Below are 56,371 nucleotides of genomic sequence, written 5' to 3'. Positions count from 1 at the left end.
GGGGCGGGAACCCAGGTGCAGTTCGGCGAGCTGGTCGACGGGGGTGGAGGCGAAGAAGTACGCGGGCAGGTCCGGGTCTTCCACCAGTCGCCGGTAGGCGCGGTGGGCGGCGTCGGAGATGGTGTCCATGGCCGCGTCCCAGCGGGCGAGGGCCTGGTCGGACTGGCGCGGCGCGGTGTGCAGGGCGGAGGCCTGGAGGGTGGCGGCGACGGTCAGCTCGAGGTTCTCCCGGGCCAGGGACGGCACCAGGTACTTGTCGGAGATGACCTCGCCCTGCTCGGTGACCTTGATCTCACCCTCGAGGGTGCCCCAGGGCTGGGCGAGGATCGCGTCGTGGGTGGGGCCGCCGCCGCGGCCGACGGTGCCGCCGCGGCCGTGGAAGAGCCGCAGCCGCACGCCGTGGCGGTGGGCGACGTCGCGCAGCCGCCGCTGAGCGCGGTGGATCTCCCACTGGCTGGTGGTGATGCCGCCGAACTTGGAGGAGTCGGAGTAGCCGAGCATCACTTCCTGGACGTCGCCGCGGAGGGCGACCAGCCGCCGGTAGGAAGGGTCGGCGAGCATCTCGTCGAGGATGGTGTCGGCCTGCTTGAGCTCGTCGGTGGTCTCCAGCAGCGGGACGATGCCGATCTTGGCCCAGCCGGCGTGGAGGTCGATGAGGCCGGCTTCGCGGGCGAGGACGGCGGCGGCGAACACATCGTCGGCGCCCTGGCACATGGAGATGATGTAGGACTCGATGACTTCGGGGCCGAAGCGCTCCAGGGCCTCGCCGATGGTGTGGAAGACGCCGAGGGTCTTGGCACCCGCGGCGTCCAGCGGGGCGTGCTGCGGGGCCAGGGGGCGGCGGGAGCGCAGTTCCTTGGCGAGCAGCTTGGTGCGGTAGTCGCGGGGCATATCCGCGTACCGCCAGGATTCCTCGCCGAGACGGTCGAAGAGCTGGCCGAGTGCGTGGTGGTGGGCGTCGGCGTGCTCGCGTACGTCCATGGTGGCGAGCTGGAGGCCGAAGGCGGCGAGGGTGCGGATGGTGCGGTCGAGCCGGCCGTCGGCGAACAGGCCGCCGCGGTGGGCGCGCAGGGATTCCTGGATGAGGCTGAGGTCCTGCAGCAGCTCGGCGGTGCCGAGGTAGTCGCGGCCTGCCTCGTGCGGGGTGCCCTTGGCGAGGCGCTCGCGGGTGTTGACGAGCTTCTGCCGGATGCAGGTGGCCTTGAGGCGGTAGGGCTCTTCGGCGTTGAGGCGCTTGTAGCGGGGGCTGATCTCGGGGAGCCGTTCGAGGTCGGTCTGGAGGGAGGAGAGCAGCTCATCGGTGGCGCCGGTGTAGCGGATGGAGTTGGAGAGCAGGCCGCGCAGCTGGTCGATGATCTCGATGGCGTCGGTGATGCCGTGCTCGTGCTGGAGGATCAGCACTTCGCGGGTGACGTCGGGGGTGACGTTGGGGTTGCCGTCGCGGTCGCCGCCGATCCAGGTGCCGAAGGTCAGGGGCCGGGTGCCGGCGGGCAGCTCGACGCCGACGCGCTCCAGCTCGGCGGCGAGGTCTTCGAGGACGTCGCCGACGGCACCCTGGTGGAGCTCGTCGAGGTAGTAGATGGCGTTGCGGGCTTCGTCGGCGGGCTCGGGGCGTACGACGCGGAGCTCGTCGGTCTGCCAGATGAGGTCGATGTTCTCGGCCAGGCGCAGGTCCTGGCGGCGGCAGTCGCCGCCCTCGACGGGGGTTTCCAGGAGCGCCGCGATACGCCTGAGCTTGTTGAGGACGCTGCGACGGGCGGCTTCGGTGGGGTGTGCGGTGAAGACGGGCCGGACGTTGAGGTTCTTGACCGTCTGGCGCAGGTGCTCGGGGTCGGCGTCCTTGAGCCGGTCGGCCGTACGGGCGAGCAGTCCGCCCTCGGCGGCGCGGCGGGCGCGCAGTTCCTTTCCGCGGTGGACCTGCTCGGTGATGTTGGCGAGGTGGAAGTAGGTGGAGAAGGCGCGCACCAGCTTGGCCGCGGTCTCCAGGTCGGTCTTGCCGAGCAGCTCGGCGGCGGCTTCGCCATCCGTACGGGTGAGTGCGCGGACGCGTTCCACAAGATCGAGGAGTTCGGGCCCTTCCTGGCGTACCAGGGTCTCGCCCAGCAGTTCGCCGAGGCGGCGGATGTCGGCACGCAGCGCTGCGTTGTCCGAGGTCTCGGGGGTGATGTCGGCACTGCTCACAGGTGCGGCTCCTTGTATGGATGAGCACGTTCGGCGGGGTGCGGACCGCGCTGTCCGACGGACCCAGGATAGGTCGACCTGCCACGCCGTTTACCCACTGGCTCTTGCCCGGTCACCAAGCCCTGCCATACTTACGAAGCCGTAGGTTACGGAACCGTAGCCATCCTGAAGTCCGATGAGGGACGCCCGCATGACCACAACCCCCGATGTGATCGAAGACGCCCCCAAGGCGGCCGACACTTCTCTTCCGTCCGCAACCCTGGGTGGAGAACAGCGGCGGTCGATCGAACAGATCACCCTGCTGCTGTTCATCACCGTCCCCTTCGTCGCGCTGGTCGCGGCGGTTCCGCTGGCCTGGGGCTGGGGGGTGAGCTGGCTCGATCTGGGCCTGATGACGCTGATGTACTTCCTCGGCTGCCACGGCATCACCGTCGGCTTCCACCGTTACTTCACGCACGGCTCGTTCAAGGCGAAGCGGCCGCTGCGGATCGCGCTGGCGATCGCCGGGTCGCTGGCGGTGGAGGGGCCGCTGGTGCGCTGGGTGGCCGACCACCGCAAGCACCACAAGTTCTCCGACGCCGAGGGCGACCCGCATTCGCCGTGGCGGTTCGGGGAGACGGTGCCGGCGCTGATGAAGGGCCTGTGGTGGGCGCACATCGGCTGGATGTTCGATGAGGAGCAGACGCCGCAGCACAAGTACGCGCCGGATCTGATCAAGGACCCGGTGATCCGCACGATCTCGCGCCAGTTCGTCGTATGGACGACGGTGTCCCTGCTCATCCCGCCGCTGGTGGGCGGCCTGGTGACGTGGTCGTGGCAGGGGGCCGCGACGGCGTTCTTCTGGGGCTCGCTGGTGCGGGTGGCGCTGCTGCACCATGTGACCTGGTCGATCAACTCGATCTGCCACGCGGTCGGCAAGCGGCCGTTCAAGTCGCGTGACCGGTCCGGCAACGTGTGGTGGCTGGCGGTGCTGTCCTGCGGGGAGTCCTGGCACAACCTGCACCACGCGGACCCGACGTGTGCCCGGCACGGTGTGCTGAAGGGGCAGATCGACTCCAGTGCCCGGATCATCCGCTGGTTCGAGCGGCTCGGCTGGGCCTACGACGTGCGCTGGCCGAGCGCGGACCGGATCGACGCCCGACGCCAGGCGGACACCGCCAAGGCGGCATGATTGACACGTGGCGATCGACAGCAGCAGTGAGAAGGACCACCGCACGTCCGTTCCGGGGGCCCGGCGTACGCGCCGCGTCCGGATGACCGGCAAGGAGCGCCGGGAGCAGCTGCTGGACATCGGCCGGGCACTGTTTGCCGAGAAGGGCTTCGAGGGCACGTCGGTGGAAGAGATCGCGGCGAAGGCCGGGGTCTCCAAGCCGGTGGTGTACGAGCACTTCGGCGGCAAGGAGGGGCTGTACGCCGTGGTCGTGGACCGCGAGATGCGGCGGCTGCTCGACATGGTGACCGGGGCGCTGACCGCGGGGCATCCGCGGGAGCTGCTGGAGCAGGCGGCGTTCGCGCTGCTGGACTACATCGAGCGGCACACGGACGGCTTCCGCATCCTGGTCCGGGATTCACCCGTGGCGCAGTCGACGGGCTCGTTCGCGTCGCTGATCAGCGATATCGCCACGCAGGTGGAGGACATCCTGGGCCTGGAGTTCAAGGCGCGCGGCTTTGATCCGAAGCTGGCGCCGCTGTACGCGCAGGCGCTGGTCGGCATGACGGCGCTGACGGGGCAGTGGTGGCTGGATGTGCGCAAGCCGAAGAAGGCGGAGGTGGCCGCGCATCTGGTGAACCTGGCCTGGCACGGGCTGGACGGCCTGGAGCCGAAGCCGCGCCTGATAGGTCACCGCAAGTCGTAGCTTCCCCTGGGGGCACTTTGGCCGCCCGCCCCGAGGGGCGGGCGGCCAAAGGATCCGCCGGCGGGGCACCTCCCGGCAGGCAGCCGGGGCGCTGGAAGGGCCGGGGGTCAGACGAGCTTGCGGGCCACGGCGAAGATCCGCCGGAAGGGGAAGACCGTACCGTGCGCGCCGGGCGGGTAGGCCTTCCGCAGCAGGTCGCGGTACTGGTCGAGGAATTCCTCACGGGCCTCGTCGTCGTCCGCCAGGGCGGTCAGCACAGGGCGCAGCGCCGTGCCCTTCACCCAGTCCAGGACGGGGTCCTCACCCTGGAGCAGCTGTATGTAGGTGGTCTCCCAGGCGTCCGTCTCGCAGCCGAGATCGGTGAGCTGGGTGAGGTACTCCCACGGCTCCAGGACGTGCACGAAGCGCCGCCCATGGCTGCCGAGCCGTTCCCGCCACTGCGGGGAGTCGCACAGCTCGCCGAGGAGGGCGTGGCTGGGTGAGACGAAGTTGCCCGGCACTTGTAAGGCCAGGCTGCCGCCGGGGGCGAGGGCGTCGGTCCAGGCCGGGAAGGACCGTGCGTGGCCGGGCACCCACTGCAGGGCGGCGTTGGAGACGATCAGGTCGAACGGCTCGTCGGGGATCCAGCGGGCGGCGTCGGCGGGCTGGAAGTCGAGCCGGCCGCCGCCCGGTGTGGGCCCGGCGTGGTCGGCGGCTTTGGCGAGCATTTCGGGTGAGTTGTCGTAGCCGGTGATGTGGGCGTCCGGCCAGCGTTCGGCGAGGAGGGCGGTGACGTTGCCGGGGCCGCAGCCGAGGTCGGCTATTCGCGCGGGGCGGTTCCGGGCGGGCAGGTCGGGGATGCGGGCCAGAAGATCGTGGAAGGGCCTGGTCCTATGGCTTGCGTGGCGCAGGTACTGCAGTGGGTCCCAGGTGGGAACTGACATGGCTGGTTGGCCCCCTTGCGGGTACGGACGAACAGAGCTGGAACGCTCCTAGCGCCGACGATGCCCATAGGTTGACCCGAATATCTCTTGAATTCAAGATGTTCGAATTCAAGAGACTTAACATCGACAGACCAACTACACTGATCGCCATGGAGGACGAGGTCGATCGACTGGTCGCAGCGTGGCGACGGGAGCGCCCGGACCTCGATGTGGAACCACTCGAGGTGCTCAGCCGAGTCAGCCGGCTCGCCCGCCATCTGGACCGGGCGCGGCGGCTCGCCTTCGCCGAGCACGGCCTGGAGCCGTGGGAGTTCGATGTGCTGACGGCGCTGCGCCGCGCCGGGTCCCCGTACCAGCTCTCCCCCGGCCAGCTGCTCACCCAGACCCTGGTCACCTCCGGCACCATGACCAACCGGATCGACCGGCTCGCGAAGAAGGGCCTGGTCGAGCGGCTGCCCGACCCCAGCGACCGGCGCGGTGTGCTGGTCCGGCTGACCGCCGAGGGGCGGGACCGGGCCGACCGGTCCCTGGCCGGCCTGCTCGTGCAGGAACGGGCCATTCTCAGCGAGCTGTCCAGTAGCCAGCGCGGGGAGCTCGCCGGGCTGCTACGCCGGCTGACCGCCCCGTTCGACAACATCCCCGGGTAGTTCGACCGGCCCGACGCCGGCCCGGCGGGCCAGGGCGACCGCCGCGAGCGTGGAGTGGACGCCCAGCTTGCCCAGCACGTTCTGCATGTGCGTACGGACCGTGTGCGGGGAGAGGAACAGCCGCTCGGCGACGGCCTTGCGGCCCATCCCCGCCACCATGCAGCGCAGCACCTCCCGCTCGCGCGGGGTCAGCGACTCCACCAGCCGCTCGCTCGCCGTGCGCCGCTTGCGGGCCGCGGTCAACTCCCGTAGCACGCCGGTGAGCAGGGCGGGCGGCAGATGCGTTTCATCGCGCAGTACGCCCCGGACGACGGCCAGCAGGCGGGAGAGCGAACAGTCCTTGGCGACCCAGCCGGAGGCCCCGGCCTGCAGGGCAGCCGCTGCCCGGTACGGGTCGTCCCGCTCGGCGAGCACCACCAGCCGCAGGCCCGGCTGGACCGTACGGGCAGCGGTGGCAAGGGACATGCCGCCGCCGTCCCCGGCGACGGCCGGGTCGGGGTCCGCGTCCATGCCCAATTCGGCGTCGGCCAGCAGCACATCGAAGCGGCGGCCCTCCAAGGCCGCGCGCTCCAGGCAGCGCAGGGCCGCCGGTGCGCTGCCCACCGCCACGACCTCCACATCCGGCTCGGCCGCGAGCGCGGCCGCCAGCGATTCGGCGAAAATGCGGTGGTCGTCCACCACCAGAACCCGAATCCGTGTCATCCCGCCCCCCAATTCCGGCAGCCGACGCGGGTACGACGCGCGGGGCGGAGAAGCGCCAGGCCGCACGGCCGCCGCCGCGCGGGCTGCTCCCACCCCGGGCGCCGTACCCTCCCACCCTCGCCGCTGCCGACGAGGAAAGGCCAGCTCGCCCCTTGACCAGCACCGGCCCCCACCGGTGCTGTGCATCAGGGTAAAGGCGGGGTCCGGCTATGGAAACGAATGGGGAAAAGTGTTCGGCCAGCGCCCGTACGCTGGACGTCGTGTTTCGTCTCGAGAGCGAAATCGACAAGGACCGCAGCACTCTGATCGAGCAGCGACTGACTGAGTCCAACACCGCGCGCTCCGCCGCGATCCGGGCCCTGCGCGGCACGCCCGCCGAGGACGAAGTCCCGCTGCACGTCTTCGCGATGGACGACAGCGGGGCCCTGGCCGGCGGCCTCGTCGGCCACACCTGGGCCCACTGGCTGCATGTGGACCTGCTGTGGATCGACGAGTCGCGGCGAGGCCACGGGCTGGGTACGCGGCTGATGGCGCGCGCGGAGGAGATCGCGCGGGATGAACGCCGGTGCCGGCACGCGCGCGTGGAGACGTGGGACTTCCAGGCCCCGGGCTTCTACCGGAAGTTGGGTTACCGGATCGTGGCCATGGTGGAGGACTACCCGCCGGGCGCGACCGACCATCTCCTGGTCAAGCAGCTCACCAGCGGGTAGCCGGGGCTCGGGCAGGCTCAGCGCAGGCGGCGCGCGCCGGCGGACGGAACGGCCGGGAAGATGCGCGGAGCGCGGTAACCGGCCGCGGCGAAGGCCTCGGTGACAGCCTTGGTCACCGCCTCCGCCTCCGACTCCTCGACCAGGACGATCGCCGAGCCGCCGAAGCCGCCACCGGTCATCCGGGCCCCCAGCGCGCCGGCCGCGTTGGCCGATTCGACGACCAGGTCCAGCTCCGCGCAGGAGACGTCGAAGTCGTCGCGCAGCGAGGCGTGTCCGGCAGTGAGCAGCGGGCCGATGGAGCGCGTCTCGCCGGCGTCGAGGCGGGCGATGACGTCCTCGACGCGACGGTTCTCGGTGACCACATGCCGTACGTACCGCCGTACGGTCGGGGCCGCCAGCTCGGCCAGCGCCTCGGCCAAGTGCTCGAACGCAACATCACGCAGGGCTTGCACGCCCAGTGCACGCGCCCCCTCCTCACATCCCGCGCGCCGTTGGGCGTACGGGCCCTCACCCAGCTCGTGCTTGACGCGGGTGTCGACCACCAGCAGGCGCAGTCCCTCGGCGGCGAGGTCGAACGGTATCTGACGCTGTTCCAGATCGCGGGTGTCCAGGTGCAGCGCGAGCCCCTCGACGCAGCAGGCGGCGGCTGTCTGGTCCATGATCCCGCAGGGCACGCCGACGAAGACGTTCTCCGCGCGCTGGCTCAGCCGCGCCAGCTGCCGGCCCCGCAGGTCCAGGCCGAAAAGGTCGTTCAGGGCGAGGGCGGTGACGACTTCGAGCGCCGCCGAGGAGGACAGCCCCGCTCCGGTCGGCACGGTGGAGCGGATGTGGATGTCCGCGCCCGTCACCGGGTGCCCCGCGTCCCGCAGCGCCCACACGACGCCCGCGGGATAGGCGGCCCAGCCCCCTCCCGAGCCCGGCTCCAGCTCGTCCACGCGCACCTCGACCACCCCGCCGGCCACATCGCCGGAGTGCAGCCGCAGCACGCCGTCGTCGCGCCGGGAGACAGCGGCGCGGGCGGTGTGCGGCAGAGCGATCGGCATGACGAAGCCGCCGTTGTAGTCGGTGTGCTCGCCGATGAGGTTGACCCGCCCCGGGGCGGCCCACACACCGTCGGGCGCGGCGCCGTACAGCTCCCGGAAGGCGGCGGCGAGCTGCTCCGGGCCGGGCTCTGGATCGAGCTCGGGGTGGGGCTGGGGCTGGGTCACGCTTGGCTCTCCCTCTGCTGGGCGAAGGCCCAGGCGTCGGCGACGATGCCGGCGAGGTCGGCCCGGCTCGGCTTCCAGCCCAGGCGCTCGCGGGCCTGGTCGGCGGAGGCGACGAGGACGGCCGGGTCGCCGCCCCGGCGCGGGGCGATGACCTCGGGAATCGGGTGGCCGGTGACCTTGCGGACGGTCTCGATCACCTCGCGCACGGAGAAGCCGTTGCCGTTGCCGAGGTTGCAGATCAGGTGCTCGCCGGGCTGGGCGCTGTCGAGGGCGAGGAGGTGGGCCTCGGCCAGGTCGGCGACATGGATGTAGTCGCGGATGCAGGTGCCGTCGGGCGTCGGGTAGTCGTCGCCGAAGACGGAGATCGCCTCGCGCCTGCCCTGGGCGACCTGCAGGACCAGCGGTATCAGGTGCGACTCGGGGTCGTGCCGCTCGCCGTACGCCCCGTAGGCGCCGGCGACGTTGAAGTAGCGCAGGGACACGGCGGCCAGCCCGTGGGCGGCGCACTCACCGCTGATCATGTGGTCGACGGCGAGCTTGGAGGCGCCGTAGGGGTTGGTGGGCGCGGTCGCGGCGTTCTCGGTGATGGGCGTGGTGGCCGGCTCTCCGTAGGTGGCGGCGGTGGAGGAGAAGACAAGCTTGCGGACACCCGCGTCGCGCATGGCGGCCAGCAGGGCGGTGGTGCCGCCGACGTTGTTGACCCAGTACTTCTCGGGGTTCACGACCGACTCACCGACCTGCGAGAAGGCGGCGAAGTGCAGCACGGCGTCGTAGGAGCCGTCGAGCCGGGTGGCGGCGTCCTGGATCCGGCCCTCGATGAACTCCGCCCCCGCCGGGACCCCCTCGCGGTGTCCGGTGGAGAGGTCGTCCAGCACCGTCACCTCGTGCCCGGCCTCAAGCAGGTGCGCCGCGACGACGCTGCCCACGTATCCGGCCCCACCCGTCACCAGGTACTTCTTGGTCACTTGCTCGCTACCTCTCGCAGTCGGTCGGCCGCGGCCTCTGGCGGCACATCGTTGATGAACACATTCATGCCGGATTCGGAACCCGCGAGAAACTTCAGCTTTCCGGAAGTACGGCGAATGGTGAAGAGCTCGAGGTGGAGGGCGAAGTCGTCCCGGTCCGCCGCGCTCACGGGGGCCTGATGCCAGGCCGAAATGTACGGCACCGGTGGTTCGCCCGGTCCGAAGATCCGGTCGAAGCGCCTCAACAGTTCCAGATACACCCGTGGGAACTCTGTGCGCGCGGCGTCGTCGAGCCCGAGCAGATCCGGCACGCGGCGCCCCGGATACAGGTGCACCTCGTACGGCCAGTGTGCGGCACGCGGTACGAACGCGGTCCAGTGCTCGCCGTTCAGCACGATGCGGCGGCCGTCGGCCAGTTCGTCGGCGACGACGTCGTCAAAGAGGTTGCGGCCGCCGGTGCGCTCGCGGTGGGCGGCCAGCGAGGCGAGCATCCGCTCCGTTCGAGGTGTGACGAACGGGTATGCGTAGATCTGGCCGTGTGGGTGGCCGAGAGTGACGCCGATGTCCTTGCCTCGGTTCTCGAAGCAGAAGACCTGCTCGACGGCAGGGAGCCGGGAGAGCTCCGCGGTGCGGTCGGTCCAGGCGTCCAGGACGAGGCCGGCCCGGTCCTCGGTGAGGTCGGCGAAGGAGGCGTTGTGGTCAGAGGTGAAGCAGACGACCTCGCACCGCCCCGTGTCGCCGGACAGGGAGGGGAAGCGGTTCTCGAAGACGGCCACCTCGTAGTCGTCGGCCGGGATCTCCGTGAGGTGCCCGTCCCGGGACGGGCACAGGGGGCACTCGCCGGCAGGCGGGTGGTACGTCCGGTCCTGCCGGTGGGAGGCAATGACCACAGAGTCACCGAGGAGCGGGTCGCGGCGGATCTCGGAGGCGGTCGAGACGGCGCCCAGCGGGCGCTGGTCGGCCGCGGCGCGTGCCGCGTCGTCACGGGAGTCGTAGTAGATCAGCTCACGGCCGTCCGCGAGCCGGGTCGCTGTCTTCTTCACCGTGCCGCTCCTCGCCCCACTCTCCAAACACAACTAAACACAATTAATCACGACCAAACAGACGCGTCAAGGGCTCAGAGCTGCCGGGAAGACCCCATGGGCACCGATACGCCACGATCCACCGGCAAAGAATTCCAACACAATCGTTCAGTTTCCGACCGCACGCGCGTACGTTTCTGTTCGTCCAGATCGCCGCAAAGAAGCGAGTGAGCCGTATGCAGCAATTGGCCGAAGGGCTTCGACTCCCCACCAACGTGCTCGACTACACCATCCTGGGCATCTACTTCGCCGTGGTCCTCGGCGTCGGTTTCGCTGCCAGACGGAGCGTGAAGACGAGCCTCGACTTCTTCCTCTCCGGGCGGGCGCTGGCTGCCTGGGTCACCGGTCTCGCGTTCATCGCAGCCAACCTCGGTGCGCTGGAGATCCTGGGCATGGCGGCCAACGGGGCCCAGTACGGCGCGTACACCGTGCACTGGTACTGGGTCGGTGCCATCCCGGCCATGGTCTTCCTGGGCCTGGTGATGATGCCGTTCTACTACGGCTCGAAGGTCCGGTCCGTGCCCGAGTTCCTGCTGCACCGCTACGGGCCACCGTCCCACCTGCTCAGCTCGATCATCTTCTCCGTGGCGTCCGTGCTGATCGCGGGCGTCAACCTCTACGCGATGGCGATCGTGCTGGAGGCGCTGCTCGGCTGGCCGCAGTGGGTCGCGATCGTCGTCGCCGGCTTCTTCGTCCTCGTGTACATCACCCTGGGCGGGCTCTCCTCGGCGATCTACAACGAGGTGCTGCAGTTCTTCGTCATCCTCGCCGCGCTCATCCCGCTCACCGTCGTCGGACTCAAGCGGGTCGGCGGCTGGAGCGGGCTCACCGACAAGCTCACCGCCACATACGGCGAGAACTTCGTATCCGCCTGGGGCGGCACCGGCATCGGCTCGCCCAACCCGCTGGGCGCCAACTGGCTGACCATCGTGCTCGGCCTCGGCTTCTGTCTGAGCTTCGGTTACTGGACGACCAACTTCGCCGAGGTGCAGCGCGCCCTGTCCGCCAGGAACCTCTCGGCGGCCCAGCGCACCCCGCTGATCGCCGCGTATCCCAAGATCTTCGTCCCGCTGGTCGTGGTCGTGCCAGGCCTGATCGCGCTGGTCATCGAGCCGGGCCTGGGCAAGCCGGGCAGCGGCCTGCAGTACAACGACGCGATCCCGCTGCTCATGCGCGACCTGCTGCCGAACGGGGTGCTGGGCATCGCGATCACCGGGCTGCTCGCCGCCTTCATGGCCGGCATGGCCGCGAACGTCTCGGCGTTCAACACGGTGTTCACCCACGACATCTGGTCCGCGTACATCATCAAGGGCCGTCCGGACGAGTACTACCTGACCACCGGGCGCGTGGTGACGGCGATCGGCGTGCTGGGCGGCATGGGGACGGCCTTCATCGCCTCGACGTTCAGCAACATCATGAACTACCTGCAGACGCTGTTCTCGTTCTTCAACGTGCCGCTGTTCTGCGTCTTCATCATCGGCATGTTCTGGCGGCGGGCCACGTCAGCGGCCGGGTTCTGGGGTCTGCTCCTGGGCACCCTGGCCGCGATGATCAACTACTTCTGGTTCTACCGGGCGGGCGTCATCTCCATCCCCAGCGACCAGGGCGCCAACTTCGTCTCCGCGATCGTGGCGTTCGTGGTGGGCGGCGTGGTGATGGTCGTGGTCTCGCTGTTCACCAAGCCGAAGCCGATCGAATCGCTCGCCGGGCTGGTGTACGGCACCACCTCCCCGGGCATGGCCGAGCCCCCGGCCCCGGGCGACGAGGCGTGGTACCGCAAGCCGGCTGTGCTGGGCTGGGGCGCGATCCTCCTCGCCGCCATCTGCTACATCCCCTTCTCCATCTGACCCACTTCTCCATCTGACCCACGACCGGAAAGGCTGCCCCACCATGAGCGAGGAGTACACCTACCAGCGGCAGGTCGAGGAGCTGGAGCAGAAGTCCGCGACGGCCGCCCGGCTGTTCGACGTACGGCGCATCATCGGCGGCCTGTTCGTGATCTACGGCATCCTCGTCACCATCGCCGGGATCACCGTCTCCGACGCCGATCTGCGCAAGGCACAGAACATCAACATCAACCTCTGGACGGGCGTGGCCATGCTCGTCCTCGGCGTGCTGTTCCTGGTCTGGATGAAGCTCCGCCCGCTGGCCCCGCCGCGCCCTGTGCCCACCGAGGGCGAGCAGCCGCCGCAGTGACTCATGGCGGCGGGACCGCCCGCGGTCCCGCCGCCGATGCCTCTGATCCCGGCTCCTGATCCCGGCTCCGCCGCGGCACCTGGCGCTCGGTTCACCTCCGGGGCTTGGACCCTCCCCCAGCCAACTCCCCCAGCTATCGCTGGGGGTCCCCCACGCCGACGGTCGACCGTGCGGGCCCTCGCTCCTCGGGCCCTCCGCGCTCCCCCTGGGGGTGCCCGGGCCGCCAGGCCCGGGCGGGACTACCGCTGGGAGGTGCCCCCACTCCCTTTCGGCTTGGGGGTACCCCTGGGGGTACCTCCCAGCGGTAACTGGGGGAGAAGCTCTGGGGGAGCGTCCGTCGGCTCACTCGCCGCACCGGCCCGCTCCAGCAGTCCGGTCCGTGCGGCGAGCGCCGCCGCCTCCAGCCGGGACCCGACGCCGAGCTTCATCAGCACGCGCTGGACGTGCGTACGGGCCGTGCTCGGCGCGACCCCCATCCTGGCCGCGATCAGCCGGGTGTCCTCGCCCTCCGCGACCCGCAGCAGCACCTCCGCCTCACGCGGTGTCAGCAGCCGCAGCAGCCGCGCCGCCTCGTCGTCCGCCTGCGCGGCCGGATCGAGCAGTTCCGCGAACGCGCCCTGCAGCAGCTGCGGCGCGACCGCCGCGTCCCCCGCGCGGGCCCGGACCACGGCGCGCTCGACGCCCTCGATGCGCTCGTCGTGGCGCACATAGCCGGACGCCCCGGCGGCGAACGCCGCGGCGATCCCGCGCGGGCTGGGCACCGGCCCCAGCACCACGACGGCGATCTGCGGCCGTTGCAGCTTGATCCTCGCCAACGGTTCGAAGGCCCCGGGCTCGGCGGGAGCGGCGGTGCCCAGCAGGCACACCTCCGGCACCCGGCTGATCACCAGCTCCGCCGCCCCGGCAGCCGGCGCGGCCGCCGCGAGCACCCGGTGCCCACGCAACTTCAGTGCCGAAGCGAGTGCTTCAGCGAGCAGGCGGTGGTCGTCGACCACCATGAGCCGTATGCCCACGAGCGTCCCCCAGTCCCCCGAAGCCACCGAAACCCCCGGCTTCGTGACCCCGGAAGCTACACGCTCGCCCGCCGCCGTGCGACTACTTGGCTCCGAAGACCACGGCGAGGTACTCCTTGGCGAAGGCGGACCTGCGGTTCGTGGCGTAGTGCTGACCCATGTAGAGGCGGCCGCCCACGAAGGCGATGTCCACGTTCAGCTCGGGGCGGAAGCTGCTCTCCGTACGGTTGGTGCTGTCCGGGTTCTGCAGCAGCACGGTGGACTTGTACGTCGTGGGGTCGATGCGCAGGACCTGGCCGCCCTTGTCGTATGTCGGGTACTTGTAGGCGATGAGGTCATTGCCGTCCATGCGCAGCGGCACCATCATGCGCTCCTCGCCCGCGTCGGCCTTGCCCTTGGCCTTCCCGGTCTTCAGGTCGTAGGCGAGGATCTCGTTGGTCCGCCCGTACTTGGCCTGGGCCTCATGCTCCTTGGACGCCAGGAACAGGGTGTCCTTGTCGGTGACCACCAGCTTGCAGCCCTCGACATCGTTCACGCCGCAGTCAAGGGTGTGCTGGCTGCCGGACGAGGAGATCTTGCTGCGCAGCGTGGCGCGCTGGGTGCTGTCGTCGAGGACCATGAAGTCCGAGACGCCGTTGGCGGAGATGTCCGCTTCACCGGCGGCGATCAGCGGATCGGTGGACACGATGTGGACGTACTGGAAGCCGCTGGGCATCTGAAAGACCGATTTCGGCCTGCCCGTCTGCGGGTTGAGCGTCTGGATCTCCACCGTCGGCCTGTCGAATTTCCCGCATTTGACCACGGCGACGAGCTTGGCCCCGCCGCCGTACCCCACGTCCTCGCACTTCGCGTCCTGCTTGGGGGCCCACAGTTGCCTGCCGCTGCCGAGGTTCCAGGCCGCGCCGCCGCTGGTGCCGCCCGCGGCGACGGCTCCATCGCCAACGGTCACCTCGTGGAAGGTCATCTTCTGGCCGCCGGTGGTCACCGACTTCTGCCAGAGCTTCTTGCCGTGGACGACGTCGATCGCGGCGACTTCGGTGCAGCCCTGGTGCGGCTGGGCCGTGGTGGCCTTGGCGCCCTGGAAGAGCACGGCGCTCAGGCCGTCCTCGGTGGTGCGCCGGGAGGCCCAGCAGATGTGGCCGGGAAGCGGGATCTCCCAGCGCTTGGTGGCGCCGGCCGGGTCGTAGCCGACGATCTTGTCGACATCGCCCTTGGCGAAGATCTTGTCGCTGACCCACAGGCCCTCGACCGTCACCTGGTCGTTGACCGCGGGCTTGGGGATCTTGGTGATGAGGTCGCCGTTGACGCCCCCGGAACCGCCGCTGCCGCCTTCACTGCTGCCGCCCGAGGAACCCTGCGCGTCGTCCTGCTCGCCGCCGTCACTGCCGCCCGCCGCGAACCAGACGCCGCCGGCGACCAGCAGCACCACGGCGACGACCGCGCTGATGATGGCCAGCGTCCTGCCCGAGCTGGTGCCGGGTGGGGGTGCCTGGGGCGGTATGCCGCCGCCCGGGAACTGGCCCGGCTGCGGGTACATGCCGTACTGCTGCCGGCCGTACGGCTGTCCGGGGCCCGGGGGCGGTTGCGACGGGCCGGGGTAGCCGTACGGGGGCGGGGCCTGCGGAGGCTGGTTCGGGGGCGGAGACTGCGGAGGCTGGTTCGGGGGCGGAGACTGCGGATAGCCGTAGGCGGGCCCGCCCTGCGGCTGCTGCGGCGGATAGCCGCCGGGGCCCGCTCCGGCGAAGCCGGCGCGAGGATCCTGCGGCGCGCCGAAGCCGCCCGGCGCGGGGGCGCCGCCCGCGGAGCCAGGCGGCTGCTGGCTGGGATCCCCGGGGGAGCCAGGGGGCGGCTGGGGCGGCTGTGACATCAGCGTTCCTCTTTACGCGGGGCCATGTCCCGACCGTTCTCCCCCGCACACCCCTGACGGATCATCAAACCGCATCAGGGTGGAGCAAATCGGGCATGGCGCCCGCCAGTGAGCGGCAGGCAAGCAAGCGGGAGTTCTTTGTACCACTCGCCCCGAACCGCCAGTGGGGCACCTCCTGATGTGGCGGCGGGATCAGACGTCCTCCGCCAGCTCCAGCCAGCGCGACTCCAGTTCATCCCGCTCCGCCGCCAACTCGCGCAGTTCCGCGTCGAGTTTCGCCACCCGCTCGAAGTCCGTGGCGTTCTCGGCGATCTGCTCGTGCAGCTTGGACTCCTGGTCACCGATGCGGTCCAGGCGGCGTTCGATCCGCTGGAGTTCCTTCTTCGCCGCGCGGGCGTCGACCGACGGCTTCTGCCTGGCGGTCGCGGCGGGCGCCGGGGCGGCGGCCGCCGCTGCCTGCTGCTCCATGCGGTGGCGGCGCTCCAGGTACTCGTCCACACCGCGCGGCAGCATCCGCAGGGCGCCGTCGCCGAGCAGCGCGAAGACCCGGTCCGTGGCCCGCTCGATGAAGTAGCGGTCGTGGCTGATGACCACGAGAGAGCCCGGCCAGCCGTCGAGCAGGTCCTCGAGCTGGGCGAGGGTCTCGATGTCGAGGTCGTTCGTCGGCTCGTCCAGGAAGAGGACGTTCGGCTCGTCCATCAGCAGCCGCAGGATCTGCAGCCGGCGGCGCTCACCGCCCGACAAGTCGCCAACCGGCGTCCACTGCTTCTCCTTGGTGAAGCCGAGCTTCTCGCACAGCTGCGAGGCGGTCATCTCCCGGCCCTTGCCGAGGTCCACCCGCTGCCGGACCCGCTCCACGGCCTCCAGGACCCGCCAGGTGGGGTCGAGTTCGGCGACCTCCTGTGAGAGATAGGCGAGCTTGACGGTCTTCCCGACGACGATCCGGCCGGCGGCGGGCTGCGCCTCGCCCTCGGTACGGGCCGCGTCCGCCATCGCCCGCAGCAGCGAGGTCTTGCCGGCGCCGTTCACCCCGACCAGGCCGATGCGGTCGCCGGGGCCCAGCTGCCAGGTGAGGTGCTTGAGCAGCACCTTGGGGCCCGCCTGGACGGTGACGTTCTCCAGGTCGAAGACCGTCTTGCCGAGCCGGGAGCTCGCGAACTTCATCAGCTCCGCGCTGTCACGCGGCGGCGGCACGTCCGCGATCAGCTCGTTCGCCGCCTCGATCCTGAAGCGCGGTTTGCTCGTACGGGCCGGGGCGCCGCGCCGCAGCCACGCCAGCTCCTTGCGCATCAGGTTCTGCCGCTTGGCCTCCTCCGTGGCCGCGATACGCTCCCGCTCGGCGCGCGCGAAGACGTAGTCGGAGTAGCCGCCCTCGTACTCGTGCACAGCGCCGCGCTGGATGTCCCACATGCGGGTGCAGACCTGGTCGAGGAACCAGCGGTCGTGGGTGACGACCACCAGCGCCGAGCGGCGGGCCCGCAGGTGCTGGGCGAGCCAGGCGATGCCCTCGACGTCAAGATGGTTGGTCGGCTCGTCCAGGACGATCAGGTCCTGCTCGGCGATCAGCAGCTTGGCGAGCGCGATACGGCGGCGCTCACCGCCGGAGAGCGGACCGATGACCGTGTCCAGGCCCTTGGGGAAGCCGGGCAGGTCGAGGCCGCCGAAGAGTCCGGTGAGGACATCGCGGATCTTGGCGTTGCCCGCCCACTCGTGGTCGGCCAGGTCGCCGACGACCTCGTGCCGGACGGTGGCGGCGGGGTCGAGCGAGTCGTGCTGGGTGAGCACGCCGAGCCGCAGCCCGCCGGAGTGGGTGACCCGGCCCTCGTCGGCGGATTCGAGCCTGGCGAGGATGCGGATGAGGGTGGTCTTGCCGTCACCGTTGCGACCGACGACGCCGATCCGGTCGCCCTCGCTGACGCCGAGGGAGATGCCGTCGAGCAGCGTACGCGTGCCGTACACCTTGCTGACGGCTTCCAGATTGACGAGGTTGATGGCCATTCCGCTCCTGATCTTCCACGACTGGGACCGCTGGGGGCACTGGTGGGCGGCCGGCCATCCAGGGTACGCCGCGGCGGCAGCCGCCAGACCGCGCGCTGCGGCGGGCGGGGCTGCGGCGGGCGGGGCTGCGCCACGGATCAGTGTCGCGGCTTCCTGGGCGCCGCTCGCCGCTGATGCTTTACAGCACCGTCGCGCCGGCTGCCGGGCTCTGCGCGACCCGGGCCGTGCGGCAGGTGCCCGAGGCGGTCAGTTCGCCGGCCAGCGCCTGGGCGGCAGTGGCGTCCCGCGCCAGGAAGGCGCACGTCGGGCCGGAGCCGGAGACGATCGAGGCCAGGGCCCCGGCCTTGGCGCCGGCCGCCAGGGTGTCGGCGAGGGCGGGCCGCAGCGAGAGCGCGGCCGCCTGGAGGTCGTTGCTCGAGCCTCCCGCCATCAGGGCCGCGGCGAGGGCGGGCACGTCGCCGTCGCCGAGGGCGTCCAGCAGCGCCGGGGACGGCTCCGGGTCCGGTACGTGGTCCACCGTCGCGCCCGTTCCCGCTTCGTCCCGCAGCCGGTCGCACTCGCGGTACACAGCCGGGGTGGACAGCCCGCCGTCGGCCACCGCGAAGACCCAGTGGAAGGTCCCGCCGACGGGGAGCGGGGTCAGCCGCTCGCCGCGCCCGCGGCCCAGTGCCGCGCCGCCGACGAGGCTGAACGGCACATCGCTGCCCAGCTCGGCGCAGATCTCGAGGAGTTCGGCGCGGGAGGCGCCGGTCCCCCACAGCGCGTCGCAGGCGACGAGCGCTCCGGCGCCGTCCGCGCTGCCGCCCGCCATGCCCCCGGCGACGGGGATGTCCTTGCCGATGTGCAGGTGGACGTTCGGCTCGATGCCGTGGCGGCCGGCGAGGAGTTCGGCGGCGCGGGCGGCGAGGTTCGTACGGTCCGCCGGCACCTGGTCGGCGTCCCCGCCGGAGACCGTGATCCGCAGGGAGTCGGCCGGGGTGGCGGTGACCTTGTCGTACAGCCCGACGGCGAGGAAGACGTTCGCCAGGTCGTGGAAGCCGTCGGGGCGCAGCCCGCCGACCGCGAGCTGCACGTTGACCTTGGCGGGAACGCGGGCGGTCACGGATCGGGTCACGGTTGCGGCTCTCCTGGTCCTCATACGGGTCGCCGTACGGCGGATCGCCATACGGCTGGGCGGCTCCATTCTCCCCTGCGATCCCCACCGGTCCGAGCCACGTGGCCGACCCCGTCATGGCCCGGGCACGGTGGCACGCTCCGGCGCACCGATCAGCCGGAGACCCCCGCGAGAGCGCCCCGGTTTTCGGCGATGCGGGCGAACTCCTCCACCGTCAGCGACTCGCCGCGCGCCTGCGGCGAGACCCCCGCCGCGACCAGCGCCGCCTCGGCCGCCGCCGGCGACCCGGCCCACCCCCGCAGAGCGGCCCGCAGGGTCTTGCGCCGCTGTGCGAACGCGGCGTCGACGACCTCGAACACCTCCTTCTTCGAGGCGGTGGTGTTCAGCGGCTCCGCGCGCCGCACCAGCGAGACCAGCCCCGAGTCGACGTTCGGCGCGGGCCAGAAGACGTTGCGTCCGATGGCGCCGGCCCGCTTCACCTCCGCGTACCAGGCGGCTTTGACGGACGGCACGCCGTAGACCTTCGAGCCGGGGGCGGCGGCGAGCCGGTCGGCGACCTCCGACTGCACCATCACCAGCGTCCGCTCGATCGTCGGGAACATGTCCAGCATGTGCAGCAGGACGGGCACGGCCACGTTGTACGGCAGGTTGGCGACCAGCGCGGTCGGCGCCGGCCCGGGGAGCTCGGTCACATGCAGCGCGTCGGAGTGCACCAGCGCGAAACGGTCCGCGCGCGCCGGCATGCGCGCCGCCACGGTCGTCGGCAGAGCACTGGCCAGCAGGTCGTCGATCTCGACCGCGACGACCCGGTCGGCGGCCTCCAGCAGCGCCAGCGTCAGCGAGCCGAGGCCCGGCCCGACCTCGACCACCACGTCATCGGGCCGTACGTCCGCGGTTCGCACGATGCGGCGGACAGTGTTCGCGTCGATGACGAAGTTCTGTCCGCGCTGCTTGGTGGGGCGAACCCCCAGGGCGGCGGCCAGTTGGCGGATGTCAGCGGGCCCCAAGAGGGGTCCGTGCTCGTCCGGGGCGCCGTGGGCGCTGCTGGTGCTGCTCATGCTCACTGGTGAAGCTTACGGCCGCACACCGGCCAGGGACTCGCCCCCCTTTGCACGTACAGCTTCTTGGCCCGGTAGGTCTGCTCCGCGGCCGAGGCCTCCTCCGGCCGCCCCCGGCCGCCCAGGTTGTGCCAGGTGTGGGAGTCGAACTGGTACAGCCCGCCGTACGACCCGGAGGGGTCCACCGCGTCCGGCCGCCCGCCCGACTCGCACTGCGCCAGCGCGCCCCAGTTCAGCCCCTCCGCGCCGGCGACGGAGGACGGCAGCGGTTGGGTGCCGACCCGAACCACCTGCTGCACCGGCCGCTTGACCACTTCCGAGCGCAGCCTCCTCGGCTTCTGCCGGACGCCGTCGACGGTGCGCATCGCGTATGTGACCCGCTTCAGACCGTGCCGGCCCTGCTGGACGACGACTTCGGTGCCCTGGAAGAGCGTCGGGTCGCTGCGCTTGATCGTGGGGTAGTCGATCAGTTCCTCGCGCACCTCCCGGGTGCCGGTGATCCGCAGGACGGAGATCGTCTGGCTGTCGCGCGGGAAGCTGTCCAGCGGCACTGAGGTGGTGTCCTCGCCGCGCAGCACGATGCCCGCCTGCTCGACCACCTCTCGTACGGTGGCCGCGTTCGTCCGGATCCTGCGCTCGTGCCCGTCGGCCATGACGGAGACGGTGCGTTCGGTCCGTACGTCGAGGGTCAGGCCGCGGCGGGCGATCGGCGAGTGGCGCGAGGCGGACAGATAGGCGCCCTCGGCGCGCACCCCGAGCTGGTGCAGCGCGCCCTCGACGGTGCGGGCGGTGGTCCACACGCGGCGGCGCTCGCCGTCGAGGGTGAGGGTGATCAGACGGCCGTAGCGGACGACGATGTCGTCGCCGGCGGCCAGGGGCTGGCGTGGCGAGGGGGCCACGATGTCGTGTGCGCCGTACTCGACGTGCTCGTCGGCCAGCAGTTCCGCCACGTCGTCGGCGAAGGTGTGCAGGGTGCGCGGAACGCCGTCGACGCTCAGCGTCACGGACTTGTCGTCGGCGACGAAGGCGGTGCTGCCGCCGGCGAGAAAGGCGACGACCAAGGCTTGTGGGACGAGCCGGCGCAGCGTCTCGGGGCGCTCGGCGGCGCGGCGCCTGCGCCGGGCGGCCCGGCGTCCGCCGCTGCGCCCGCCGACGCGGTGCGGCACGGGCGCGGTCGGCGGGTGGGGCTGCGCCTGGCGCGGCACGCGGGGGCAGCCCTCCGCCGGCGCGTACGAGCCCTCCGCCGGCGCGTACGGGGCGGCGGGCGGCGCGGGCGCCTGGTGGACCGCGGTCTGGGCGCTGGGTCCGTAGCCGTAGCTGCCGAACGAGCCGCCGTCGTACGGAGCGTGGGCGTCGTACGAGCCCCAGCCGTAGGTGAACGCGCTCGCGCCGCCGCCATAGGGTCCGAAGGCGTCGAAGGCGTCAGAGCGGCCCGGCACATACCGATCCGAGCCGTACGGGTCCGCGGTGTACGGGTCCGGCCCGCACGGCTCGGCGCCGTACGGCTCATACAGCTGCGCGCCGTACGGATCCGAGCCATACGCCCTCACGGCATACGGGCTCGCGCCGTGGAAACGGGCGTCGTACGGCTCGTACCACTGCGTGGCCCGGGCGTGCCTGGGGCCGCCGCTGGGTGCAGCCCGGCGGGTGTCCTGGGAAGTGCTCACTACGCTCCACTGATCCGGCGATCGGGCCGGGACTGTACTGGAGCAGTAGTCACTCTCCAAAGTTGAGCGGTGACTTATTGTGACGGCGCGTCAACCCGCCGCGCGCCCCGCTCATAGCCGAACGCGCGGGCCGTGTTGGCGGCGATGGCGGCCGCTAGCGTGTCCTCGGGCACGCCCTTCACCTGGGCCATGGCCCGCAGGGTGACCGGAATGAGATACGGAGCGTTAGGCCGTCCGCGGTATGGGGCGGGGGTGAGGTACGGCGCGTCCGTCTCGACCAGCAGCAGGTCGAGCGGAGCGACGGCCAGTGCGTCGCGCAGCGGCTGGGCGTTCTTGAAGGTCACGTTGCCGGCGAAGGACATCAAGTAGCCCTTGTCGGCGCAGATCTTCGCCATCTCGGCGTCGCCGGAGTAGCAGTGCAGGACGACCAACTCGGGCGCGCCTTCTTCGTCCAGGATGCGCAGGACGTCCTCGTGGGCCTCGCGGTCGTGGATGACCAGGGCCTTGCCGTGCCGCTTGGCGATGTCGATGTGGCGGCGGAAGGAGCGCTCCTGGGCGGCGATGCCGTCCGGGCCGGTGCGGAAGTAGTCGAGCCCGGTCTCGCCGACGCCGCGGACCTGCGGCAGGGCGGCCAGCCTGTCGATCTCGGCCAGGGCGTCGTCCAGAGCGGCGTTCCCGCCGGGCTCGCGGGCGCCCTGGCGCGACCACCCGTCAGGGTCGCCGAGGACGATGCGCGGCGCCTCGTTGGGGTGCAGGGCGACCGTGGCCCAGACGCTGTCGTGGGCGGCGGCCGTCTGAGCCGCCCAGCGGGAGCCCTTGATGTCGCAGCCGACCTGGATCACGGTCGTGACTCCCACGGAGGCCGCCTTGGCGAGGGCGTCCTCGACCGGTCCCGACTGCATGTCGAGGTGGGTGTGGGAGTCCGCGACGGGCACCCGCAGCGGCTCGGGGAGCGGCGGGGGCGCGTCCTTGTGGTTCCGGTTGCTCCGGTTGCTCGATGCTGTTGCCGCCATAGCGGCGATCCTATGCGCCGGTGCGGCCGGGTCCGTACGCCCGCTGCCTGCCGTACGCCCGCTGCCTGCCGGCCGTCCGCTGCCTGCCGGCCGTCACCTGCGGTGGAAGACGCGCAGCAGGTCGGCCAGGGTCCGGTGGTTGGCGTTCTTGTCGGTCTTCCGCTCCTTGGTGCCCGGCTCGCGCCTGGCAGTCCTGTCCTCGGCGGGAAACTCGACCGGGACCTCCGCGGACGGCTCGATCGGAGTGGCCGCCGACAGCAGCGGCCCCGCTATCCCCTGCTGCGCGAGACCTGCCGCGAGCGGCGGTATCTGGCCGGACTTCATGATCCGGACCACGTGGCCTCCGCAGTTCTGGCAGGTCGGGCGGGTCAGCGGGGAGGGAACCCGCCGGCCGTTCGCGTAGTAGGTGACGACGTCACGTCCCTGGGCGTCCACGTGGTGCCGTATCTCGTATTCCTGCTCCCAGGCGTGGCCGCATCGCATACAGGCGAAGGAGTACGCCTCGTGCTTGGGAGGCTCGGGAATGCTGCGGCCGGTGGGCATCGGGGGGACACCGGGGGAAGTGCCTGCGATCTCGCTCATGCCAGCTCCTCTTGTCCGCTGGACGAGTAATTCCGGGATGGTCCGTCCCTCATCCAGTGGACGACTTTCCCGACGGGAGCGCAGCAGGGCTGCCGGCTATTGGTCCAGATTTGGCAGTGGGATGGTGAAAGAACCCGCTGCGCGGCCCAACGCTTTGCCTTTCACGATAGACCTTTACCTTCCGATGAGCCCTGTCCGGCCGCATTCTTTGCCGCCACCACCGCATCGAAGACTTCGCGCTTGGGTAGCCCGGCCTCGGCCGCGACCGCCGAGATGGCCTCCTTGCGCCGCTCCCCCGCCTCCTCGCGGACGGCGACCCGGCGGGCGAGCTCGGCGGGGTCGAGCTGTTGCGGGCCCTTGGCGGGGGCGCCCTCGACGACGATGGTGATCTCACCCCGGACGCCTTCGGCCGCCCACTGCGCCAGCTCCTTCAGCGGGCCGCGCCGGACCTCCTCGTAGGTCTTGGTGAGCTCCCGGCACACCGCGGCCCGGCGTTCGGCGCCGAAGACCTCGGCCATGGCGGCGAGGGTGTCGTCGAGGCGGTGCGGGGCCTCGAAGTAGACGAGGGTGCGGCGCTCGTCGGCCACCTCCCGCAGGCGGCCCAGGCGCTCGCCGGCCTTGCGCGGCAGGAAGCCCTCGAAACAGAACCGGTCGACCGGCAGCCCGGAGAGCGCGAGGGCGGTGAGTACGGCGGAGGGGCCGGGGACGGCGGTGACCTTGATGCCCTGCTCGACGGCTGCGGCGACCAGCCGGTAGCCGGGGTCGGACACCGACGGCATGCCGGCGTCGGTGACGAGGAGCACACGCGCGCCGCCGGCGAGCGCCTCGACCAGCTCGGGGGTGCGGGCGGACTCGTTGCCCTCGAAGTACGACACCACGCGGCCGGCCGGCTGCACACCGAGGGCCTGGGCCAGGCGGCGCAGCCGCCGGGTGTCCTCGGCCGCGACGACATCGGCGGCGGCGAGCTCGGCAGCCAGTCGGGGCGGGGCGTCCGCGGTGTCGCCGATGGGGGTCCCTGCGAGTACGAGCGTTCCAGTCACACGGCCATCCTCGCAGCCGGCGCGGCGCCGGTGTCCCGCCGCACGGGAGAGCCGGAGCACAGGGCGTACAGCCGAGGGCAGACGCCCGCCACCGGCGGCAGTGTCTCCTGGTCAGCGCACCCCAGAGGGGCGGCTGCCCCGAAGAGAAACCCACACGGAGTGCGGGACGTACGGACGGTGGCCGCCAATCGCACACCCGCGTTCCCTACGATGGCGCGGGTGAGCAGTGACACCGCTACAGGAGCCCGGCGCGAGCAGCAGCCGGCCGAGCAGCCCGCGGCGGCGGCCCAGGAGCACCCGGAGCCGACCGCCTGGCAGCTGCGGCTGCGCCGGTTCGGGCATGTGGACCGGCCCCGCGTACCTCTCCGGGACCGGCTGGTGCCCCCGTACTCCCCTGGGCTTCGCCATGGGGGACCCCAGCCCGGCGGCCGGGTGTGGGCGGCGCTCGGCCTGAGCCCGCAGACCGCGCAGCGGCTGACCCGCTGGTCCGGCTGGGGCGGTCCCCTCCTGGTCGCGCTGGTCGCCGGACTGCTGCGCTTCTGGCATCTGCACAGCCCGAACGCCGTGATATTCGACGAGACGTACTACGCCAAGGACGCCTGGTCGCTGCTCCAGTACGGCTACGAGGGCAAGTGGCCGGAGAAGGCCAACGACCTGATCCTCGCCCAGCCGCAGCGGATTCCCCTCAGCCCCGAGGCCAGCTATGTCGTCCATCCGCCCGTCGGCAAGTGGACGATCGCGATCGGCGAGTGGCTCTTCGGGCTGAACCCGTTCGGCTGGCGCTTCATGGTGGCGCTGCTCGGCACGATCTCCGTGCTGATGGTGTGCCGCATCGGCCGGCGGCTGTTGCGCTCCACGGCGCTGGGCTGTCTCGCCGGCGCGCTGCTCGCCGTCGATGGGCTGCACTTTGTGATGAGCCGCACAGCGCTGCTCGACCTGGTGGTGATGTTCTGGATCGTGGCGGCCTTCGGGTGCCTGCTCATCGACAGGGACCGGACCAGGGCCCGGTTCGCGGCGGCACTGCCTGTGGACACCGCCGGCGATCTTCGGCCCGACGCGGCGGTGGGCGACCGGCTGAAGCTCGGCCCGCGGCCGTGGCGGATCGCGGCGGGGCTGTGTCTGGGCCTGGCCTGCGCTACGAAGTGGAACGGCCTGTACGTCCTGGCGGCCTTCGGCATCCTCACCGTGCTGTGGGATGTGGGAGTCCGGCGCACGGCGGGCGCCACGCGCCCCCGCCGTTCCATGGTGCGCCGTGACGCGCTGCCCGCGTTCCTGTCCCTGGTGCCGGTGGCGGTGCTGACGTACATCGCGTCCTGGACGGGCTGGTTCGTCACCACCGGCGGCTATTACCGCGACTGGGCCCAGGGCGAGGGCCGGGGCGGCGCATGGACCTGGCTGCCCGACGCGCTGCGCAGTCTGTGGCACTACCAGTCCCAGGTCTACAACTTCCACGTCACCCTGACCTCGCCGCACACGTACCAGTCCAACCCGTGGAGCTGGATCGTCGCGGGCCGCCCGGTCTCGTACTTCTACGAGTCGCCGCGGGCCGGCCAGGCCGGCTGCCCGACGGACGCGGTGGACAAGTGCGCGCGGGAGGTGCTGGCGCTCGGCACCCCGCTGCTGTGGTGGGCGGCGTGTTTCGCGGTGCTCTACCTGCTCTATCGCTGGGCGCTGCGGCGGGACTGGCGGGCGGGCGCGATCCTGTGCGGGATCGCGGGCGGCTGGCTGCCGTGGTTCCTGTACCAGGAGCGGACGATCTTCCTGTTCTACGCGGTGGTGTTCGCCCCGTTCCTGTGCCTGGCGGTGGCGATGATGATCGGCGCGATTCTGGGTCCACCGGGATCCTCGGAGCGGCGGCGGGTGCTGGGGGCGGTCGGAGCGGGAGTGCTCGTCCTGCTGATCGTCTGGAACTTCATCTATTTCTTTCCGATCTACACCGGGCAGCCGCTGCCCATGGGGGCGTGGCGGAACCGCATGTGGCTGGACACCTGGATCTGATGCCGTAGAGTGCGCCGCGCAACGCTCTGATCGGGCGATTGAGAGTTCTTCGAGAGAGACTGTGGGGGTTTCTCCAATGCGCACTGGCGCGAAGGTCGCTGTCATCGGCGGGGTGTTCGCCGCCCTGGCGGGAGCCGCGGGATACGGCGCGTACAGCCTGGTCGGCGACTCGACCAGCGCCGCATCCTCCGACGACCACGGACCGGCCCCGGTGAAGACCGGCCCGCCCAGCGCGGCCGAGGTCAAGGTCACAGCGCGGAACTTCCTCACCGCCTGGGCTTCCGGCGCGGCGAAGCGCGCCGCGTCCTTCACGGACGACAAGCAGACCGCGGCAGCCGCGCTGACCGGCTATCAGGACGACGCGCACATCGAGAAGGTGACGCTCACCCCCGGCACCCCGAGCGGCAGCACCGTGCCGTTCAACGTCAACGCGGAGATCTCCTACAAGGGGCAGCAGGCCACCTGGACGTATGAATCCGAGCTGACCGTCGTGCGCAACAAGAAGACCGGGCTGCCGCAGGTCGGCTGGCAGCCGACGGTCATCCACCCAAGCCTCCGCGCCGGCGACTCTCTGAAGACCGGTGAGGCCGAGGCGCCGCCCATCAAGGCGGTGGACCGCAACGGCGCGCCGCTCACGGAGGAGGCGCACCCGGCGCTGCACGGCGTGCTGGCGAGCCTGCGGGAGCGGTACGGCGACAAGGCCGGCGGCACGGCGGGCGTCGAACTGTGGATCAACCGTGCGGGCCAGAATGCGGACTCCTCTCAGAAGAGCGACACCAAGCGCCCGGACGAGACCCTGAAGGTGCTCTCAAAGGGCACCCCCGGCACGCTCCGTACGACCCTCGACGCGAAGGTGCAGCGCCTCGCCGAGCAGGCGGTGAGCAAGAACGACAAGGCCGGAGTGGTGGCCCTCAAGGCCAGCACCGGAGAGATCCTCGCGGTCGCCAACTCCCCTGCCAAGGGCTACAACCTCGCGCTCCAGGGGTCGATGGCCCCCGGATCGACGATGAAGATCGTCACGTCCGCGCTGCTGATCGACAAGGGTCTGGCGTCCTACGACAAGCCGCACCCCTGCCCCAAGTACGTGACGTACGGCGGCTGGAAGTTCCAGAACGACGACAAGTTCGAGATGAAGAACGCCACTTTCGCCCAGGCCTTCGCCCGCTCCTGCAACACCGCGTTCATCTCCCAGGCCGAGAAGCTGGGCGACGGCGACCTGACCAAGGAGGCGCGGGAGGTCTTCGGCCTCGGGCTCAACTGGCAGACGGGCGTGCGGTCGTTCGACGGAGGGGTGCCGGTGCAGAGCGCCGCATCCAAGGCCGCCTCGCTGATCGGCCAGGGCGGAGTCCGGATGAACCCGCTCGACATGGCGGCGGTCGCGGCCACCGTCCGTACCGGCTCCTTCCACCAGCCGTTCATCGTCTCTCCGTCGGTCGACGACCGGCAGCTGGCCAAGGCGGCCCGCTCACTGTCGCCGGGCACCGCACAGCAGTTGCGCGCGCTGATGCGACTCACCGCGACCCAGGGCACGGCCGCCGAGGCGATGGCCGGAATGGGCGGGGACTTCGGCGCCAAGACGGGATCGGCAGAGGTCGACGGGCAGAAGAAGCCCAACGGCTGGTTCACCGCGTACCGCGATGACCTGGCCGTGGCCGCGGTGGTGCCGGAGGGCGGCCACGGCGGGGATTCGGCTGGCCCGGTCGTCGCGCAGATCCTGCGCGCGGCCGGCTGAGCCGCCCCACTGGACCGGGGGCTTCGGGACCTGAATCACAGTCGCGTGGCCGATACACCAAACGCTAGCGTCGGGGCATGAGCACACCGAGCACACCCGACACTGCACATCCCCGATTCGCCGAGGCCCTGCGCGAGCTGGGTCTCGACGTCGAGGTACGCCGCTTCCCGGACGCCGCGCGCACCGCCGCCCAAGCCGCGGCCGCCATCGGCTGCGCGCTGAACCAGATCGTCAAGTCGCTGGTGTTCGAGGCGGACGGGCAGCCGGTCGTGGTGCTCGTGGACGGTTCGTCGAGGGTGGACGTGGACCGCGTACGGGCCGAACTCGGCGCCTCCACGGTTGGGCGGGCGGACGCGGGCCTGGTGCGGGAGACCACGGGCTACGCGATCGGCGGCGTACCGCCGTTCGGCCACCGCATCCGCACCCGGGTGCTCGCCGACCGCGGGCTGCTCGACCACGAGGTGGTGTGGGCGGCGGCCGGCACCCCGCACACCGTGTTCCCGCTCGACTCCACGTCCCTGATCGAGTACGCCGGGGGCGAGCTGGTGGACGTACGCGAAGAGACCGCGTGAGCCCGCTCGTCGCCGCGGCGGTGCTGCTCGCGGCGGTCATCCACGCCGGCTGGAACGCGGTGGCCCACCACATCAAGGACCAGCTGCTCGCCTTCACCCTGGTGAACGTCGGCGGGATACTGGGCGGGGCGGCGCTGGCCCTCTTCGCTCCGCTGCCGGCAGCGGCCGCCTGGCCGTACCTCCTCGCCTCCGCCGCGCTGCACCTCGGCTATATGACCCTGCTGATGCGCTCGTTCCGGCTGGGCGACTTCGGCCAGATGTACCCGATAGCGCGGGGTACGGCGCCGCTGGTGGTGACCGTGCTGGCCGCGGCCTTCGCCGGCGAGGTGCCGGACGGCTGGGCGGCGGCCGGGGTCGCGGTCGCCTCGACCGGCCTGGTCGGCGTGGCGCTGTGGGGCATCCGCGGGGGCGGGCACGGCAGCCGCCCGCACTGGCCGGCGATCCTGGCGGCCCTCGCCACCGGGCTGTCCATCGCCGCGTACACGGTGGTGGACGGCTTGGGCGTACGGGCGTCTGGCACCCCGCTCGGCTACATCGCCTGGCTGATGATCCTCCAGGGGCTCGTGATCCCCGTCTTCGCGCTGACGACACGGCGTGGCGAACTGGTCGCCCAGCTGCGGCCGTTCGCGGCCCAGGGCGTGAGCGGCGGGCTGCTGGCGATCTTCGCCTACGGCCTGGTGCTGTGGGCCCAGACCCGCGCCCCGCTCGCTCCGATCGCGGCCCTGCGCGAGTCCAGCATTATCGTCGGCGCGGTGATCGGCGCACTGTTCTTCAAGGAGCGGTTCGGAGTGCCGCGCATCGCGGCGGCGTGCCTGATGGTGCTGGGCATCGGCCTGATGCTGCGCGCCGGTTGACTCCCCATCGTCGACGCACCATGTTCCCGGAGGCCGGCCACCCATCCTCCAATCGGCCGGAAAACCAATCACAACCCGCCCCGGGCATCAACCATTTCATACCCAGGCCCACGAAATAGCTGAGACGTTGACCGACAATTCCCAAAAGGACCCGCAGGATCGACCGGCGGGTCCTTTTCTGTGTCATATATAGACCGCGATAGGCCCTCGCCAACGGCAAGAGCGGCTCGTTCAGCAAAATGGTCGAACCCGACTGGTCGGGTTCCCATACCTAGTCGAGACTTCTCGGCAGAAGCGACGCATGCTGCATCGCTGTTTCTCTTCGTGCACGACCTCAGGATTTTTTCCCAGCATCGCTGAGCAGCACTCAGCCTCCCCAGTCAGGAAAGGACAGTGTTGGAATGTCACGCTCGGCACGTTCGGCGCTCCATCCCGCTCATCGAGGTGTCGCCTCACTCGCCACCATCGGTGCCCTCTTGTCCGTCGGCCTCCTCCAGTCGCCATCAGTGGCTGCAGCGCCCGGCACCACTTCCCGTTCAACGAGCACACATCTCGGCGTGAGCGAACGAGGCCGCGCGCCCTCCGGCGTCGCGACGCTCGCCACAAGCCTGACCACGCCGTGGGGCATTTCCTTCCTGCCGAACGGGAAGTCGGCACTGGTGACCGAACGCAACACCGCCAAGGTCTGGCAGGTCGCGCGCGACGGATCCAAGAAGCAGGTCGGTACGGTCCCCAGTACGGTGTATCACCGCGAAACCCAGGACAAGGGCGGGCTGCTGGGTGTCGCTGTCTCCCCGAGCTGGAACGGCACCACGGACAAGGACGTGTTCTTCATGCAGACCACGTCCACAGACAACCGAGTCGTGAAGATGCGCTTCGACGGCGCCTCCCTCAGCGGCTACACCCCCATCCTCACCGGCATCAAAAAGGACAGCCAGCACAACGGCGGAGCGGTTGCCTTCGGTCCCGATGGCTACCTCTACATCAGCACCGGCGATGCTTTTCAGAAGGCGCTCGCCCAGGACAAGAACTCGCTCAACGGAAAGATCCTGCGGGTCACCAGAGCCGGCGCACCGGCTCCCGGTAACCCGTTCGGCACCCGGGTCTACAGCTACGGCCACCGCAATCCCCAGGGCCTGGCCTGGGACCGTTATGGACGGCTGTGGGAAGCAGAGATCGGTGAAAACAAGTTCGACGAACTCAACCTGATCAAACCCGGCGCGAACTACGGCTGGCCCACCTGTGAGGGACTCTGCAAAGCCGCCGGCATGACGAACCCGAAGGGGTTCTGGAACCCGGCAGCGGGCGTGCCCAGCCAGATCGCGATCGCAGACGGTGTGATCTACGTGTCCATGCTGCACGGGAAGCTGTATCGGGTGCCGATCAATGGTGCCAGTGAGAGCGTCGGTTCGGCGACCAGCTACGACGTTGGTTACGGCCGGATGCGGGCGATCGCCAAGGTCCCCGGCACCAACGAATTGTGGCTGGGCACCAGCGACCACGGCCCCGGCAAGGACAGAATCCTCAAGGTGACCTTCAAGTGAGTCGCTGCCCGGTCCCTCGCCATCCGCTGAACCGGGTGATGCGGTCGGGGCCGACGCCGGTGCCGGCCCCGAACCCGAACGCCGACAGCGGGGAGGCAGCGGAGCTCTGAATCCACTGCATCGTGCGGCACATGGCCCCCGGTCACTCCGTTGGCCGGGGGCATTGTGTGTCCTGCCCTGGTGCAGGTGCACGTCAGGATGCTGGCTGCTGCCCGCTCAGGCACCGGCGCAGGGCGCGGACCAGGGCTTGGGCACGGGGGTCCGCGGTGACGTTCTTCTGCATGCCGTTGGTGACGTAGCCGAAGGCGATGCCCGCCTCGGGGTTGCCGAAGGCGAGCGAGCCACCGCGGCCGGGGTGGCCGAAGGAGCCGGGCGAGAGCATCGGCGCTGCGGCCCCGTGGAGCATGTAGCCGAGCCCGAAGCGGGTGTCCACGACGAGGACCTTGTCCGGGCCCGCGGACTCCTCCGTACGGGCCAGGGTGAGCGTCGCGGGCGCGAACAGCCGTCGGCCGTGCGGCACGTCGCCGATGAGTGCCGCGTAGAAGCGGGCCAGGGAGCGGGCGGTGGCAATGCCGTTCGAGGCGGGGAGTTCGGCGGCGCGGTAGCCGGGGTCGTTCTCATCCGGGAGGGGGTGGATCGCCCCGAAGGCGCGCCGGGTGAGGGACTCAGGGTCGCCGTAGGCGTCGGAGACCGAGCGCTTGGGCCGTACGCGCAGGCCGTGTGTGGCGGGCGCGGGCGGGGCTTCGACGTATCCGATACGGCCGACGCGGGGCTGTTCCGCCGCCGGCAGGCCGATCCACAGGTCGAGTCCCAGCGGCCCGGCGATCTCCTCGGCGACCCAGCGGCCGATGGACCGCCCGGTGACCCGCTGGACGAGCTCGCCAAGGAGCCAGCTGTAGGTCTGGGCGTGGTAGCCGTGCGCGGTGCCGGGCTCCCATGCGGGCGCCTGCTCCGCCACGGCGCGGGGGCCGGAAACACCGTCAGCGGCCTCTGCGGGCGTGAGCGGGGTGTCGAGCACCGGCACCCCGGCGCGGTGCCCGAGCAGGTGCCGGACGAGCACCCGCTCCTTGCCGGCCGACTTGAACTCGGGCCAGTACGTACCGACGGGCGCGTCCAGGTCCAACTGACCGCGCTGGTGCAGCAGCAGCGGTACGGCGGCGGCGACGCCTTTGGTGGCGGACCGTACGACCTGCGCGGTGTTCTCGCCCCACCGCGCGCCGTCCCCGGCTCCGTCGGCGTCCGCTGCCCCGGCCCACAGGTCGACCACGGGACGGCCCTCGGCGTACACGGCGACGGCCGCACCTCGCTCCCCGCGCTCCTGGAAATTACGGACGAAGGCGTCCCGAACCTGCTCGAAGCCGTCCGCCACCACGCCCTGGACGTCCATCACCGGCCCGTACTCCCGTTTCGTTTCGCTGGGTGCTGAATGCACCCTCCATGGTGCAACGGGGCACTCGGGACCGGCCGGGCGGGGCCACCCCCCGCACGGCTCGGGACGTATCAGTACATGGTGATCGCGACCTCGATGTTGCCGCGGGTGGCGTTGGAGTACGGGCAGACGTGGTGGGCCTCCCGGACGAGCCGGGCGGCCAACTCCTGGTCCAGCAGCGGCAGGGAGACGTTGAGGGCGACGGCCAGGCCGTAGCCACCGGTCGTGTTGGGGCCGATGCCGACCTTGGCGGTGACCGATGACCCGCCGAGGTCGTAGCCGGCGCGCTCGCCGACGAGCACCAGCGCGTTGTGGAAGCAGGCGCTGTACCCGGCGGCGAAGAGCTGCTCGGGGTTGGTGCCGGAACCGTCGCCGCCCAGCTCGCGCGGCAGCGCGACCTTGACCTCGAGCCGCCCGTCCTGGCTGGTCACATAGCCCTCACGGCCCCCGTGCGCGGTGGCCTCCGCCATATACATGATTCTCGTTGGACGGGTCGAGGTGTCGTTGCCCATGGGTGCGCCCTCTGGAGAGAAAGTCCTGCACAACTGCCGTGAGGCACAAGTTATCCCGCCCATGACACGACTTATTACTCGGGGGTAGCGAACAACGCGTTACTTGTGGTAATGGGTGGGGCCTCGCACCCTCACCTCACCGGCGCGGTCACCGAACGCGGGTCGAAACCGAAGGGCAGCTCAAGCCGGTGAGCCCGCATCAGGTCCTCATCACACAGCAGGTCCTGAGTGGGACCGTCGGCCGCGATCACGCCGCCGCTGAGGACGACCGACCGCGGGCACAGCTCCAGCGCGTACGGCAGGTCATGGGTGACCATCAGCACGGTGACGTCCAACGACCACAGAACGTCCGCCAGTTCACGGCGTGACGCTGGGTCGAGATTGGAGGACGGCTCGTCCAGCACCAGAATCTCCGGCTCCATGGCCAGGACGGTCGCGACCGCGACGCGGCGCCGCTGCCCGAAGGAGAGGTGGTGCGGCGGGCGGTCGGCGTAGCCGGCCATGCCGACGCGCTCCAGGGCCGCCGCGACCCGGGACTCCAGCTCCGCCCCGCGCAGTCCTGCGGCGGCCGGACCGAAGGCGACGTCCTCGCGGACGGTCGGCATGAAGAGCTGGTCGTCCGGGTCCTGGAAGACGATGCCGACGCGGCGGCGCACCTCGGCGAGATTGCCCTTCTCAACCGGCAGGCCGGCGATGCGGACCGTGCCCGCACCCGCCTGGAGGATGCCGTTGAGGTGCAGCACGAGGGTGGTCTTGCCCGCGCCGTTGGGGCCGAGCAGCGCCACGCGCTCACCGCGCCCGACGGTCAGGTCGACGCCGAAGAGCGCCTGGTGGCCGTCGGGATAGGCGTAGGCCAGGCCGCTGACCTCGAGGGAGGGGGCGAGGGAGGCAGTCATGTCAGCGCCCATCCTGTCAGGCATACGCTGAGGGCCGCGGCCGGGAGGGCGGCTGCGTACGCCCACTGGACCCGGGTCGCGGTCACCTGGTCGATCACCGGCATGGCGTTGGGGGTATCTCTCGCGCCGGAGGCTGCGGGGGAGTATCCGCGGCTGACCATGGCCAGGTGTACGCGCTCCCCCCGCTCGTAGGAGCGGATGAACAGCGCCCCGGCCGACTTCGCCAGCACCCCCCAGTGGCGCACGCCGCGCGCTTCAAAGCCGCGCGAGAGCCGAGCGATCCGCATCCGGCGCATCTCGTCGCCGATCACATCGCCGTAGCGGATCATGAACGACGCGATCTGTACGAGCAGCGGGGGCATGCGCAGCCGCTGCAGGCCGAGCAGCAAATCGCGCAGCTCAGTGGTGGCGGCGAGCAGAACGGACGCGGCGACGCCGAGGGTGCCCTTGGCGAGGATGTTCCAGGCGCCCCACAGGCCGGAGACGCTCAGCGACACCCCCAGCACCTCCACCCGCGCACCCTCGGCCACAAAGGGCATCAGCACGGCGAAGGCGACGAACGGCACCTCGATCAGCAGCCGCTTCAGCAGGAAGCCGGCCGGGACGCGGGCCGCAGCGGCGGCCACGGCCAGCAGGAGCGCGTACAGCCCGAAGGCCCAGACCGCCTCGCGGGGGGTGGCGACCACGGCGAGGACGAAGCAGAAGACGGCCGCGATCTTGCAGTGCGCGGGGAGCCGGTGGACCGGGGAGTGGCCGTGCCGGTAGAGCTTGTGGGCGTGCCCCGCGCCCATCACCCGTCCTGCGCGGAGGAGGAGGAGGAGCCGGCCGACGTGGGCGTGGCGCGGCGGACGGCCCAGAAGACGCTGGTGCCGAGGGCAAGCGTCGCGCCGACCCCGATGACGCCTGCCAGGCCGCCGGACAGCCGGGAGTCGGCGACGTCCTTGGTCTCGTAGCCGGCGAACGGAGAGTTCTCGGTCGCGTGCCGCTCGGTCTTCTTGTCCATGCCGTGGTCGGCGGCGACCTTGTTCAGGCCGTCAGGGGCGGCGGAGCCGTAGTAGCTGACGAAGCCGGCCAGGACCAGGGCGGTCAGAAGCCCGAGGAGCCACAGGGCCTTGACGGACTTCTTCGGGGCGGGGGCGGGGGTCCACGTCTGCGGAGCCTCGGTGGTGGTGGCGCACATCACGCCGTCTCCTTGTTGGTGCTGATGCTGGTGCTCGTACCGCTGGGCAGCTTCTGCGCGCGTATCGGAGTGGCCACGGCGGTCTCGGTGACCAGCCGCAGCGGCCGCCGGAGGTCGCGCGCGCCGTACACCAGGTCCGGGCGTACGGCGATGACCGCGCCGACGGTCAGGGCGGTGATCGCCGCCTCGCCGATGCCGATCAGCACGTGCACGCCGACCATCGCGCCGAAGACCTTGCCGAGCGCGACATCGGCGGTGCCGCCGAGGGCGTAGACGCCGGTGAAGGCGACGGCCGCGGCCGGTACGGAGACGAGTGCGGCGACGAAGGACGCTGCGGTGACGGCGCCGCGTCCGCCCGGCAGTACCTTGACCAGGCCACGGAAGACCGCGTAGGCGACCAGGACGGTCACCACTGCCATGTCGGTGATGTTGACGCCGATAGCGGTGAGACCGCCGTCCGCGAACAGCACGGCCTGCATCAGCAGCACTACGGAGACGCAGAGGACGCCGGTGTACGGGCCGACCAGGATCGCGGCGAGCGCGCCGCCCAGCAGATGCCCGCTGGTCCCGGCGGCGACCGGGAAATTCAGCATCTGCACGGCAAAGATGAACGCGGCGACGAGGCCGGCCAGGGGCGCGGTGCGCTCGCCCCCGTAGCCGCCGGCCTGGGTGGCCCCGAGCTCGTGGCGGGCTCCGCGCAAGCTGATGGCGACCGCGGCGGCGGCAACGACGCCGGTTGCCACGGACACGGGTGCGTTGATGAATCCGTCGGGGACATGCATCGCGGGCTCCGCTCGTACGTTGGACAGTCCGATGATAGTGGCTAACTGCAAATGGTTCGCAAGAGCATCTGCCCTGCGATCGCGCACTCGACGCGGATGTTCATTTCTGATCGGTCATACGCCAATCACTGATCGATCCCTGATCGATTCCCATTCGGCCCCGGCACAGCCCCGGGCTCCAGGGGGTGGCGCCCCCGGCCCCGCGCGCCGAATCCTGAAGAGGGGAGTCCCCGACTCCGGCCGCGGGAGGTGCGACGCCATGACCACGGCTCTGGCCGAGCCTCCCACCACGCCGCCCGTGCTCAGTGCCCGCCGGATGAACGCCGTCTTCGCCACGGTTGTCCTCGGACTGATGCTGGCCGCCCTCGACCAGCTGATCGTCTCCACGGCACTGCCCACGATCGTGGCGGATCTGGGCGGCACCGGGCACATGGCATGGGTCGTGACCGCCTATCTGCTCACCGAGACCATCTCGGTCGTCCTGGTCGGCCGGTTCGGCGACTCGTACGGCAGGAAGACCGTCTTCCAGATCAGCGCGTTCGTCTTCGTCGGGGGCTCGGTCCTCGCGGGCATGGCGGGCGACATGCTCCTGCTGATCATCGGCCGCGCCGTGCAGGGCGTCGGTGCCGGCGGTCTGATGGTCACCGCCATGGCACTGATCGCCGAAGTCATCCCGCTGCGGGACCGCGGCCGGTACCAGGGCGCCCTCGGGGCGGTCTTCGCCGTCACCACCGTGGTCGGCCCGACCCTCGGCGGCGTCTTCACCGACTATGCGACCTGGCGCTGGTGCTTCTACGTCAACATCCCCGTCGCGGTCGTCATGGTCGTGATGGGGGCCCGTACGATCCCGCACGTCCGGCCGGCGGCGCGGCCGGTCATCGACTACGCGGGCATCGTGCTCGTGGCGCTGGGGGCGACGGCCCTCGTCCTCGGCCTGGAGTGGGCGGGCCGTACCCACCCATGGGATTCGGTCATCATCATCGGTCTGCTGGCCGCTTCCGTCGCGCTCCTGACCGCCTTCGTATTCGTGGAGCGGCAGGCCAAGGAGCCCATGATCCCGATGGATCTGTTCCGCAATCCGGTCTTCACCGTCTGCTCGATCCTCAGCTTCATCGTCGGCTTCTCGCTGCTCGGCTCGCTGACCTACCTGCCCACGTATCTGCAGTTCGTCAATGGGGTCGACGCCACGGCGTCGGGCGTGCGCACGCTGCCCGCGGTCATCGGGCTGCTGGGCACCGCGCTGCTGTCCGGCACGATCATCTCCCGCACCGGCCGGTACCGGATCTTCCCGATCCTGGGTACGGGTCTCACGGCGCTCGGCCTGTATCTGATGTCCACCATGGGCCCGGGCACCAGCGCAGGGCTGGAGATCCTCTACATGCTCGTGCTGGGCATGGGGATCGGGCTGACCATGCAGGTCCTGATCATCACCGTGCAGAGCACCGTCCCGTACCACGAACTGGGCTCGGCCACCTCCGGCGTCACCTTCTTCCGTACGCTCGGCAGCGCGTTCGGCACCGCCGTCTTCGGCACGCTCTACAGCAGCCGGCTGGAGCCGAGCCTCGACCGGGCACTCGCCCAGGCGCCCGGCGTGCCCAAGGCAGCCGTCCTGAGCCCCCGCAGCCTGCACTCACTGCCGCCCGCCAAGGCGGCCCCGGTGATCGATGCCTACGCCGACACCGTGAGCCACGTCTTCTTCTGGGTCGTCCCCATCGCGCTCCTCGGCTTCCTCGTGGCGCTGTTCCTCAAGGAGGTGCCGCTGCGGGACAGTGCCCGGGCCGCGGCGACCGACATGGGCGAGGGGTTCGCCGCACCGGACTCGGCGGACGCCGACCAGCAGTTGGCCCGTGCGGTCGCGAGCGTCATGCGCAGAGGGCAGGCGCCGGTGCCCCGTCAGCTCATCGCCGCCTCGGGCAGCCGGCTGACGCCCGGGGAGGCGTGGGCGCTCGGCCAGATCCACTGGCGGTCCAGGGTCCGGGGTGTGGCGCCGCTGAGCGCGGTCGCGGCCGCGCACGGGATGCCGGTGGAGGTGCTGCAGCCGGTCTTCGGGCGGGTCGTCGACGGCGGGTACGCGGCGCAGGATGGCGACCGGCTCGCGCTCACGGCGGCCGGGGAGGCGGAGGTCGCCCGGCTCACCGCGGCATGGCGGCACTGGCTGGATGAGCGGCTGGAGGACTGGGACGTCCGCGACCCCGCGGACCGCGCGCAGCTGGACCGGGCGCTGGACCATCTGGCGGAGGAGCTGTTGGAGGAGGCCGAGGAACAGGACACGCGCATGCCGCTCTGACCCGGCGCGCATCCCGTTACGCCACCCGAGTTGCCAGGGCCCGGCCGCCCGCGAACCATGGATTGCGTGAGCAGCGACGGCGCGTATCTCCGGTTTCCGCACCTCCACGGTGACCTGCTCTGCTTCACAACAGAGGACGATCTGTGGCTGGCTCCCCTTGCCGCGCCGGGTGTCAAGCCCGAGCGGGCCTGGCGGCTCACGGTCGACCGCATCCGCATCAGCCACCCCCGCTTCTCCCCCGACGGTCGCCAGATCGCCTTCATCAACTGGCGCAGCCTCGACCCCGAGGTCCACCTCACCTCCGTGGACGGCGGACCCGCCCGCAGGCTGACGTACTGGGGCAGCACCGACACCCGCGTCTGCGGCTGGACCCCCGACGGGCACATCCTGGCGGTGGGCTCGCACGGCCAGCCGTTCTCGCACTTCACCTGGGGCTACAAGCTGGCCACCGACGGCAGCCCCGGCGGGCAGCTGCCCTGGGGGCCGCTGTCCGACATCGCGGTCGCCGACGCCGGCGGGGAGCACAAGACGCTTCTGCTCACCGGCACACCGCCGCACGAGCCCGCGGCCTGGAAGCGCTACCGGGGTGGCGCGACGGGCCGGATGTACCTTCATGGCGAGCGTCTGCTGCCCGGTCTGAACGGGCATCTGGCCTGCCCGATGTTCGTGGGCGACCGGATCGCCTTCCTCTCCGACCACGAGGGGATCGGCAATCTCTACTCCTGCCGGCACGACGGCTCCGATCTGCGCCGGCACACCGACCACGACGAGTTCTACGCCCGCCATGCCGCCACCGACGGTGCGCGCGTCGTCTACCAGTGCGCGGGCGACCTGTGGCTGGCCGATGACCTCACCGACCCGTCCGCCGAGCCGCGGAAGCTGGAGATCCGGCTGGGCGGTCCGCGGCCCGGCAGGCGCCGCTACCACATCCCGGCCTCCTCCAACATCGACGGTCTGTGCGTGGATGCCACCGGCCGGGCCAGCGCCGTGTGCGTACGCGGCAGCCTGTACTGGCTGACACACCGCGACGGACCGGCCCGCACGATCACGGACATACCCGGGGTGCGTATCCGGCTCCCGGTGATGCTCGACGCGACGGGGCAGGTCGCATACGTCACGGACGCCGAGGGCGAGGACGCGATCGAGATCGCCTACCTTCCGCGGGCCACTGCCGCGGGCCCGCCGAGGCGGCTGGCGGCCGGGCAGCTGGGCCGGGTGCACGAGCTGGTCGCCTCTCCGGACGCGGAGCGGCTGGCGGTCGCCTCACATGACGGACGGCTGCTGATCGTCAACGTCTCGTCCGGGGAGTCCGAGGAGTCTTCCGCGGAGTCTTCCGCGGAGTCCGGTGAGGCCGAGAGTGCCGAGCGGTCCGGGGAGTCCTCGTCGGGGACGGAGGACGCCGGCGTGGTGACCGAGCTGATCCGGTCGGACAACGGACCGGTGCGCGACCTCGCCTTCTCGCCCGACTCGGAGTGGCTCACCTGGTCCCACCCCGGCATCGGCCGCACACTGCGCCAGATCAAGATGGCGAGAGTCACCGGGAAGACAGCGGGCACAATCGTCGACGTCACCAACGGCCGATTCGAGGACGAGCAGCCGGTGTTCACCCGCGACGGCCGCTATCTGGCCTTCCTCTCCTGGCGCGGCTTCGACCCGGTGTACGACGTGCACACCGGCGATCTGTCCTTCCCGCTGGGCTGCCGTCCGTATCTCGTACCGCTGTCGTCGGCGACGGTGTCGCCCTTCGCGCTGTCGGCGGAGGGGCGGCCGGCCGCCGGGGGCCTGGACCCCGATCAGATGGGTGCCGAGGCGCATGTGACGGTGGAGGTCGAAGGACTGGCGAGCCGGGTCACGCCCTTCCCGGTGACCGCGTCGAAGTACTCCTCCCTCCAGCCCGTGCGCGGCAACGGCCTGGTGTGGCTGCGCTGGCCGATCTCCGGCGCGCTCGGGGAGACCTTCGCCAATCCGGCCGACACCACCGGCAAGCCGACGCTGGAGCACTTCGACCTCAAGCGGGCCAAGCGCACCGAACTGGTCACCCATCTCGACTCGTTCGCGGTCAGCGGCGACGGGACCCGGCTGGTCATCAACGACGACGGCGAACTGCGGGCCGTTCCGGCGACCGAGACGGGCGACAGCGACACCACGGTGTATCTGGATCTGCGGCGGATCCAGCACGAGGTGGACCCGAGCGCGGAGTGGCGGCAGTCGTACGAGGAGGCGGGCCGGACCGTCCGGGCGTACTTCTGGGACCCGGGCATGTCCGGCATCGACTGGGACGCGGTCCTGGCCCAGTACCGAGGGCTGCTCGAACACGTCGCGACACCGGACGAGTTCGCGGATCTGCTGCGCGAGGTGATGGGCGAACTGGGGACCTCCCACGCATACGTCGCGCCGTCCCGCCGCAACGAGGGCCCGCCGCACTACCAGCGCGCGATCGGCCTGCTCGGCGCCAACTTCACCCGCACCAAGGACGGACGGTGGGCGGTGGCCCGCATTCTGCCGGGCGAGTCCTCCGACCCCCGCGCGCACTCGCCGCTCGCCGGCTCCGGCATCCACCCGGGCGCGATCCTCACGCACGTGGACGGGCGGCCGGTGGATTCGGTGACCGGTCCGTTCCCGCTGCTGGCGGCGGCCGGCGGCACGACCGTGGAGCTGACCTTCGAGCCCGCCGAGGGCGAGGGTCCGCCGCGCCGGATCGCCATCCAGGCGCTGATCGACGAGCGACCGCTGCGCTACCAGGACTGGGTGGCCAAGCGGCGGAAGGTGGTACGGGAGACCAGCGACGGCAAGTGCGGCTATCTCCACATCCCGGACATGGGCGGTTCGGGCTGGGCGCAGTTCAACCGCGATCTGCGGCCGGAGATGGCACTGCCCGCGCTGATCGTGGACGTACGGGGCAACGCGGGCGGCAACATCAGCGAGCTGGTGATGGAGAAGCTCACCCGGACCATCCTGGGCTGGGATCTGACGCGGGGCGCGCAGCCGGTGTCGTACGCCTCGAACGCGCCGCGCGGGCCGATCGTCGCGCTGGCGGACGAAATGACCTCCTCCGACGGCGACATGATCACGACCGCCATCAAACTGCTGGGGCTGGGGCCGGTGGTGGGCCTGCGCACCTGGGGCGGGGTGGTCGGGATGACCGGCCGGCACCGGCTCGGGGACGGGACGGTCATCACCGTGCCGATGAACGCGGCCTGGTTCAAGCGGTACGGGTGGGGCGTGGAGAACTACGGTGTCGAGCCGGACGTCGAGGTGGAACGCACCCCCATCGACTGGGCGGAGGGGCGGCACAGGCAGCTCGACGACGCGGTGGAGCTGGCGCTGGAGCTGTTGGAGAAGCACCCGGCCGAGGAGCCGCCGGACTACTCGGACGTGCCGGACCGGCGGCGGCCCAAGCTGCCGCCGCGCCCCTCGGGTTAAGGGAGCGAAGAGCCCGAAAGGGGCGCATCCCTCACAGGATGCGCCCCTGCTTGTGCACGGCTTCTCGGACGGCGACACATTGCAGGTCAGCAGCGCGTACGGAGAGCTACTCCCGTGGCGTGACGCGCTCCTTCTCGTCCGCCGCGCCACCCGCGCCGACAAGTCCCCTGCGGGAGGTGCGCGTGGCGGCCAGCCGCGGCGCGAAGCGGCGCATCTCGCGCTGCCCGACCGTCCCGATCAGCCCCGGCAGCCAGCCGCGGATGCCCTGCATTCCGCGTAGCCACCACTGCCCGTACACATGGGCCGAGCGCCGCTCGATGCCCTCGACGATCCGGTCGACCGCCGGGCCGAGCGGGTAGGTCTTGTTCGACGGCCAGGGCAGCCGCTGCCGCAGCTCGCGCATCACCTCGTCCTGGTCCGCCCCGCGCACCATGTCCGTGTCGGTCCAACTCAGATATCCGACGCCGACCTTGACCCCCTGGTATCCGACCTCGGCCCGCAGACAGTGCGCGTACGCCTCGACGCCCGACTTGGAGGCGCAGTACGCGGACATCATCGGGGCGGGTGTGATCGCGGCGAGCGAGGCGATCTGCAGCAGATAGCCGCGGCTTTCCGTCAGCGCGGGAAGGAAGGCGCGTGCTGTGGCGGCGCTGCCCAGCAGATTGACCTCGATCACCCGGTTCCAGGACCGCGCGTCGGAGTCCACGAACGGACCCCCCTGCGCCACACCGGCGTTGGCGACGACGATGTCGACCCTGCCGAACCGCGCCTTGACCTCGCCCGCGACCCGCTCCATCGCCTCGAAGTCCGTGACGTCGGCGTGCCAGTAGTCGCAATCAGTCTGCAGCCGGCCCGCGGCCTGCTTCAGCTCCTCCGGCTCCAGACCGATCAGGGCGAGCTTCGCGCCGCGCGCGGCGAGCTTGCGCGCAAGCAGCTCCCCGACGCCCCGCGCGGCGCCGGTCACCACCGCGACCTGGCCCTCCAGGCTCCTGCGCGCGCTCATGACGCCTCCCCCTCGAGCTGCTTGTCCGCGTGCTGCCGCTGTACGGGGACGGGCGCGGCGGCCGGCGCGAGGCTATCGCGGACGAGGTCGCGGATGGCTCCGGCGACGGCGTCCGGCGCCTCTATGGGCGTCATATGGCCGAGACCGGCCAGCTCCGTCAGGCCGACGCAGTGCGGCAGCGCGGCGACCACCCGCCGGGAGTGCACCAGCGGAGTGAGCCGGTCGACCGTACCGGCGATCACCGCGGTCGGCATGGTCAGATGCTCGATCCGGTGATCGATGTCCAGTTCGGCCATCACCTCGCCCCAGGCCGCTCGTACGGCACGCGGGCAGGCGTGCGCGAGACGGGCGAACGCCTCCACGGTGTCGGGGGCCGCGCCGGGGCCCATCGTCCCGTACTTGAGGATGAGCTTGGACAGGGGTGTGACCGGGCCGAGCGGGGCGCGCGAAGTGAGCAGTGCGCGGTGCACCCCAAGCCGTACGCGCTTCCCGCCGAACGGCAGCACCGTGGCCTCCGCCAGCAGCCGCGACGCGCCGACGTTGCACAGCAGGACGGCTGCCGCGTGCTCCCGCAGCGCGGGACGGCCGGCCGCGGCGACGATGGTCATGCTGCCCATGGAGTGCCCGGCGACCACCGCGCGTTCGCCGGGTGCCAGCACCGCCCGCAGGACCGCCTCGAGGTCGTCGGCGAGCGCGTGCGCGCTGTATCCCTCACGCCCTGGCGCCGGGCTGCGGCCGTGACCGCGCTGGTCGTACAGCACCACGCGGTGACTGTCGGCGAGCCTGCGCACCATGGGTGCCCAGAAGGCGGTCGAGCAGGTCCAGCCGTGGGACAGCACCACGGTGGGCGCGTCCTCGACGCCATGCACCTCGATGTGCAGCCGGCTCCCGTCGGCGGAGGTAGCGGCCAGCTCGCGCCTCGCCGGGGGCGGGGTATAGGGGCCGGAGTTCACATGCATCAGACGGCTCATGCGGCAGTCTCCTCGGCGGTCGTGACGTTCACAGCAGTACGGGCGGGGGCGCGCAGGACCTCGTACTCGGCGAGGTCCACATATCTGGTCACCTTGCGGAATTCTCCGGTCGTGCCCGGCCAGACCGTCGTATTGCGGCCATTGGCGTCCAGGTACCAGCTGTCGCAGCCCCCGGTGTTCCACACCGTCCGCTGCATCCGCTCCTGGATCTGCTGGTTCCAGGCCTGCACGGCCGATGGCCGGGCGCTCAGGGCGACCTTCCCGCCGAGCGTGTCGAGCTGCCTGATGAAGTCGGCCATGTAGTTCAGCTGCGACTCGATGATGAGGATCATCGAGCTGTTCCCCAGGCCGGTGTTGGGCCCGATGATGGTCAGGAAGTTGGGGAAGCCGGCCGCGCTCGAACCGCGCAGCGACTCCATCCCGTCCTTCCACTCCTCCGCCAGCGTTGTGCCGTTCGCCCCAGTGACGCGATGCGCGATCGGCATGTCCGTGACGCTGAATCCGGTGCCGAAGATGATCGCGTCCACCTCGGTCTCGGTGCCGTCCGCGGCGACCAGCGTCGAACCGCGGACCTCCTTCAGCCCCGAGGCGACCACGTCGACATTGGGCTGGGCGAGCGCCGGATAGTAGTCGTTCGACAACAGGATGCGCTTACAGCCGATCCGGTAGTCCGGGGTGAGCTTGGCGCGCATCGCCGGGTCCTTGATGGCCCTCTTCATATGCGACTTCGCCAGGACCTCGATCAGTCCCATCTGCTTGGGCCGCTTGGTGAAGGCGCTGACCTGCAACTCGCGGATGCCCCACAGCAGTCCGCGGCGCAGCGCCCGCGTCGCCGGCAGCATGGTGTGCAGCCAGCGCTCAACTCCGGTGATCTGCCGGTCCATCCGGGGCAGCACCCACGGGGGCGTGCGCTGGAAGAGCGTGAGCCGGCCCACCGTCGGCTGGATCGACGGCACGATCTGGATCGCCGAGGCGCCCGTACCGATCATGGCGACGCGCTTGCCTCGCAGATCGTAGTCGTGGTCCCAGCGCGCCGAGTGGAAGACCTTGCCGGAGAAGCCGTCCAGGCCGGGGACGGCGGGGATCTTCGGATCGGACAGCGGCCCGGTCGCCGAGACGACCACATCGGCGGTGAGCGTGCCGGAGGTGGTCTCGATCTCCCAGTGCAGCTCGTCGGTGTCCCAGCGCGCGCTGGTCACCTCGGAGTTGAAGCGGAGGTGGGGGCGCAGCCCGAAGGTGTCGGTGACGCGCTCGAGGTAGGCGCGGATGTGCGGCTGGCCGGAGAAGTTCCGCGGCCACTCCGGGTTGGGCGCGAAGGAGAAGGAGTACAGGTGGGACGGCACGTCGCAGGCGCAGCCCGGGTAGCTGTTGTCGCGCCAGGTGCCACCGACCGCGTCGGCCCGTTCCAGGACGGTGAAGTCCGTGATTCCGGCCCGGCGCAGCCGGACGGCGGCGCCCAGACCGCCGAACCCGGATCCGATCACCGCCACCCGTACGTGCTCGCGTTCGCGTATCAGCTCGGCCATGCCGCCGCCTCCCAGCACCCTCTCACGATCACGCCAGCAATCACTGGCGCGGATGGGAGAGTAGAGGAGGAGCGTACTCAGGGGTAGGGGTCTCGCAGAAGGAAGTTACCGCCGGTTGCACCTTTTCGGCCCGCACGTCGCCGCCGGGCGGCCCGGCGGCGACGTACTCCATCGGGCTCCGGCCGACCGCCGCTTCCGGTCGTGAGCGGGCCAGGGGGCGGGCCCGGCGGCTCCGGAGGGTGCCGACATAGGCTTCCGGTGTGGCACACGACGACGCAGCACAGGATGAGGCAGTGCCGGACGAGCCCCGCGAATACCGGACGGCGGAGCTGGCGGAGGCGGCCGGCATCACCGTGCGCACCCTGCGCTTCTACCGCGAGCGCAAGCTGCTCCCCGCCCCGCGCCGGGAGGGCCGTATCGCCTGGTACAACGAGCACCACCTGGCCCGGCTGCGCACCATCGGCGCCCTCCTGGAGCGCGGCCACACCCTGGGCGGCATAGCCGAACTGCTCACCGCCTTCGAAAGCGGCCGTGACGTCGGCGAGTTCCTCGGCCTGGAGAGCGCCATCGGGGTCCCCTGGTCCGAAGAGACCCCGGTCCGCCTCACCCCGGAGGAGCTGGCCGACTGGTACGCCGACGACGTCACCCCCGAGAACCTGGCCGCTTCCCTGGACCTCGGCTACGTCGCCGTCGACGGTGACGAGCTCGTCCACGTCAGCCGCCGCCTGCTGGAAGCCTCCAGCGCGCTCGTCGACCAAGGGGTGCCGCTGGCCGAGGTGCTGGCGGCAGCCCGCGAGGTACGGGCCCACGTCGACTCCCTCGCCGAGCTCTTCACCCGGCTCATCCGCCGCCACGTACTGGCCGATGTCCTCGACGAGCGGGCCACGGACGGTCCGCTGGGCCCCGACGAGGTGGCCCGTATCACCGAGACCATCGAGCGGCTCCGCCCCATCTCCAAGAGCGTCGTGGACGCGGAAATGGCCATGGCCATGGACCGTCAGGTGCGGGCGGAGCTCGACGCCTGGTGCAAGAAACAGGCCGAAGGCTGAACGCGTGCGCACAGCTGGCGCACACTGGAGGCATGTGCCGCAGCATCAAGACACTTCGCCCGCCCGTAATGGAGCAGGTCGGCGACGATGACATCCGGGCGGCTGCGCTGCAGTACGTCCGCAAGGTCTCGGGATTCCGCGCCCCGGCCGCCCACAACCGCGCCGCCTTCGATCAGGCCGTGGAGGCGGTGGCCGACGCCACCCGGCAGTTGCTCAGCGAGCTGGAGGTACGGGGCGCGCGGTCGCGTCCGCGCGCCGCTGTCGAGCGCTGAGCGCCGCTGCGCGATCCGTGGATCCCGGCTCAGGACACGCGGCGCAGCCGCGGAGCCGTCAGCCGCGCGGGGCCGGCGGGAGCCGCGGGCTCCGCTGCGGTCAGTTCGTCCGCGAGGACGCGTGCCCATCCGACGATCCCCGAGACGTCGATCCCGTACGGGGGACTCTGCTCGTAGGGCACGACGCCGTCCGCCGCCCGGAGCAGCAGCGCGACCGCACCGGTGGTGTTGCCGCGCAAGGCATGCGTCAGCCCCACGGCGAGCTGTGCCAGGCCCCGCCACAGCGCCCGCTCGCCGGGCACCGCGGTGGACTTCCAGGCGTCCTCGAAGACCTCGTGCGCGTGGAAGGGCATCCCCGCGTCGAGCAGGCGCTGGGCCTCCTCCAGCGTCTCGTCGGGCGTCCGCTGGATGCCCTCGGGCTGCCGGGCAACGCCCTCCGCGTCGTACGGCAGCGGCCGACCCAGCCCATCGCGCGGCCGTGCGCTGCGCGCCCGCCCGGCCGGGTCACGGTCCCGGTCGGCGGCCTTCGGGCTGGTCCCGCCGCGGCGGCTGTCCTCGTTCACGCTTCGATTCTCGCGCCCGCTCCGGAGTCCGGCGCAGCGCCCCGGCTCACGGCCCGGTCGCGTACACCACGGTCACCGGCGCATGGTCCGACCACCGCAGGTCGTAGCTCACGGCCCGCTCCACGACGGCCTTCACCGCCCGCTGCGCCAGCCTCTCCGTCGCCACGTGATAGTCGATCCGCCATCCGGTCGACTCAGAGTCCAGTACGATCCCGCGCATGACAACTCAACTCCGCGCCCTCAGCGCCATTCGTCTGTCTGTCCGCACGGATGAGACGACGTCTCCCGCCCGGCAGCGCGCTGCCAACTCGAACGAGGCCGCCCGTCGTGGCGCTGTCATTGTCGGCGAGGCGGAGGACCTGGACGTCTCCGCGACGAAGACGACGCCCTTCGACCGGCCGGAGCTGGGCGCCTGGCTGGCCCGCCCGGACGACTTCGACATGATCATCTGGTGGCGCATGGACCGCGCCGTCCGATCGATGGCCGACATGGCGGAGCTAGGCCGCTGGGCAAAGGACCACGGGAAACTCCTGGTCTTTGCTGAGGGGCCCGGCGGCTCGCCGCTAGAGCTGGACATGCGGACCGTGTCGCCCGTATCAGAGCTCATCATGATGATGCTGGCCTTCAGTGCGCAGATGGAGGCCCTGGCCATCAAGGAGCGCGTCACAGGCGCCCAGGCCGCCCTCCGCACGCAAGGCCGATACTCCGGCGGCCTGGTCCCATACGGGTACGAGAAGATCAAGAACCCCGACGGCGAAGGCTTCAAGCTGGCCCCCGACCCGGAGGCCGTGAAGATCCTGTCCGGCATCATCCGTGACGTCCTGGACGGCCAGTCCCTCACCGCCGTCGCCATGGCCCTGAACGAAGACGGCGTTCCCGTGCCGCGCGACTACCAGGCGATCAAGGCGGGGCGGGAGCCTGGCGGGATGCGCGGCGGCCAGCGCCACGAACGCTTCCGCTGGACAGCGGGGACCCTGTCGAAGGTCCTCCGGTCCCCGGCGCTGATGGGGTACCGACTCCACCAGGGGAAGCCTGTCAGGGACCGCGACGGTAACCCGATCCTGATCGGGGAGCCTGTCCTGTCTCGGGAGGAGTTCGACACCCTTCAGGATCACCTCTCCACGCTGACGCCCCAGAAGAACCGCACCCGCAAGGACACCCAGGCCATGCTCCTGGGCGTGGCGAAGTGCCGTGGATGCGGCGGGAATCTGTACCTCTCGAAGCGGGCCGGAGGCATGGACTACAACTGTCGGGCCACGGCCAGGGGCGAACGCTGCCCCGCTCCCGCTGGCATCCGCGCTGACTGGCTGGAGGCGTACGTGGAGGCGGAGGTCATGGCCCGCATCGGGGACGCCCAGATGACGAAGGTCATCACGCACAAGGGATACGACCCGACGCCGGAACTCCGTGAGGTGGAGGCGGAGTTGCGCGCCCTGTACGCCGACAAGGACTCCCGCAAGTCCCGGACTGGCCGGATGATCTGGCAAGAGGAGGTGGACGCCCTGGAGCGGCGCGCTGAGGCTCTGGAGGCGACGCCCCGCACGGAGGCCCGGACGGAGACCGTGGAGACCGGCGAGACGTACGCCAGCTTCTGGGCCCGGCATGACGCCGCTGGCCGCCGACAGCTCCTCCTGGACGCTGGCGCACGCGCGACCGTGGCGAAGGGCCGTTCAGGCGGAGGGGCTGAACGGTTGAACGGACCGGACCAGGGGCGCCTGTCGTTCACGCTGGGCGCGCATGAAGACATGCACGCGGCACGCCTGGAGGAGGTCATGGCAGAGGAGGAGGCCGCCGCGCTGGGTGGCGCGCCGGAGATGCTCGCCAGGTAGGAGGCAGCGCGCTGCCAGCGTTTACGAGGGGTCGGCCCGGACGGAGTCGGCCCCTCTTCGTCGCTCCAGGGGCCGCTGAGGACCGTTCACGGTGCGGCTGTGCCCAGGGGAGCGGGGGCGGCTGGGAGGCCCGGAGCGGGGCCCCAACGGCTTCGAGGCAGCGAGGAACGGGTGAGGCCCCAACCTGGGACACCCTTCCGGAGTTAGCAGGGCCTTGACCAGCAGTGTTTTCTATATTTTTTTGACGTCCTACCTAACCAAGTAGAGCTATATAAGACTCCGCTCTTGGGCCTAACCCCCCAATGGTGGGACGCCATTTTGAGTTTGAGAACTACGCCCGTCGGCCCGCCCCTCCGCTGCCTCGGGACCGTCTCCGGCCAGCACCCGCCAGCCGCTCCCCTGGGCGCCCCAGGCGCCTCTCCGAGGGCGTCTGATGCCTCTTGACTCGCCTGCCTCATGCGCCCTTCCGGAGGCCCTCCAGGGCCCACGTACGGCCCCGCCCGGGAAGCCTGGCCGCCTCCATCGTGAACGACTGGCCCCGCCGTCTGGCCGACCGACAGCGCCCGCGCCAGCCGAGACGCGGCTACGCCGTGCCTCCTCCGCTGCCCTGGCCCGCGTATGCCGTTCACGACCCGCCTCCCCACCAGGTGACCGACGTCACTCCCGCCCAGGTCCCGACCGGGCGCCACCCAGAACGGGGGAGGTCCTCACCTGACCAGTAGTGGAGGCACCGCGTGTGCCGCATCGCGACCGCCTAGCAGGCACCGGGTCGCTGCTCGATCGTGGGACCGTCTGATCTGCTCCGCCTCTACCTGCTAGGGGGGCGTGAAGCGGTCAGCGGTCCCATTTTTCGTCTTCCGGCGCGCTCCCTCAGTCCGCCGCCGGACGCCCCTGGACGGGCCCGTCGATGCGCCCGCATGTCCAGGGGCCCAGCTTCCCTTCCAGCGCCAACGACCCACACCACAACGGTCGTGAACGCGCTGTCCCGAACCATCCCAGCGTCAGGGCTCCACGTTGACGCAGCCTTCCGGGCCTGGCTCCACGCCAGGGCCCCAGCCTTCGCGTAGTGGTGTGCGCGCTGGTCGGGGTCCTGACGTGGGTCCAGGCCCTTCGTCATTCCTGGGCGCCTTCGCGCGCCTCACACACCACACAGGAGTTCACGATCATGGAAATGCCAGCCTACGAAGACGAGTGTCTGGGCGGCTGCGGTACGGCCCTCACGGGTCGCCAGCGCCGCTACTGCTCCCCCACATGCCGGAAGCGGTACCAACGGTCCAAGACGCCGAAGCCGCTTCGCACCTGCGCCCGCTGTGGCCAGCCGTTCAGTGAGTACACGGGGCGCCAGAAGTTCTGCGGCCCGAACGACCGCGACGATTACTGCGACGACTTGCTGTCCGAGGAGGACGACGACAGGTCCGCGCGCATGGCCGCCCTGGCTGAAGCCGAGTGCCTCCACTGCTCCGCACCACTGCCCTACTCCGGCCGTGGCCGCCCCCAGAAGTTTTGCGGCCCCGCCCATCGCACCGCCTACTACCGCGCCCAGGGAGTGTCTGTCTGATGAACGCTGCGACGCTGACCACCATCGTCAACGACCTGACCGCCGCTGGCTGGCACGCCCTTGACAGCCGCGAGACAGACACGACCGCCCCCATCGTCATGAGCTGTCCCGAGTTTCGTAGAGTCCGGTGATCTTGTTTCAGGCGGACTGCGGGAACGATGCCTGTTGTCGCCACCAGTCGCGTTCGTACTCGGCGGGAGGTACGTAGTCGAGGGCGGAGTGGAGCCGTTCTTCGTTGTACCACCTGACCCATTGGAAGATCGCCCGCTCGACCTGGTCGAAGTCCCGCCAGGGGCCCTGCATCTCGATCAGCTCGGCCTTGAAAGTGCCGTTCAGGGCCTCGGCCATCGCGTTGTCGTAGCTGTCCGCGACCGAGCCGACCGAGGCGGCGGCGCCGATCTCGGACAGCCTCTCGGTATACCGAATGGATACGTATTGCGAGCCGCGGTCGCTGTGATGGATGAGGCCGGAGTCTTTCTTGATCCTCCGTCTCCACAGCGCCATCTCCAGGGCGTCCAGGGCGAGTTCGGTCCGCATGTGGTTGGCGACCTGCCAGCCGACGATCATCCGCGAGTACACGTCCAGGACGAACGCCACGTATACCCAGCCCGTCCAGGTGCGGACATAGGTCATGTCGGCCACCCAGAGCTGGTCGGGCCGGCTCGCGGTGAAGTCACGGTCGACCAGGTCCGGCGGGCGGGGTGCCGACGGCTCCGGCACGGTGGTACGGCGCCGCTGGCCGCGGATGACGCCCTCCAGGCCCAGCTCGTCCATCAGCCGCTCGATGGTGCAGCGGGCCACCTGCGCACCCTTGCGCTTGAGCGCGCGGGTGATCCGGCGGACGCCATAGGTGCCGCCGGACTCGGCATGGATCTGTTCGATCAGCGGCATGAGCTGCTCGTCACGCAGCCGGCGGGCCGACTTCGGCCGCTTCTTGCGCGCGTAGTACGCCGACTCGGACAGCCCCAGCACCCGGCAGGCGAACCCGACCCCGAGGCCCTTGTCCCTGAGGTGCTCGATCACCTGGTCGGCCTCGTCCGGGGACGGTCGAGTTCCGCCGCAAAAAACGCGCTCGCGGCCTTCAGAATCTCGTTGGCCCGCCTCAACTCCGTGTTTTCCCTGCGGAGTTGCCTCAGCTCTTCCCTCTCTGCGGTGGTCAGCCGGTCGTCGCGTTCGCCGGCGTCCGCCTCAGCCTGGCGGACCCACCCGCGCAGGGCCTCCTTGTGGATGCCCAGGTCCTTTGCGACGTGTGCGATCGGACGGCCGGTGGTGCGGACCTCGCGGACGGCCCGCTCGCGGAGCTCGTCCGGGTACTTACGTGGTGCTGGCACTGCTCGTGGTTCTCCTTCGGGCCAGGATCATAAGCCTGGCTTCAGGGACTCCACGAATCCGGGGTCAGCTCATCAACGTCCTCCAGCGTCACCGTGTCAGGGCCAGTGACAGCGCCGTCCTGGCCGTCCGCCATGCGCTGTGGGAGCGCCACCAGGAGCTGAAGGCGAAGCCTGACGCGGAGCCTGTCGACTCCAACGGCCTGCCGCTGCCCAGCGTGGAGGAGCTGGCCGACGAAGCGGCCTACTTCGTGGACGTGTTCTTCATGCTCTCCCTGACGTTCGCCCCTGACGCGCCCTGGGTCTTCGACAACGACGACGTGAACTGTTCTGCCGTCCCACGGGACATCCGCCAGACAGCCTTCCGCGCTGGCATGACCGTGGCCGCTGCGCATGGCGTGCCCGACAACCCGCCCACGATGCGAATGGTCATTTCCGCGCTCCTGAAGCGCATGGCCGCTGACGGCCGCTTGTCGCGCGCCTGACCCGCACCCCCTGAACCGCCCAGGCCGATCACCTGGGCACCGCCCTGCCGCTCCGCCTGTTTCGTCCTTTCCAGGCGTCGAGCGGCAGGGCCCCCCGACTGAAAGGACTGAGTTCACGATGACCCAGATCACCTCTGCCGCCGACTTCCGCGCGGCCCTTGACGAGAAGCTGACGGAGTACAAGTACGTACGTGGCCTCCACAAGCGTCTAGGCGCCGCTGGTGTCCAGGCGAAGGTCTGCGGTGGCTGCCGCACCGTGAAGCCGTTCACAGAGTTTCGATCCGGCCCCCACTTCGGCGGGCGGTACGGCAACTGCCGAGAGTGCGACAACGCGCGCAGAGGCACCCGCCGCGAGGACCCGGAGTACCGAGAGGCGGAGCGTGCCCGTCAGCGTGCGTACGACCGCCAGCGCCGCAAGGAACCGCAGTACCAGGAGTGGAAGCGCGACTGGCAGCGCGAGTACGACCAGACCCCGAAGCGCAAGGAGGCCGCCCGTCTGGCCACTCACCGCCGCCGGGCGGTCCTCTTCGGAGCCGAGACGGACAACCACTCCATGGACGACCTCCTGAACCACTGGGACGACGAAGGCGTGTACGGCTGCGGTGACTGCGGCGGCTCCCTGGCCGACGGCTACGAAATCGACCATGTCCTTCCGCTGATCCGGGGCGGCTCTGACACGGTTGACAACAAGTTGCCTCTGTGCCTCCCCTGCCACGCCTCGAAGGTCGACCGCTGCCCTTGGGAGTTCTACGCCAGCCGGTACGCCTCCCTGGCCCCGTACCTGGCCCCCTTCATCGAAGCCGTCCCGCGCCTGACTGAAGGCGAGATCCAGGCCCGCGTGAACAACTACGAAGCACGCGACGAAGCCGCCTGACCAGGCACGACGTAAACGCCGGCCGACCCCTCCAGGCCCCTCTCAGAAGCCTTTCCAGCCGCCCCAGGCCCTCTTCCTGGGGCGGTCCTTGGCGCGCGCTCGTACGGCCGCCTACGCCCTCCCTGACCCGATCGGAGAACCCACGATGTCCGACCCGTTGTACGCCCCCACGCCCGCCGACATGCCCCCGCGCCTCTCCCCGTCGCCGGATGCCCTCCAGCGCCAGACAGTCCGGAACCTCATTACGGGCACGGCCCTGAAGCTGGCCGCCTCCACCGACATCGACCTGGACGCGCTGGAGGTACTGGCAAAGCTCCTGGACGCCCAGACCCGGGCCCAGGAGGCGAGCGTCCGCCGGAGCCAGTACCTGGACGCCCGGAACCGCCAGGAGGTCCGCGCATGACCCATCAGCGCCGCTCCCCCCGCCCCCTGGATAGCCGCGACGAACAGTTCGTCGGGCCGCTGTCCGCTGTCCTAGCTGACGTCCTGGTTCCGGACCCTGACGCGTCTGTCCCGGTCAGTCAGCTTCACCGTGTCGTCGTCGCTGCCCTCAACCGGCACCACGGTCACGGCGTCCCACTCGGAACTCTGAAGCGCGTCCTTCGTGCGGCTGGCGTCGATGTCCGCGCGCCTCAGTTCGGCGCTGATGCCCACGCCTTCGGCGTCTCGATCAAGCCCTGGCCGGACGTCTCACAGCCTTCGTAGCGCCCTCTCTTCGCCTCCCTGGCCACCGACGACCAGGGAGGCCCCGCCAGCGCGCCGTACGGCCGTCTGGCCCCTCTCACACCCTGAATGGAGACCTACACCGTGAACACCATCACACCCAGCATCACGATCCTTCCCCCCGCTGAACTCCTCCCGGAGCCGGTCCGCCCGCTCCTGGCCGCCCGTGACGACGCGTACGACCGCTGGGCAGACTTCGAGGCCGAGCATGCCGCGCTGATCAGCGACCAGTGGGAGTCCACGTACGAAGCGAAGGACATTGTCGCTGCCGCTGACGCGGTCGCCGCTGGTAATGACCCGCTAAAGGTCAGATCCACCTTGGCAGAGGCCCGCGACCTTCGCCCTCGGATCATCGGTGCTGCCCAGGCCCTGGCGAAGGCCGTCCGCGCGAAGGACGCCCTCCTGGTCGCTGCCTTCCGTAAGCACGTCGGCGAACTGGCGCCTGGCTCCGCCCAGCGCCTCCAGGACGCTGCGAAGGCGTACGAGGAGGCGCACCGCGCGCTTCTGGCTGCCCGTGCTGCGTTCGCCGCCGCCGCCAACTTCCGCCGCTTCGTCTACGCCTGGCAGGGATCGGGCCGCCCGGACTACAACGAGTCTGGCGTGGTCATGCGCGCTGATGGCCTGGCCCCGCAGGCTGCGCCTGGCCTGGCGGAGGTCCGGGAGGTCATGGAGTCCTTCCGCGCTGCCGGTCTCAGTGATGACGGCCTGTCGGACAAGGCCCCGGACCGCCTGGTGAAGGTTCGCAGCAAGGCGAACGGCAATGTCATGGAGCTGGCCGCCGACCGGGCCGCCGCCCTGGGGAACTCGATCGAGTACCTGGACCCCGCCGACGCCCCGACCGACTGACCGTCAACGTCACTGCGGGGCCTGGCTTCACCGCTGGGCCCCGTTCCGAGACACGGCCCAGCCGCGTCTCCCTGGCCCCGGAAGGAGAGGCCCCGTGAAGGTCCGTGTCGGCATGGGCCGTCGCTTCGAGTTGAACGGCCAGGTCTACGACCCTGGTGATGAACTGACCGTGTCGGACGCCGTTGCCGTGAACCTGATCCGCGCTGGGCTGGTCCTGGCCCTGGACGGCTTGCCAGACGCCCTGTACGCGCGTCAGGCGCCCCAGGAGCGGCCCCAGGCCCCTTCCGTCCCGCGTCCCTCTCCCGGCCCCGCGGAGGCCCGCACAGACGCCCCAGCGGACCAGGACGCCCAGGCCGGTGTCTGCGACGGCGAGTGCGACCCTGGCCCCCAGCCGAAAGGCGTACGCACGATGCAGACGTGTCCTGTCGCTGGGTGTCCCTGCCTCACCTGGCGTGACAAGTGCCGGGCTCACGCCCGTAGTGATAGCACGGGCAAGGCGTACCGGTCGGCTAACCGTCAGGTTCCCCGTGGCAGGCGTACGACTTTCGCCGCGATGTCCCGCCGGTATCTGCGGGAGCATCCTCTCTGCGAGTCGCCCTGGTGTGAGGGCACGCCCGCGCCTCTACGCCCTGCCTCCACGGAGGTCCACCACCTGGACTCACTGGGCCTGGCCGGGCCGAAGTGGAACCTCCCGTCCAACTGGCTGGCCGTTTGCCATCGCTGTCACTCGCGCTACACAGCGCAGGACTACGGCTTCAACGCCAAGTGACCTGGCCCGCGTGCTCTGTTGTGCCTCTGCGTCGCTGACTGACACGCGATGTGTTCACGGTCTGTGACTGAGGGGGTGCGGGGTGACCCCTGCCCCTAGGGGACCGGGCACGCCGGGGAGATCTCCGCCAGGTGCGTTCGGGCGGAGATCCGGGCCCCGCCACGCAGAGCGACCCAACCCACCCATACACAACCTTGGAGGTGGCCGCATGGCCAACGAGACCAACCTGAGGCGGGGGAAGTGGAGCGGCGGCGCGCGCGCCGTCGAACTACCCGCAGAGTGCCCGCTTCCCGTGCCGGACGTCCCGGCGAATCGCTCCCACTGGGAGGACTGGCAGCGTGAACGCTGGGCCAGCATCTGGTCAGGCCCCGCCGCGACCCTGTACGACGACAGCCAGATTGGCGCTGTCGCCCTGGTCATCGATCTGGAGGCAGCCCAGGCGAAGGGCAGTCTCCAGGCAGCGCAAATCACGGAATACCGGCGCCTCCTGGCGGACCTCCTCCTGACTCCGCAGGCCCTGTCTGGCGCTGGCTTCCGTCTCCCCGGGTGGCCCGCATGAGCAACCGCCGTAAGGCCGCTGCCCATAACGCCGCGCCGAAGTCGAAGGGCCAGCGCCCCCGCTCCGGCCCGTGGAGTGACGGGGAACCAGGCTGGAGCATCTGCCCGACGCACAACTTCGGTGTGATGCCGGGCTCCACGTGCCTGAAGTGCCGACTCGAAGGCCGGCGGTCGTGACCGCGCCCGCAGCGGACAAGGAACCGACCCTGACGGACAGCCTGACCCTCATGCGGTCAGTGCGTGCGGACCTGGCCGCGGCGCGCCGCGACCCTGTCCGCGCTGGCCGTTAACGGCTCATCGATCCTGTCCGCCGTCCGCCCTGGCCGGGGAGGCTGGCCGCAATGGCTGGCCGTCCTGTCCGCGACGCTGTCCCCGGCTGGCCGCAACGGCTGGCCATCGTGCATATCGTTAACGACATCTTGCCTGGTCAGGGCGCATGGACAGCCGAGGACAACGAGCACCAGGAGCAACTCCCTGACCGCATGACTGAGGCCCAGTGGCCGCCCCTTGTCCGGGGGTGACCGCTGGGCCTCTTCGTGTTTGGCCATGCTGTCCGCGCTGGCTGCGCTACTGGCCGCGCTGGCCGTTAACGGTGTCCGCGCTGTCCGTTAACGCTGTCCGTCTCTACGGCCTGGCCGACCCTGGCCGCAGCCTGGCCGTAGAGAGGCAGGTCGACGGGAAGCCCTGCCGCGCTGTCCAGGCGCTCTCCCCGCAGGGTCGCGACCTGGGCTGCGTCCTGGGTAGCGTGAGCCAGGTAGCGGATCGCCAGGCGTAGCTCCAGCTTCGATGCTGTCGGGTCGTCGGCGACCTTCAGGGCCCGCTCCCTGTCCATCTCCGCTGTCGTCAGAATCTCCGCCTCCAGGGCGTCGGCCATGCGGTTAACGGTTCCGTCGCCCTGGACGACGTACGCGGGCTTCCCCTCGTCGGTCCAGGGTAGGCGCCGCAGCGATGTGGCCGCCTGGGCAGGCTCGTTCGGCCATGTCTGC

General features: G+C 70.7%; 49 protein-coding genes and 2 pseudogenes (1 of these 51 cut by a window edge). 23 read left to right on the top strand and 28 right to left on the bottom strand.

Translation table 11 applies throughout. The features are described from left to right. Nucleotides 1–2,181, bottom strand: partial view of a phosphoenolpyruvate carboxylase gene (gene ppc / locus ACY34J_RS15210; RefSeq protein ID WP_462726988.1) — the 5' portion only. It extends 555 nt beyond the left edge of the window; only the first 2,181 of its 2,736 coding nucleotides appear in the window; it begins with the start codon at nucleotides 2,179–2,181; its stop codon lies beyond the left edge, outside the window. Between the two features lie 190 nt (nucleotides 2,182–2,371). Here ppc and ACY34J_RS15205 point away from each other — a divergent pair, with 190 nt between their 5' ends. Together ACY34J_RS15205 and ACY34J_RS15200 are read left to right on the top strand one after the other, a co-directional pair. Further along, the gene (locus ACY34J_RS15205) at nucleotides 2,372–3,352 is read left to right on the top strand and encodes an acyl-CoA desaturase (protein ID WP_462726989.1); all 981 of its coding nucleotides are present in this window, start codon (nucleotides 2,372–2,374) and stop codon (nucleotides 3,350–3,352) included. Nucleotides 3,353–3,359: 7 nt separating this feature from the next. Then, complete coding sequence (locus ACY34J_RS15200) at nucleotides 3,360–4,037, top strand: TetR/AcrR family transcriptional regulator (RefSeq protein WP_462726990.1); 678 nt, start codon at nucleotides 3,360–3,362, stop codon at nucleotides 4,035–4,037. Nucleotides 4,038–4,144: 107 nt separating this feature from the next. Here the strand turns inward: ACY34J_RS15200 and ACY34J_RS15195 are convergent, their stop codons facing one another. After that, nucleotides 4,145–4,960 (bottom strand): trans-aconitate 2-methyltransferase, encoded by an 816-nt coding sequence (locus ACY34J_RS15195; protein ID WP_462726991.1) that lies wholly within the window; start codon nucleotides 4,958–4,960, stop codon nucleotides 4,145–4,147. Between the two features lie 149 nt (nucleotides 4,961–5,109). Here ACY34J_RS15195 and ACY34J_RS15190 point away from each other — a divergent pair, with 149 nt between their 5' ends. Then, a complete protein-coding gene (locus tag ACY34J_RS15190; protein ID WP_462726992.1) occupies nucleotides 5,110–5,607 on the top strand; it encodes a MarR family winged helix-turn-helix transcriptional regulator in 498 nt (165 codons plus the stop codon). Here the strand turns inward: ACY34J_RS15190 and ACY34J_RS15185 are convergent. After that, complete coding sequence (locus ACY34J_RS15185) at nucleotides 5,566–6,309, bottom strand: response regulator transcription factor (protein ID WP_462726993.1); 744 nt, start codon at nucleotides 6,307–6,309, stop codon at nucleotides 5,566–5,568. The genes ACY34J_RS15190 and ACY34J_RS15185 overlap by 42 nt on opposite strands. 260 nt (nucleotides 6,310–6,569) lie before the next feature. Here ACY34J_RS15185 and ACY34J_RS15180 point away from each other — a divergent pair, with 260 nt between their 5' ends. Further along, on the top strand, nucleotides 6,570–7,019 hold the full coding sequence (locus tag ACY34J_RS15180) for a GNAT family N-acetyltransferase (RefSeq protein ID WP_462726994.1): 450 nt from the start codon (nucleotides 6,570–6,572) through the stop codon (nucleotides 7,017–7,019). Nucleotides 7,020–7,036: 17 nt separating this feature from the next. Here the strand turns inward: ACY34J_RS15180 and galK are convergent, their stop codons facing one another. The 3 genes from galK to galT are packed head-to-tail and all read right to left on the bottom strand — an operon-like array spanning nucleotide 7,037 to nucleotide 10,235. Then, nucleotides 7,037–8,227 carry a galactokinase gene (gene galK / locus ACY34J_RS15175; protein ID WP_462726995.1) on the bottom strand — a complete coding sequence of 397 codons (1,191 nt, stop codon included), beginning with the start codon at nucleotides 8,225–8,227 and terminating at the stop codon, nucleotides 7,037–7,039. Next, entirely contained in the window at nucleotides 8,224–9,192 is a 969-nt protein-coding gene (galE, locus tag ACY34J_RS15170; protein ID WP_462726996.1) for a UDP-glucose 4-epimerase GalE, read from the bottom strand. The genes galK and galE overlap by 4 nt, the downstream gene beginning before the upstream one ends. Next, nucleotides 9,189–10,235 (bottom strand): galactose-1-phosphate uridylyltransferase, encoded by a 1,047-nt coding sequence (galT, locus tag ACY34J_RS15165; protein WP_462726997.1) that lies wholly within the window; start codon nucleotides 10,233–10,235, stop codon nucleotides 9,189–9,191. Before galT ends, galE begins: the two co-directional genes overlap by 4 nt. A 215-nt stretch (nucleotides 10,236–10,450) precedes the next feature. Between galT and ACY34J_RS15160 the strand changes: the two genes are divergently transcribed. Then, nucleotides 10,451–12,121: a sodium:solute symporter family protein gene (locus tag ACY34J_RS15160; RefSeq protein WP_462727036.1), complete on the top strand. Its 1,671-nt coding sequence runs from the start codon at nucleotides 10,451–10,453 to the stop codon at nucleotides 12,119–12,121. Between the two features lie 43 nt (nucleotides 12,122–12,164). Further along, complete coding sequence (locus tag ACY34J_RS15155; RefSeq protein ID WP_462726998.1) at nucleotides 12,165–12,470, top strand: hypothetical protein; 306 nt, start codon at nucleotides 12,165–12,167, stop codon at nucleotides 12,468–12,470. Nucleotides 12,471–12,709: 239 nt separating this feature from the next. Here the strand turns inward: ACY34J_RS15155 and ACY34J_RS15150 are convergent, their stop codons facing one another. From ACY34J_RS15150 to rsmI, 9 genes are all read right to left on the bottom strand, one after another. Further along, nucleotides 12,710–13,483 (bottom strand): response regulator transcription factor, encoded by a 774-nt coding sequence (locus ACY34J_RS15150; protein ID WP_462727037.1) that lies wholly within the window; start codon nucleotides 13,481–13,483, stop codon nucleotides 12,710–12,712. An 82-nt stretch (nucleotides 13,484–13,565) separates the two neighbouring features. Beyond that, a complete protein-coding gene (locus ACY34J_RS15145; protein WP_462726999.1) occupies nucleotides 13,566–15,350 on the bottom strand; it encodes an outer membrane protein assembly factor BamB family protein in 1,785 nt (594 codons plus the stop codon). Nucleotides 15,351–15,542: 192 nt separating this feature from the next. Next, nucleotides 15,543–17,348 (bottom strand): ABC-F family ATP-binding cassette domain-containing protein, encoded by a 1,806-nt coding sequence (locus tag ACY34J_RS15140; RefSeq protein WP_462727000.1) that lies wholly within the window; start codon nucleotides 17,346–17,348, stop codon nucleotides 15,543–15,545. Between the two features lie 178 nt (nucleotides 17,349–17,526). Further along, a complete protein-coding gene (locus tag ACY34J_RS15135) occupies nucleotides 17,527–18,486 on the bottom strand; it encodes a 4-(cytidine 5'-diphospho)-2-C-methyl-D-erythritol kinase (protein WP_462727001.1) in 960 nt (319 codons plus the stop codon). A gap of 128 nt (nucleotides 18,487–18,614) precedes the next feature. After that, nucleotides 18,615–19,520 carry a 16S rRNA (adenine(1518)-N(6)/adenine(1519)-N(6))-dimethyltransferase RsmA gene (rsmA, locus tag ACY34J_RS15130; protein ID WP_462727038.1) on the bottom strand — a complete coding sequence of 302 codons (906 nt, stop codon included), beginning with the start codon at nucleotides 19,518–19,520 and terminating at the stop codon, nucleotides 18,615–18,617. Between the two features lie 2 nt (nucleotides 19,521–19,522). Beyond that, nucleotides 19,523–21,187, bottom strand: coding sequence for a ubiquitin-like domain-containing protein (locus tag ACY34J_RS15125; RefSeq protein WP_462727002.1), 1,665 nt, complete (start codon nucleotides 21,185–21,187; stop codon nucleotides 19,523–19,525). Between the two features lie 74 nt (nucleotides 21,188–21,261). Further along, nucleotides 21,262–22,200: a TatD family hydrolase gene (locus ACY34J_RS15120; protein WP_462727003.1), complete on the bottom strand. Its 939-nt coding sequence runs from the start codon at nucleotides 22,198–22,200 to the stop codon at nucleotides 21,262–21,264. A gap of 93 nt (nucleotides 22,201–22,293) precedes the next feature. After that, entirely contained in the window at nucleotides 22,294–22,782 is a 489-nt protein-coding gene (locus tag ACY34J_RS15115) for a hypothetical protein (RefSeq protein ID WP_462727004.1), read from the bottom strand. 161 nt (nucleotides 22,783–22,943) lie between these two features. After that, complete coding sequence (gene rsmI / locus ACY34J_RS15110) at nucleotides 22,944–23,822, bottom strand: 16S rRNA (cytidine(1402)-2'-O)-methyltransferase (RefSeq protein WP_462727005.1); 879 nt, start codon at nucleotides 23,820–23,822, stop codon at nucleotides 22,944–22,946. 210 nt (nucleotides 23,823–24,032) lie between these two features. On the opposite strand from rsmI, the gene ACY34J_RS15105 reads away from it, so the two are divergent. From ACY34J_RS15105 to ACY34J_RS15085, 5 genes are all read left to right on the top strand, one after another. Then, entirely contained in the window at nucleotides 24,033–25,820 is a 1,788-nt protein-coding gene (locus tag ACY34J_RS15105) for a dolichyl-phosphate-mannose--protein mannosyltransferase (RefSeq protein WP_462727006.1), read from the top strand. A 76-nt stretch (nucleotides 25,821–25,896) separates the two neighbouring features. Then, nucleotides 25,897–27,552 carry a penicillin-binding transpeptidase domain-containing protein gene (locus tag ACY34J_RS15100; protein ID WP_462727007.1) on the top strand — a complete coding sequence of 552 codons (1,656 nt, stop codon included), beginning with the start codon at nucleotides 25,897–25,899 and terminating at the stop codon, nucleotides 27,550–27,552. A gap of 77 nt (nucleotides 27,553–27,629) precedes the next feature. Continuing rightward, complete coding sequence (locus tag ACY34J_RS15095; protein ID WP_462727008.1) at nucleotides 27,630–28,124, top strand: YbaK/EbsC family protein; 495 nt, start codon at nucleotides 27,630–27,632, stop codon at nucleotides 28,122–28,124. Next, nucleotides 28,121–28,978 carry an EamA family transporter gene (locus tag ACY34J_RS15090; protein ID WP_462727009.1) on the top strand — a complete coding sequence of 286 codons (858 nt, stop codon included), beginning with the start codon at nucleotides 28,121–28,123 and terminating at the stop codon, nucleotides 28,976–28,978. The genes ACY34J_RS15095 and ACY34J_RS15090 overlap by 4 nt, the downstream gene beginning before the upstream one ends. A 557-nt stretch (nucleotides 28,979–29,535) precedes the next feature. Next, nucleotides 29,536–30,522: a PQQ-dependent sugar dehydrogenase gene (locus ACY34J_RS15085; RefSeq protein WP_462761963.1), complete on the top strand. Its 987-nt coding sequence runs from the start codon at nucleotides 29,536–29,538 to the stop codon at nucleotides 30,520–30,522. 193 nt (nucleotides 30,523–30,715) lie between these two features. Here ACY34J_RS15085 and ACY34J_RS15080 read toward each other — a convergent pair whose 3' ends face one another. From ACY34J_RS15080 to ACY34J_RS15060, 5 genes and pseudogenes are all read right to left on the bottom strand, one after another. Continuing rightward, nucleotides 30,716–31,909, bottom strand: a complete 1,194-nt coding sequence (locus ACY34J_RS15080) for a serine hydrolase domain-containing protein (protein ID WP_462727039.1) — start codon at nucleotides 31,907–31,909, stop codon at nucleotides 30,716–30,718. Between the two features lie 113 nt (nucleotides 31,910–32,022). Continuing rightward, entirely contained in the window at nucleotides 32,023–32,463 is a 441-nt protein-coding gene (locus tag ACY34J_RS15075; protein WP_462727011.1) for an organic hydroperoxide resistance protein, read from the bottom strand. Nucleotides 32,464–32,594: 131 nt separating this feature from the next. Then, complete coding sequence (locus tag ACY34J_RS15070) at nucleotides 32,595–33,359, bottom strand: energy-coupling factor ABC transporter ATP-binding protein (protein WP_462727012.1); 765 nt, start codon at nucleotides 33,357–33,359, stop codon at nucleotides 32,595–32,597. Then, nucleotides 33,356–34,150, bottom strand: a complete 795-nt coding sequence (cbiQ, locus tag ACY34J_RS15065) for a cobalt ECF transporter T component CbiQ (protein WP_462727013.1) — start codon at nucleotides 34,148–34,150, stop codon at nucleotides 33,356–33,358. Before cbiQ ends, ACY34J_RS15070 begins: the two co-directional genes overlap by 4 nt. Further along, nucleotides 34,150–35,321 (bottom strand): annotated as a pseudogene (locus tag ACY34J_RS15060) (energy-coupling factor ABC transporter permease). The gene cbiQ and the pseudogene ACY34J_RS15060 overlap by 1 nt, the downstream one beginning before the upstream one ends. On the opposite strand from ACY34J_RS15060, the gene ACY34J_RS15055 reads away from it, so the two are divergent. Further along, nucleotides 35,245–37,608: an MDR family MFS transporter gene (locus tag ACY34J_RS15055; protein WP_462761962.1), complete on the top strand. Its 2,364-nt coding sequence runs from the start codon at nucleotides 35,245–35,247 to the stop codon at nucleotides 37,606–37,608. The pseudogene ACY34J_RS15060 and the gene ACY34J_RS15055 overlap by 77 nt on opposite strands. A 57-nt stretch (nucleotides 37,609–37,665) precedes the next feature. Then, nucleotides 37,666–41,031, top strand: a complete 3,366-nt coding sequence (locus tag ACY34J_RS15050; RefSeq protein WP_462727015.1) for a S41 family peptidase — start codon at nucleotides 37,666–37,668, stop codon at nucleotides 41,029–41,031. A 106-nt stretch (nucleotides 41,032–41,137) separates the two neighbouring features. Here the strand turns inward: ACY34J_RS15050 and ACY34J_RS15045 are convergent, their stop codons facing one another. From ACY34J_RS15045 to ACY34J_RS15035, 3 genes are read right to left on the bottom strand one after another with little or no spacing between them, the layout of a single operon-like run. Beyond that, nucleotides 41,138–42,034: an SDR family oxidoreductase gene (locus ACY34J_RS15045; protein WP_462727016.1), complete on the bottom strand. Its 897-nt coding sequence runs from the start codon at nucleotides 42,032–42,034 to the stop codon at nucleotides 41,138–41,140. Continuing rightward, nucleotides 42,031–43,005 carry an alpha/beta fold hydrolase gene (locus tag ACY34J_RS15040; RefSeq protein WP_462727017.1) on the bottom strand — a complete coding sequence of 325 codons (975 nt, stop codon included), beginning with the start codon at nucleotides 43,003–43,005 and terminating at the stop codon, nucleotides 42,031–42,033. The genes ACY34J_RS15045 and ACY34J_RS15040 overlap by 4 nt, the downstream gene beginning before the upstream one ends. Beyond that, the gene (locus ACY34J_RS15035; protein WP_462727018.1) at nucleotides 43,002–44,531 is read right to left on the bottom strand and encodes a flavin-containing monooxygenase; all 1,530 of its coding nucleotides are present in this window, start codon (nucleotides 44,529–44,531) and stop codon (nucleotides 43,002–43,004) included. The genes ACY34J_RS15040 and ACY34J_RS15035 overlap by 4 nt, the downstream gene beginning before the upstream one ends. Nucleotides 44,532–44,791: 260 nt before the next feature. Between ACY34J_RS15035 and ACY34J_RS15030 the strand changes: the two genes are divergently transcribed. Next, nucleotides 44,792–45,580 (top strand): MerR family transcriptional regulator, encoded by a 789-nt coding sequence (locus tag ACY34J_RS15030; RefSeq protein ID WP_462727019.1) that lies wholly within the window; start codon nucleotides 44,792–44,794, stop codon nucleotides 45,578–45,580. A 32-nt stretch (nucleotides 45,581–45,612) separates the two neighbouring features. Continuing rightward, on the top strand, nucleotides 45,613–45,852 hold the full coding sequence (locus ACY34J_RS15025) for a DUF2277 domain-containing protein (RefSeq protein WP_462727020.1): 240 nt from the start codon (nucleotides 45,613–45,615) through the stop codon (nucleotides 45,850–45,852). Nucleotides 45,853–45,881: 29 nt separating this feature from the next. On the opposite strand, the gene ACY34J_RS15020 is transcribed toward ACY34J_RS15025, so the two are convergent. After that, entirely contained in the window at nucleotides 45,882–46,415 is a 534-nt protein-coding gene (locus ACY34J_RS15020; RefSeq protein ID WP_462727021.1) for a DUF309 domain-containing protein, read from the bottom strand. A gap of 46 nt (nucleotides 46,416–46,461) precedes the next feature. Then, a pseudogene (locus tag ACY34J_RS15015) lies at nucleotides 46,462–46,632 on the bottom strand (exodeoxyribonuclease III); the annotation flags it as partial. A 1-nt stretch (nucleotide 46,633) separates the two neighbouring features. Here ACY34J_RS15015 and ACY34J_RS15010 point away from each other — a divergent pair. The 3 genes from ACY34J_RS15010 (at nucleotide 46,634) to ACY34J_RS15000 (ending at nucleotide 49,933) form a co-directional block, all read left to right on the top strand. Next, on the top strand, nucleotides 46,634–48,244 hold the full coding sequence (locus tag ACY34J_RS15010; RefSeq protein WP_462727022.1) for a recombinase family protein: 1,611 nt from the start codon (nucleotides 46,634–46,636) through the stop codon (nucleotides 48,242–48,244). A 1,171-nt stretch (nucleotides 48,245–49,415) separates the two neighbouring features. Beyond that, nucleotides 49,416–49,802 carry a hypothetical protein gene (locus ACY34J_RS15005; protein ID WP_462727023.1) on the top strand — a complete coding sequence of 129 codons (387 nt, stop codon included), beginning with the start codon at nucleotides 49,416–49,418 and terminating at the stop codon, nucleotides 49,800–49,802. Then, nucleotides 49,802–49,933 (top strand): hypothetical protein, encoded by a 132-nt coding sequence (locus ACY34J_RS15000; protein WP_462727024.1) that lies wholly within the window; start codon nucleotides 49,802–49,804, stop codon nucleotides 49,931–49,933. The genes ACY34J_RS15005 and ACY34J_RS15000 overlap by 1 nt, the downstream gene beginning before the upstream one ends. Before the next feature lie 7 nt (nucleotides 49,934–49,940). Here ACY34J_RS15000 and ACY34J_RS14995 read toward each other — a convergent pair. Further along, a protein-coding gene (locus ACY34J_RS14995; protein ID WP_462727025.1) for an IS3 family transposase occupies nucleotides 49,941–51,133 on the bottom strand; the annotation gives its coding sequence in 2 pieces (ribosomal slippage) (nucleotides 49,941–50,863 and nucleotides 50,863–51,133; 1,194 coding nt in all). Here ACY34J_RS14995 and ACY34J_RS14990 point away from each other — a divergent pair. From ACY34J_RS14990 to ACY34J_RS14980, 3 genes are all read left to right on the top strand, one after another. Beyond that, nucleotides 51,121–51,615, top strand: coding sequence for a hypothetical protein (locus ACY34J_RS14990; RefSeq protein WP_462727026.1), 495 nt, complete (start codon nucleotides 51,121–51,123; stop codon nucleotides 51,613–51,615). The genes ACY34J_RS14995 and ACY34J_RS14990 overlap by 13 nt on opposite strands. Before the next feature lie 118 nt (nucleotides 51,616–51,733). Further along, a complete protein-coding gene (locus tag ACY34J_RS14985; RefSeq protein ID WP_462727027.1) occupies nucleotides 51,734–52,489 on the top strand; it encodes an HNH endonuclease in 756 nt (251 codons plus the stop codon). Nucleotides 52,490–52,634: 145 nt separating this feature from the next. Further along, nucleotides 52,635–52,892: a hypothetical protein gene (locus ACY34J_RS14980; protein WP_462727028.1), complete on the top strand. Its 258-nt coding sequence runs from the start codon at nucleotides 52,635–52,637 to the stop codon at nucleotides 52,890–52,892. Nucleotides 52,893–52,963: 71 nt separating this feature from the next. Here the strand turns inward: ACY34J_RS14980 and ACY34J_RS14975 are convergent, their stop codons facing one another. After that, complete coding sequence (locus tag ACY34J_RS14975) at nucleotides 52,964–53,143, bottom strand: hypothetical protein (RefSeq protein ID WP_462727029.1); 180 nt, start codon at nucleotides 53,141–53,143, stop codon at nucleotides 52,964–52,966. A gap of 153 nt (nucleotides 53,144–53,296) precedes the next feature. On the opposite strand from ACY34J_RS14975, the gene ACY34J_RS14970 reads away from it, so the two are divergent. Together ACY34J_RS14970 and ACY34J_RS14965 are read left to right on the top strand one after the other, a co-directional pair. Continuing rightward, the gene (locus ACY34J_RS14970) at nucleotides 53,297–54,058 is read left to right on the top strand and encodes a hypothetical protein (RefSeq protein ID WP_462727030.1); all 762 of its coding nucleotides are present in this window, start codon (nucleotides 53,297–53,299) and stop codon (nucleotides 54,056–54,058) included. A gap of 977 nt (nucleotides 54,059–55,035) precedes the next feature. Then, complete coding sequence (locus tag ACY34J_RS14965) at nucleotides 55,036–55,386, top strand: hypothetical protein (RefSeq protein ID WP_462727031.1); 351 nt, start codon at nucleotides 55,036–55,038, stop codon at nucleotides 55,384–55,386. A 585-nt stretch (nucleotides 55,387–55,971) separates the two neighbouring features. Here the strand turns inward: ACY34J_RS14965 and ACY34J_RS14960 are convergent. After that, nucleotides 55,972–56,371 (bottom strand): hypothetical protein (locus ACY34J_RS14960; protein WP_462727032.1); only part of this gene is annotated, 400 nt, incomplete at its 5' end.

The sequence above is a fragment of the Streptomyces sp. HSS9-12 genome (genome assembly GCF_054963655.1).
Note: the sequence above shows the minus strand (reverse complement) of the source record. Positions and strands in the feature narration are given on the sequence as shown.

What these genes read in the sequence shown, in the direction of transcription:
- ACY34J_RS15155 (WP_462726998.1), top strand. Translation starts at nt 12,165, where the DNA reads ATGAGCGAGGAGTACACCTACCAGCGGCAGGTCGAGGAGCTGGAGCAG.
- ACY34J_RS15105 (WP_462727006.1), top strand. Translation starts at nt 24,033, where the DNA reads ATGGCGCGGGTGAGCAGTGACACCGCTACAGGAGCCCGGCGCGAGCAG.
- ACY34J_RS15000 (WP_462727024.1), top strand. Translation starts at nt 49,802, where the DNA reads ATGAACGCTGCGACGCTGACCACCATCGTCAACGACCTGACCGCCGCT.
- ACY34J_RS15040 (WP_462727017.1), bottom strand. Translation starts at nt 43,005, where the DNA reads ATGAGCCGTCTGATGCATGTGAACTCCGGCCCCTATACCCCGCCCCCG.
- ACY34J_RS15120 (WP_462727003.1), bottom strand. Translation starts at nt 22,200, where the DNA reads ATGGCGGCAACAGCATCGAGCAACCGGAGCAACCGGAACCACAAGGAC.
- ACY34J_RS15205 (WP_462726989.1), top strand. Translation starts at nt 2,372, where the DNA reads ATGACCACAACCCCCGATGTGATCGAAGACGCCCCCAAGGCGGCCGAC.
- ACY34J_RS15100 (WP_462727007.1), top strand. Translation starts at nt 25,897, where the DNA reads ATGCGCACTGGCGCGAAGGTCGCTGTCATCGGCGGGGTGTTCGCCGCC.
- ACY34J_RS15185 (WP_462726993.1), bottom strand. Translation starts at nt 6,309, where the DNA reads ATGACACGGATTCGGGTTCTGGTGGTGGACGACCACCGCATTTTCGCC.
- ACY34J_RS15135 (WP_462727001.1), bottom strand. Translation starts at nt 18,486, where the DNA reads ATGAGGACCAGGAGAGCCGCAACCGTGACCCGATCCGTGACCGCCCGC.
- ACY34J_RS15010 (WP_462727022.1), top strand. Translation starts at nt 46,634, where the DNA reads ATGACAACTCAACTCCGCGCCCTCAGCGCCATTCGTCTGTCTGTCCGC.
- ACY34J_RS15070 (WP_462727012.1), bottom strand. Translation starts at nt 33,359, where the DNA reads ATGACTGCCTCCCTCGCCCCCTCCCTCGAGGTCAGCGGCCTGGCCTAC.
- ACY34J_RS15190 (WP_462726992.1), top strand. Translation starts at nt 5,110, where the DNA reads ATGGAGGACGAGGTCGATCGACTGGTCGCAGCGTGGCGACGGGAGCGC.
- ACY34J_RS15115 (WP_462727004.1), bottom strand. Translation starts at nt 22,782, where the DNA reads ATGAGCGAGATCGCAGGCACTTCCCCCGGTGTCCCCCCGATGCCCACC.
- rsmA (WP_462727038.1), bottom strand. Translation starts at nt 19,520, where the DNA reads ATGAGCAGCACCAGCAGCGCCCACGGCGCCCCGGACGAGCACGGACCC.
- ACY34J_RS15005 (WP_462727023.1), top strand. Translation starts at nt 49,416, where the DNA reads ATGCCAGCCTACGAAGACGAGTGTCTGGGCGGCTGCGGTACGGCCCTC.
- ACY34J_RS15140 (WP_462727000.1), bottom strand. Translation starts at nt 17,348, where the DNA reads ATGGCCATCAACCTCGTCAATCTGGAAGCCGTCAGCAAGGTGTACGGC.
- ACY34J_RS15075 (WP_462727011.1), bottom strand. Translation starts at nt 32,463, where the DNA reads ATGGGCAACGACACCTCGACCCGTCCAACGAGAATCATGTATATGGCG.
- ACY34J_RS15195 (WP_462726991.1), bottom strand. Translation starts at nt 4,960, where the DNA reads ATGTCAGTTCCCACCTGGGACCCACTGCAGTACCTGCGCCACGCAAGC.
- ACY34J_RS15145 (WP_462726999.1), bottom strand. Translation starts at nt 15,350, where the DNA reads ATGTCACAGCCGCCCCAGCCGCCCCCTGGCTCCCCCGGGGATCCCAGC.
- ACY34J_RS14965 (WP_462727031.1), top strand. Translation starts at nt 55,036, where the DNA reads ATGGCCAACGAGACCAACCTGAGGCGGGGGAAGTGGAGCGGCGGCGCG.
- ACY34J_RS15025 (WP_462727020.1), top strand. Translation starts at nt 45,613, where the DNA reads ATGTGCCGCAGCATCAAGACACTTCGCCCGCCCGTAATGGAGCAGGTC.
- cbiQ (WP_462727013.1), bottom strand. Translation starts at nt 34,150, where the DNA reads ATGGGCGCGGGGCACGCCCACAAGCTCTACCGGCACGGCCACTCCCCG.
- ACY34J_RS15055 (WP_462761962.1), top strand. Translation starts at nt 35,245, where the DNA reads ATGGCGACCGCGGCGGCGGCAACGACGCCGGTTGCCACGGACACGGGT.
- ACY34J_RS15035 (WP_462727018.1), bottom strand. Translation starts at nt 44,531, where the DNA reads ATGGCCGAGCTGATACGCGAACGCGAGCACGTACGGGTGGCGGTGATC.
- ACY34J_RS15050 (WP_462727015.1), top strand. Translation starts at nt 37,666, where the DNA reads ATGGATTGCGTGAGCAGCGACGGCGCGTATCTCCGGTTTCCGCACCTC.
- ACY34J_RS14985 (WP_462727027.1), top strand. Translation starts at nt 51,734, where the DNA reads ATGACCCAGATCACCTCTGCCGCCGACTTCCGCGCGGCCCTTGACGAG.
- ACY34J_RS14980 (WP_462727028.1), top strand. Translation starts at nt 52,635, where the DNA reads ATGTCCGACCCGTTGTACGCCCCCACGCCCGCCGACATGCCCCCGCGC.
- ACY34J_RS15095 (WP_462727008.1), top strand. Translation starts at nt 27,630, where the DNA reads ATGAGCACACCGAGCACACCCGACACTGCACATCCCCGATTCGCCGAG.
- ACY34J_RS15080 (WP_462727039.1), bottom strand. Translation starts at nt 31,909, where the DNA reads ATGGACGTCCAGGGCGTGGTGGCGGACGGCTTCGAGCAGGTTCGGGAC.
- ACY34J_RS15160 (WP_462727036.1), top strand. Translation starts at nt 10,451, where the DNA reads ATGCAGCAATTGGCCGAAGGGCTTCGACTCCCCACCAACGTGCTCGAC.
- ACY34J_RS15045 (WP_462727016.1), bottom strand. Translation starts at nt 42,034, where the DNA reads ATGAGCGCGCGCAGGAGCCTGGAGGGCCAGGTCGCGGTGGTGACCGGC.